We start from the raw sequence: 57,483 nt of genomic DNA, 5'->3' as shown, positions 1-57,483 counted from the left end.
TAGCGGTGGACACCACGGACCCGGACTGGGCGGGCCAACTGCGCACAGTCGCGCATGACTTTCGCCAGTTGGCCCTGGCGCACCCGAACGTGGTGCCGCTGCTGGTCACTCGACCACTGGCCACCCCGCTCGGGCAGCGTCCACCGGGAATGCTGCGGCCCCTGGAAGACGTCCTCACGCTGCTCTTATCCGCAGGGTTCAGCGGCGACGACGCCCTACACATCTACCGGGTTCTGTTCTCGTACTTGAATGGGCACATCCTCGACGAGTTGCAAGACATCGTCGAGCGACCCGAGGAAACCGATCATGTACTGCGCCTCGGTCTGCACCGGCTCGCCGTCACCGAATTCCCCCATTTGCGTGCACTGGCACCGGCCCTGGCCTCGTACGACGGCGCCACCGAACTCGATCGCGGCCTCGATCTCCTCCTCCCCGGGCTGACTGCAACCCTCACCCAACCCGACGGATCACCCCGAACCACCTGATCGGATCTAGCCGATGAGAGCGCACAGTCCGGCTTTTGACCGCCAGTCCGGCTCATCAGGACAGGCGAGGTGTGAACTCCGGCAGTCGGGGTATTAGGTGTACACCTGTACACCGAATACTGGTTGACTACCCAAGGAGCTGCCGATGGCCGCGAAGCTGCGTGAGCTAGCACGATGGAGCATCAAACCGGCAAGGAATGTCGCCACCGCCACCACACCGAGCATCAACGTGGTCCGGGGTTTAGCGGCAAGAGCAACGACACCGCTGCTGCCGGACGACTATCTCAAGTTTCTCAACCCGCTGTGGTCGGCGCGCGAGCTTCGCGGCGAGATCGTCGATGTGCGAAGCGAAACTGAGGATTCCGCCACCGTCGTCATCAAGCCTGGATGGGGCTTCTCCGCTGATTACCAGCCGGGCCAATACGTCGGCATCGGTTTGAGTGTCGACGGACGCTGGCATTGGAGATCGTATTCGTTGACATCGGTTCCGCGTCGTGACAACAAGCACATCACGATCACTGTCAAGGCAACTCCCGAGGGCTTCCTGTCGACACACTTGGTGAACGGTGTGAAACCCGGAACAATCGTTCGCTTGGCTGCCCCCAAGGGCGACTTCGCGTTACCTGACCCGCCACCGTCGAAAATACTGTTCGTCAGCGCGGGTAGCGGTATTACTCCGCTTATCGCAATGTTGCGTTCGCTCAGGGAACGCGGCGAGAGACCCGACATTGTGCACATCCACTCGGCTCCGTCAGTGGATTCGGTGATCTTCCACGACGAGCTGCGCGAGCTCGAGAAGGAGCAGCCCAGCTACCGGCTGTATTTGCAGCTAACCGAATCTGACGGCCACCTCGACTTCGGCCAGCTCGACCGGGTGGTGTCGGACTGGCAGGACCGGCCCACCTGGGCGTGCGGTCCGACCGCCATGCTCGACACCGTCGAAAAGGTATGGGACGAGGCCGGCTTGCGGGATGACCTGCACATGGAGCGATTCACCATCGCGCGTACCGACAAAGGCGGCGAGGGTGGCAAGGTCACCTTCTCCATTTCCGATAAGAGCATCGAAATCGACGGTGCGACTTCGCTTCTGGAGGCTGGCGAGAAAGTCGGCATCCAGATGCCGTTCGGTTGCCGGATGGGCATCTGTCAGACGTGCGTCCTGCCGCTGGAATCAGGGCACATCCGCGATTTCCGGTCCGGAGATGAGCACGGTGAGGGCGACCGGATCAACACATGCATATCTACCGCCTCAGGCGACTGCACCCTCAAAATCTAGGAGAGACATGGCTATCACCGACCTCAAGCAATACGCACACCTCACCGCCGAGGATGTCGAGCAATTCGCGCAGGAACTGGACGCCATCCGAACCGACATCGAGGAATCCCGCGGCGAGCGCGACGCCCGCTACATCCGCCGGGCCATTCAGCTGCAGCGAGCACTGGCTGCCGGCGGCCGAATCGCCTTATTCGCGAGCAGAAACAAGGTCGCCTGGGTCGCAGGCACTGCCATGCTCGGGTTGGCGAAGATCATCGAGAACATGGAACTTGGCCATAACATCACTCATGGCCAATGGGACTGGATGAACGACCCGGAGATCCACTCCACCGAATGGGAATGGGACACCACGTCGCCCAGCGTGCACTGGAAGAAGTCTCACAACTTCATCCACCACAAGTACACGAACGTCGTCGGACTTGACGACGACATCGGCTACGGGATCATGCGCCTCACCCGCGATCAACGCTGGGCACCGTGGATGATCGGGAATCCTGTCTACAACATGCTGCTCGGAACCCTGTTCGAGTGGGGCGTGGCCCTGCACGGGGTGGAGACGACGAGATACCGCAAAGGTGAGAAGTCGATAGCCGAGGTCCGTAAAGACCTGCGGATCATCGGCAAGAAGATCGGCAAGCAGGTCGGCAAGGACTACATTGTCTTTCCCGCGCTGACGGGGCCGAACTGGAAGCACACGCTTGGCGCGAATGCGGTCGCAAACCTGATCCGCAACTACTGGTCGTACATGGTGATCTTCTGTGGGCACTTCCCTGACGGCGCCGAGAAGTTCACGCGCGAGGAGTTCGAGAACGAGACCCAGTCAGAGTGGTACCTGCGACAGATGCTGGGGTCGGCCAACTTCCACGCCGGACCCCTGATGGCCTTCATGAGCGGCAACCTGTGCTATCAAATCGAACATCATCTGTTTCCGGATCTTCCGAGCAACCGGTACGCCGAAATCAGCATCCGTGTGCGGGAACTCTGCGAGAAGTACGACCTGCCCTACACCACCGGATCCCTTCTGCGCCAATACGGTCAGTCGTTCTGGACGATCCTCAAGCTCGCCCTGCCGGATAAACTTCTCAAAGCCACCTCCGATAACGCACCCGAGACGAACTCAGAGCTCAAGTTCCGCATCCGCGACGGAGTGCGAGACAGTTTCGGCGTCGATCCGGCCACGGGTAAACGCCGAGGGCTGCGCACCGCATTGCGCGAACTCAAGTCTGGGGCCATGGCGACCGCGTAGCCCTCACGGGAGAGGAAGGCCGATCGACGAGTTGTACGGGTTCCCGTGTCACACAGTCCGATCAGCATGCATCTTGGCGATCGCGTCACCGTCGTAGCCGAGTTCGGTCAGCACATCGTCGGTGTGTTCGCCGAGCAGTGGCGACCCGGTGATCGACGGCACGAACTCAGAGAATTTGATCGGACATCCGACGGTCAGGTAGCTGCCGCGCTCTTTGTGTTGCACCTCGACGACGCTTCCGCTGGCGCGCAGCGCTGGATCATGCGCGATTTCCTTCATGCTGAGCACGGGCGCACAGGGCACCTCGAACTCGCGCAGAATGTCGACCGCCTCGTACTTGGTCTTATCGGCAAGCCACTTCTCGATCTCATCGAAGATCTCGAAGATGTGTGATTCACGAGCCTTGGCGGTGTTGTATGCCGGGTCGTCGATCCACTCGCGCCGGTCGATCGCTTCACACGTCCGCTCCCAGTTCTGTTCCTGGATCGTGAAGTAGATGTAGGCGTTCGGGTCCGTCTCCCAACCCTTGCACTTGAGCACCCAGCCGGGCTGACCGCCACCGCCGGCATTGCCGCCGCGGGGCACCACGTCGGTGAACGTGCCGTTGGGGTACTGCGGGTACTCCTCGAGGTAGCCGACTCGTTCGAGCCGCAGCTGGTCGCGTAGCTTGACTCGACACAGGTTGAGAACCGCGTCCTGCATCGACACCGAAACCTTCTGGCCCACACCGGTCTTCTCGCGGCCGAGCAGCGCGGTGAGGATCCCGATGAGCAGGTGCATGCCGCTGTTGCTGTCGCCAAGGGCCGCGGCGCTCACTGTCGGTGGTCCGTCCCAGAACCCTGTGGTCGACGCGGCTCCGCCGGCACACTGCGCGACGTTCTCGTAGACCTTGAGGTCCGACCACGGCGAGTCGTCGTTGAATCCCTTGACGGAGCCGAAGATCAGCCGCGGGTTGAGCTCGTGAATGTGTTCCCACGACAATCCCATTCGGTCCATTGCACCCGGCGCGAAGTTCTCGACCAGCACGTCGGCGTCACGGATCAGCTTCTTCATGACCTCCAGACCTTCTGTGGTCTTGGTGTTGATCGCGAGCGACCGCTTGTTGCTGTTCAGCATCGTGAAGTACAGGGCATCGACGTCGGGGATGTCGCGCAACTGGTGACGGGTCACGTCACCGCCGGTGATGCGCTCGACCTTGAGGACGTCGGCGCCGAACCAGGCGAGCATCTGGGTGCAGGCCGGGCCGGCCTGAACGCCGGTGAAGTCGATGACTTTGATCCCGGTAAGTGGCAGGTTTGTCATGATGAATTCCCTTCTATTGGTGGATCGTTGGTGTTTCAGTGCTTTCCGACGCCGGTCGGGTTGAGATGGGTGAGGTGACCGCTTTCCGTGCCGTCGGCAGGGTCGATGACGCAATCGATGAGAGCAGGACCGCCCGACATCAGTGCGCCCGTGAGCGCGATGGTGAGCTGCGCCGGCGTGGTCGCTCGGTAGCCCTTCCCGCCGAACGCCTCGATAAGGCGGTCGTGACGGGCTTGCGGCATCAGCGTGGTCGGCGAGGGGTCGGCGGACACAGGGTTGACCCCGTCGCCGCGGTAGACGCCGCCGTTGTTGAGGATGACGACGACGATTGGCAACTGGTAGCGGCAGATAGTCTCCAACTCCATGCCGGAAAACCCGAACGCGCTGTCGCCTTCGATCGCCACGACCGGCGAGCCGCTCTCGACCGCCGCGGCAATCGCATAACCCATGCCGATGCCCATCACACCCCAGGTGCCGCTGTCGAGGCGGTGGCGCGGCACGTGCATGTCGATCACGTTGCGCGCGAAGTCGAGTGCGTTGGCACCTTCATTGACGACGTAGACATTGGGATGCTCGCGAATCACATCGCGCACCGCCCGCAACGCGCCATAGAACTGCATCGGATGCGGATCAGCGTTGAGTCGCTGCGACATCTTGGTGACGTTCTGTGCCGAACGCGCCGCCAACTCCTCGCGCCACGGCGTCGGCGCGATGATCTGTCCCGGCTTCGTTCGTTCGACGAGTGCGGTCATCACCGAGCCGATGTCCCCGGCGAGGGGCGCCGCGATGGGCTGGTTACTGTCGAACTCGGTTGGTTCGATGTCGACCTGGATGAACTTGGCGTCTGGATTCCACTGTGGCGCCTGGCCATGCCCGAGTAGCCAGTTCAGCCGGGCACCGACGAGCATCACGACATCGGCCTTGCGCAATGCGAGCGAGCGGGCGGTCGCCGTTGACTGCGGATGGTCGTCGGGCAGCAGCCCTTTGGCCATCGACATCGGCTGGAACGGAAGGCCGGTGGTCTCGATGAACTCTCGGATTTGCGTGTCCGCTTGGGCGTAAGCCGCTCCCTTGCCCAACACCACCAAGGGCCGTTGAGCGTTGGCTAGCAAGGAGATAGCGCGATCCACAGCCTCCGGCGCGGGCAGCTGTCGGGGGGCCGGGTCGACCACTCGTTGCAGCGACGCGCCGCCTGTGGCGGCATCGATGACCTGTCCGAGCACGGCTGCCGGGATGTCGAGGTAGACGCCGCCGGGCCGGCCCGAAGCCGCAGTCCGCAGCGCTCGAGCGATACCGCGGCCGATGTCCTCGACCCGGTTGACCCGGAAGGCGGCCTTGGCGAACCGCTCGGCGGCGGCCATTTGGTCGAGTTCCTCGTAGTCACCCTGTTTGAGGTCGACGATGTGCCGCTCGCTGGAGCCCGAAATCTGCACCATGGGAAAGCAATTCGTAGTGGCATTCGCGAGCGCGACAAGCCCGTTGAGGAAGCCCGGCGCGGAGACGGTCAGGCAGATGCCCGGCTTCTTCGTCAGGAACCCTGCGGCTGCGGCCGCGTGGCCGGCATCGCTCTCATGACGGAACCCGATGTAGCGGATGCCAGACGCCTGCGCGATGCGGGCCAGGTCGGTGATCGGGATACCGACCAGCCCGTAGATGGTCTCGATTCCGTTGAGCTTGAGCCCTTCGACAACCAGGTGGTAGCCGTCGGTGGGCTCGGGCACGGTGGCGGCGACCGACTCGGCGTCGGGTATCGAAACGGTGGTCATGATCGTAGGTCCTTCCGCGTTTGTGGCTGTGCGCCTTCACTTCCGAGGGTCTCTCACCCGCCGGACCGTGTCCAAGACTTGTTGCTGACCGAGCGATAAGCGTTCGTTATGAAGGCGACTGAAGCCGTGGCCGCAGTCCAACCAAACCCGCCAGGATTACCAGGACTGTGATCGCGAGCGGCAGTATCGGGGCGTAGCTACGTGCATGCAGGAAGAGCAGTCCTCCGCAAATCGCGCCAACGACCAGGCCGACAAGCACACCGACGAGCCGAGGCATCTCGGAGGACGGCCTGGCTCGCGCGAACACGCCTCCGAACGCAACGAGGGTGAATGTCGCTGCTGTGGTGAACACCCCCTGCACGCCGAGCGATCGGACCGCGGCGGTTTGGATTCCCATTGCGAGCGAGAACAGGGCCACGAGTACATCGGTGATGATCGTCGACGGATGTCCGGCCGTCTGCACCCACAGGGCCATGAATGCCGCTTCGGCGATCGCCGTGAGAACCAACAAGACCGACGCCGTCGAGGTCCACAAACCGTACTCGTGGGAACGCAGAGTCCAAAACCGAAGGCCGAGATAGGCACCCGCGGTGAACATCGACAACGCGACGATGACCGGCAGAACGGCAGGTCCGCTGAGGTTCGCGATTCCGAATCCCAGAAAGACGATGTTCCCGGACATGAACGCCGAGAATGTCTTTCCGAGGCCGAAATAGCTGATCGCGTCGACCGCACCGGAGGCGATGGTCAAGGCAATAAGAAGGACGTCGCGCAGTTTCTTGCCATCGTGAGTTGTCGTGTCATCGGTGGGATCAATCGCGTTGGCGCGCAACATGGTCGCTTGAGCGGGCGTGTTGTTGGCGGTAGGCGTCCTCATGATGTTCAGGATCACCGCGTGACGCTCGCAACGCGTCCCGGCAGGCCCCCAACGTCCCCCGCGCCAGCCGGAAGCTGCCTATACCTGCCAGCGCCCGCGTCCACCGGTCGCAGGATTAGTCGGGAAACCAGAAGGGACCGTACACGGCCCATGGGCCTGGATTCGGCGCCGGGATGGAGCTGTTGATCTCAACGTTGCCCCTGTTCTGGCACTTGGTCGCGGTGCCCTTGATGACACACTGCTGAGGGTTGTCGGCTGCGGCTATCGGCGCGGCAGCGATTGCCACTGCGGCAGCGCCCGCCGCCAATACCGGTGTGATGAACTTCAGTCCGGTTCGCATATTGGACCCCTTTGTCTGTTCGTACCCGATAACAGAATCGCGCTCCACGGCGTGCAAGTCTTCAACGCTGGTACCCATGCTCGATGCCTGCCAGCGGTAACCCGCCAGGGAGTAAGAGCCAGCACGCAGCAGAAGCGCGCCATCCGTCAGCCCGGGCCCCCGCCGGGGCCACCGTAGGGGGCCGAGGTCTGGCCGCCCGTGTACGCATACTGCGGTAAGACATTGGCGTACGGGAGGGAGTCGTTGATTTCCGCGTTTCCCGGCGATTGGCACTTCACGGCCGAGTTGTTCAGGTTCGTGCAGGTCTCCTCAGCCCCATCGGCCGCGGCCACGGGCGCGGCGGCGATGGCCAACACGACACCGGCGGCTGCCAACGTTGGCATCATGTGCTTCAAGCGGATTCGCATGGCGGCACCCTTTCGACGAAACTGTCCGTGCTGACCAGCATTACGCTTCCACGGACTCCTGTCGTCAGCGCTGGCACCCAGCTGTGCCTGCCTGCCAACGGTAACGGCGCCGCTTGATAGCAGGCGGTTATCGGCTATTCACAAAGCGGTATTGGACGTGCTCATCACGTCGGTGCAGGGTGGAGTCATGGCCGCACCAACCGACTCCTCCGGTCGCCACACGCACCGGTATCAGCCGCCCGCGATCACTGGACTCGTTGATCTGGTTGACGAGCACGTCCGCGATCGCCCCGGCGCTCCGGCGCTCATCATCGGGGCGGATCGAACCAAGATCTCGTACGGCACCTTCGCCGGCCTGGTCGACGACGTGGCCGCCCGGCTCGCCGGCGCAGGGCTGCGCCGCGGCGATGCCGTTGCCCTGATGTGTGGTAACACTGCCGAGTTCGTCGTCGCCCTTCTGGGGGCGGCACGCGCCGGGCTGGTGGTGGCTCCGCTGGACCCCGCATTGCCACCCTCACAGATGGTCGCGAGGCTCGAGGGCCTCGCGGCAAAAGCAGTCCTTGTCGCCCCCGCGACGACCAACGCCGGCCGCGCCGGGCCGGTCGACCTCCTGAGATGGCAGGTTCGCGTGGACATCTCCACTGGTGGGATGGCAACAGCGGTGCTTGAACGCGGTGGGCAACCGATACAACACGCATGGCGCACGACACCCGATTTCGGAGACGACGACGCTCTTGTTCTGTTCACCTCGGGCACAACCGACCGGGCCAAGATGGTGCCATTGACTCACGCGAATGTGGCAGCCTCCGTGCGTGGCATCTGCGTGACGTACGAGTTGGGACCCGAGGACGCGACAGTCGCAGTTATGCCGTTATTTCACGGTCACGGGTTGATCGCAGTGTTGCTGGCATCCCTCGCAAGCGGTGGGTGTGTCCTGCTGCCAGAGCGAGGACGGTTCTCTGCACACACGTTCTGGGACGATGCCCGGACCGTGGCGGCAACGTGGTTCTCCGCGGTCCCGACCATCCATGAAATCCTTCTGGCGCGGTCAGCCGATGACTTTCCCGGCCGACGGGCCGTGCCGCTGAGGTTCGTACGCAGCTGTAGCGCGCCGCTGAACATCGCAACGGCCGGGGCGTTCGAGCGCCTGCTCGGTGCACCGGTGCTGTCCGCATACGGGATGACCGAGACGACCCACCAAGCGACCAGCGAGCCGCTGCGGACGCGCGGCCAGCGGAGGCACGGATCCGTCGGGCGCCCAACCGGAGTGGACATACGCGTCGTCGATCCGGACGGTCACGCGTGCCGTGTCGGCACTGAGGGCGAGGTGTGGGTGCACGGTCCGACAGTCGCCCGCGGCTACCTCGCCAACCCAGCCGAGACCGCGCACAACTTCACCGACGGCTGGTTCCGGACAGGCGATTTGGGCATAGTGGACACCGACGGTTATCTGACTCTTTCCGGTCGTATAAAGAACCTCATCAACCGCGGGGGCGAGAAAATCTCGCCCGAGCACGTTGAGTCGATTCTCGCCGGATGTGCAGGTGTGGTCGAGGCGGCCGTGTTCGCCATTCCCGACGCGACCTACGGGGAACGCGTCGGCGCCGCGGTGGTCGTGTCGGAGGTTGACCGCGTCGCGCCCGATCAGATCCTGCGGGAATCCCGGAATCGGCTCTCGCCCTTCGAAGTACCTGAAAGGCTCGTGGTTGTCGATGCCTTACCACACACTGCCAAGGGGGCGCTAGACCGGCGAGCGGTCCAGGAGCAATACGCGACTCAACCGGTGGTCTCAGCAGAACACAAGCTCGCTTGACAGCGGCTGGTCGAAGAAATCGTCGAGCGACAGGCTCTGCAGCGCAGCCACGAACGCGCGGGCCACGACCGAACCTGGGCTCGCTGCGTGCGTGGCGACAGAGATCTGCGCACTGGCGTCGGGTGCGACCAAACGAACTGCCCGTGCCCGGCCAACTACCGGCATCGCGCGCAACCACGTGTGTGGGACGATGCTCGCCCAGGCTCCTACGCCCACTTCAGCATAAAGAGAAGCGACGGAGTCCGTTTCCACCTGTGGGGTCACAATCGCCCCGCTTTCCATGAACGCCTGATCGATTATTTGGCGAATCCTCATGTCCGGCGTCAACAACGCTAGCGGTAACTGTGCCGCGTCGGCCCATGTCATGACGTCGCTTTGGGGCAACGGCTGGTCGCCGGGCACCAGCACGACAAACTTCTCCTCGTACAGCGGCATCACGTGCAAGCCGGTCCTGTCCTCGGGAGCGAAATGCGCAATGGCGGCGTCCAGTTCGAAATCAAGCAACTGCCGGGACAGCTCCGTCGTCGACAACCGGGAGGTGACTTGCACTTTGGCGAGTGGGTGCGCCGCGCAGAATGCGGCGACGGGAAGGGCTTGGGTTGTCGATGCTGTCGGTTCCGTCCCCAGCCGCAGCGTCCCGGTGATACCCGACTGAACGGCGGCCACCTCTGCCTTGAACGCCTCGTGTTCGGCGAGGATCCGCTTCGCCCATCCGACGAGCCGTTCACCCTCTGGTGTCAGGCCCTCGAAGCTGCGCCCGCGGTTGATCAGCGTCACGTTCAGCTCCTTCTCAAGCTTGGCGATGGACGCCGAAAGCGCCGGCTGCGACACGTAACAGGCCTCCGCCGCCCGGGCGAAGTGTCTCTCTCTTGCGACGGCGACGAAATACTCCAATTGACGAAAGAGCACAGACCACTCCTTCTTCCGAGCGCCCGGGGATCGCGCGCTAGTTCTGGCGCGTTGCGACGGTTGCCCCGTTACCGACGGGCGCCGTCGAACTAACCCTCCCAGTAGGGATACTGAGGCACGTAGTCATCTCTGCGCTCCGTTGGTAGTAACGAGTCCTGGATTGGACTCGACCATCAGTTTCGCCTTCGGACGAGTAGTCGTCATTGGCGCTGGCGGCCGTCATGGCGCCCTGCCAGCCGGAATCCGCAGCCAACCGTCAGCGTGACGTCGCCGACCTTCATCCCGGTCAAGTGATGATTGGGCGTCAGTTCCACCGCCAAAGGATCTGGCAAGGCGCTTCTTCCAGGTAGCACCAAGCGAGCGGTGCGGCTTGGGGGAAAGGGGATTTGACGGCAGCATTGACGACTTTGGAAGTCGTTGATGTAAGTGTAATCCCATGTCAGAACATGCCAATGGCTGCGGGTCACAGATCTCGGTTGTGCGGACGCAGACTGGCAGTCGCGGGGTTTGTTCATTCATGGAGGTCAGATCGTGGCGACGACGATAGTGCTGTCTTGCGCGGGTTTCGCGGCATGGATTTTGGAGTGGGGCCAGCGTCATTGCGAACAGTGGGCCGCAATGCGCGACAGGGATCTCTGAGGGGCTCCGCGACGGATATAGTGGTGCTCTGCACAGATGGGTACGAAGATGACCGGAGTCGAAGATCCCGGCGACGAACACCTGAAAGTTACGCCGCCCAAGCAATGGGCCACTGGAGTGCCGGCGGTCATGCATCCCTCCAATACTCGCTGGAAGAGACATCTCTGCGGCGGACCGCGATCACCCTGCTGAATATCAACCAGGCCAATGGCATTGACTGCCCAGGCTGCGCGTGGCCCGAGCCCGCGCCGGGACAGCGGCACATCAACGAGTACTGCGAGAACGGCGCCAAGCACATCAACGACGATGCGACCACCCGTCGCCTCACGCGGGACTTCTCTCGGAAGCACTCCGTCACCGAGCTGGCAGGCGAATCAGACTTGTGGCTCAACCAGCAGGGCCGGCTTACGGAGCCAATGATCAAGCGGCCCAAGTCGATCTATTACGAACCGATCGGCTGGGACGAAGCGTTCAATGTTCTGTCCGCTGAACTGCACTCGCTTGACTCTCCGGACGAGGCGCTCTTCTACACGTCTGGCCGGCTGAACAACGAGGCGGCGTTCCTGCTGCAGCTGTTCGCTCGGGCATTCGGTACGAACAATCTGCCGGACTGCAGCAACATGTGCCACGAGTCGAGCGGTTGGGGTCTGGGGGAGGACATGAGCAAGTTTTCATGCTCGCTCAGGTGTCAGGTTGTAGAGGTGGTGGGCGGCGGGTACATCAGCTCGAGCGCGCCGAGGTTGGCCGCGATTGCAACAAGCGGCATCCCGGCAGTGATCGCGTCTGCGTCATCAGTGAACTCAGCGCGCAGCGCCGGCACGAACTCGTCGGTGATCGGACGCCATGTTTTGTCGCCGCCTCCGGCGAGGTATTGCGATACCGAGTCGGCGTGCTCTTCCAACACTGTGCGCGCCCTCAGATAGGACGACGGCGGCGGCAGTGTTCTGATGTCGGCGATGACGTCCGCAGCAACACGCAGTCGGGTGGCGCGGTTTGCCGCCCTGATGACCGGCGTCCGCAGGTCGGCCTCGCTGCCGGTCTCCGAAAGGTAATGACGCACGGCATCATCCACGGTTCGGCTGACCACCACCGCGTTGAGACTCAATGTCTCCACTGTCTCCTGAGGCGTGTCACCGGTCACGCGTCGCACGGCCGCCTTCAGGTAGCGCGAATACGCGTCGAGCGCGGTGTCGAGCACCGCTGAGACCGCCGCGGTGGCGCCCCTCGGCCAGAGAAGCAGCGAAACCACGATCCCGACTCCGGCACCCATCGCGACGTCTTCGATGCGCAGCAAGCCGATCTGCCAGCCGGTCGGTGCGATGAGATTGAGGATGATCAGCACCGTCATCGCGACCACCGCCTGACCAGCGATGAACGAGAGCCGCGGCAGATACGCGGCTCCGAACACAGCGATCGGCAACAGTGACCACAGCACGGGGGGGTCCACCCCGACGGCAGCGATGAGCAGTGCGCCCACCGTTACTCCGACGGCCGTGCCGACCACTGCCTGAACCACTTTCGTCCCCGTGCTCAGCGCGCTGCTGCCCAACACCACCATGGCGCCGAGCACCACCCAGAATCCGTGCTGCACGGGGAACAGGTGGGTGACGGCGACGGCCAGGGCCAGCCCGACGCCGGTGCGCACGCTGTTGCGTGCCGCGACCGACCGGGTGGTCACGAAGCCGGAGGGGATGGAGGCCAGAGCTGCCGTCTCGGACAGCAAGCGGTCAGCAGTTCTGGTGGTGGGTAGCCGTAGACCAAGCGCGCGAGCCCACACCGGTCGAGCGTCGGCGGCCGCGGCGTCGCCGATGATGCTGCCGATGAGGCCGATTGTTGTCGCGACGGTGCGGCGACTTAGCAGGCCGCGGCCCACCGACACGGCAGCGGCAGCGTCGGGCTCATCAAGCATCTGGGTGAGGTCGTCGCGGTAGCGGCCCCGCGCCGCCCTCCGTAACTCAGTGAGAGCGACTTCTAGTTCGGCCCGGTCGGCGGTGCGGTGAGGGAGCCGGGAAACATCGAGAACCCTTGCACAACAGCGTAAGACGTTGATGGCTGGCTGCTTCATCGACCCCAACGCCGCCACGGTGTCGTCGCCGACGAGTTCGGTGACCACCTCCAGCTGATCGACTACGCGTACCAGTGCCCGGCTGCCGGCAGTAAGTCCGACGGGTCGGAAGCTGGCGGCCAGGAAGTTGGTTCTCAGCGCGTCCATTGCGGAGGACACCTCCGCCAGCGAGCCGGCTACTTCGAGCCGGTCGGCCAGCGCACTGCACACCTGTGCCGCATGGCGGCGCAGCTCTCCGTGGTGTCTTGGCGGCATGACGAGGAGCGCAGCCGGAACGCAGATCGCCAGAGCGATGACCCAGCCCAGCAGCCGCTCACCGAGGTGCCCAACGGGTGTGCACACGGGCCACACGTAGAAAAACAGGGTCGCCCGCTGGCCCGCCGACACCGTCGCGCTGACCACGCCAGCAAGCGTTATCGCCACGCCGAGGACAAACATCAGTGTGACGGCGAGCCAGGGGATCGGTGCCACAAGGGTTCCGAGCGTCAACAGGATTATCCCGTTCAGACCCAGGCCGAGGTATGCGACCGTACGGTTCTGCCGGTTGCCGGGAAAGTCGACCATCACCATCAACCAGAACGCGCCGAGCAATGTGTACAACGGCGCCTCTGTGCCCGGCGCGACGATGTGGGCGAATGCCGCCGCCCCGGGAACGGTGATGGCCGCACGCGCGGCGCGGCGCAGCGCGTCACGCTCCGGATCCTCGGTGCGCAACCGCTCCAGCACTCGCCTGACTAGGCTCGCGGCCCTTGGCATGCCTGGATCGTAGGGCCGCCGTTGCCTTCCGGACACAATTGTTGACCAGGTTTGCAGCTAGCAGACAACTCGCCTCCCGGTAGCGGGAATGTGTCCGGCGATCAGCTGACCAACATTCACGAATAACGCTTGGCCGCTCGGGATTCCAGCTAGCGGGAAGGGTCGAATGACGTTAGCGGTCACGACTTCGGCCCTTTCACGAGGAAGGATAGGGAGAGGAAATCGGCAATCAGCGAAGGTGTGACCCAGCGCATGGACATGGACAGACGTATCCTGCTCGGTGCGCCCTTGCTGATGGCCGCGGTCGTCGGCGGCGAAAGCATCCTAGGCCGTCTGGGCCTGGGTTCGCTCGCGGTCGCTAACGCTGCGCCTCCCGATCCGAACGAGACATTCGTTCTTCCGTTCGACCGCATTCCGTTCGAGACGTGGGGGAACATCCCGCCGGATAGTGGCGAGATGGCAATGCTTTACGGCGATCTCAACAAGCCGGGTCCTTATCTGGTGATGATGAGATGGAATCCCGGCTGGTTCAGTGCGCCCCATATCTATGCCACCGACCGGATCTGCGTTGTGGTGTCCGGCACCTGGTGGGTCAACAGCGGAGATGACTTCACGCCCCAGGACGCTGTTCCCGTGGGCGCCGGCGGATATGTGAAACGCACTGCGAGGACACCGCATTACGACGGGGTGCCGAATGGTCAGCGCGACCCGGCTGTGATCGCCATCTTCGGCCTTGGGCCGGTAGACATTCGCTTGGTCGATCCCACGAAACCCTCGTGGCGACAAGTGTGATCGAACGTCATTGCCCAGAAAACCCCGATTTAAGGAGTTACGACATGTCAAGCATTCCCGAGATTGAACTCAACGACGGTGCGCGGATCCCGCAGCTCGGCTTCGGCGTCTTCCAGATCGCTCCCAAGCGAACCGCTGCCGCCGTCAGGGTCGCGTTGGAGATCGGCTATCGGCATATCGACACTGCTGAGATGTACGGCAACGAGCGCGAAGTCGGCCAGGGTATCCTCGACGCCGGGTTTGACCGCGCGGACGTCTTCATCACGAGCAAGCTCAACAACGGCTTTCACAAGCCCGACGACGCACGTCGCGCTTTCGACAACACGATGAGGGCTCTGGGCTCCGACTACGTCGACCTGTTCTTGATTCACTGGCCGCTTCCCACCCTCTACGACGGAGACTTCGTCTCGACATGGCATGTGCTCGAAGAGTTCGCCGCTGACGGGCGCGCCCACAGCATCGGGGTATCGAACTTCCAACCCGCTCATCTCGATCGACTGGCCAAGGAATCCACGACCGTGCCTGCCGTCAACCAGGTGGAGGTCCACCCGTACTTCACCAACGACGAGGTTCGCAGCTACGGCCGAGATCACGGGATTGCGACCGAGGCGTGGTCACCGATCGCTCAGGGCAAGGTGCTCGACGATCCGGTAATCGAGCATATCGCTCGCAACCTCGGCAGGACCCCGGCACAGGTCGTACTGCGGTGGCACATCCAGCGGGATGACATCGTCTTCCCCAAGACAGTCTCTCCGGACCGGGCGAAGTCCAACTTCGAGATCTTCGATTTCCAGCTCGCCGACTCCGACATGCACGCGATCTCGGCCCTCGACAAGGGCGAAGCGGGAAGGACCGGGCCGAACCCGGACACGTTCGACTACATACCCCGAGCGGAAAGCAGCGCAAAGCGATGAATGGCCGCGACGATTTCCATCCGGACCTGGCGAGCAGCAGCACCAAGCGTGGTTCTCTGCGCACCCGTGTGCAGCATGTCACGGCCTTGGAGCTGAGCTCGGAAACGGCGCAAAGCAAAGGTATGCAGCGGTTCGCCGCGATCTCAGGAAGATCGGTTGGCGCGGAGAAGATTTGGATGGGCCAGACCTATGTGTCGCCACAAACGGTATCGGGCAACCATCACCATGGCGAGTCCGAAACGGCGATCTTCGTCCGGACTGGGAATCCCGAGTTCGTGTTTCACGACGGCGTCGAAGAAGTGCGTGTCGCCACCGCTCCTGGTGACTACATCTTCGTCCCGCCGTTCGTTCCGCATCGGGAGGAGAACCCAGACCCCGAGCATCCCGCCGTGATCGTGATAGCGCGCAGCACGCAAGAGGCAATCGTGGTCAATCTTCCCGAGCTGTACGCACTTCCGGCACAGCCGGAGTGAACCCGGCTGGAAGTGGGGATTGATAGGTGCCTGCGATGATGTGGGGAAAGCGCCGCGACATGATTGTGCGCGGCCGGTCGCCGTTCAACGCTGAGCCGCCCGGCCCGGTGCTGGCGGGCGCTGAGATCACCGCGGTGGATACCTTTTACAGCCGCAATCACGGGCCGTTTCCCGACATCGCGCCCCAGCGGTGGCGCCTGACTATCGAGGGCATGGTCGACAGGCCGCTCGCCCTGACCTATGACCAGCTGACCGCAGAGTTCGCCGCCCACTCTGTGGTGGCGACTTTGACATGCGCGGGCAACCGGCGCGCTGAACTGGTTGAGGTGCGTGCGATACCCGGCAAGGACCCCTGGGCCCACGGGGCGATCTCGACCGCGCGATGGAGCGGAGCCAGGCTGGCCGATGTCCTCGAAGCGGCCGGAGTGCGCCGCACTGAGGGCTTGCACGTAGCGTTCGCTGCGCCCGACGTAGCGCCGGAGGCCGTCCCTGTCCAGTCGTACGGCAGCTCCATTCCATTGGAGAAGGCCTTGTCGGCCGAAGTACTGCTGGCCTGGGAGATGAATTCCGAGCCGCTTCCGCGCGCGCACGGGGGCCCGGTGCGGGTGGTGGTGCCAGGCTACATCGGGGCGCGAAGCGTCAAGTGGGTCACCGCGATTACCGTACAACCGGTTCCCTCGGAGAGCTACTTTCAGGCTCTCGACTACCGCATCCTGCCACCCGAAGTGGACCCCGACACCGTGGCGCCGGGTGAGGGTATTTCATTGTCGTCGCTGCCGCTCAATTGCGACATCCTCATCCCCGGTGACAGCGCTGAGATTTCGGCCGGTCCGTTGACCGTCCGCGGGTGGGCCATGGCCGGGGATGGGCGCGGCATTGGCCGCGTCGACGTGTCCCTCGATGGCGGACGCACCTGGCAGCAAGCCGAGCTGGAACCGGCGATCGGCCAGTGGGCGTGGCGACTGTGGTCTATGACTGTGCAGACCCAACCGGGGCGACTAAGCGTGACCGCCAGGGCGTGGGATGACGCCGGTGCCACCCATCCGGAGTCGCCGGCGTCGCTATGGAATCCACGCGGATACGGCAACAACGCGTGGGCACACGTCACAGCATCCGTGCGAAGCCGGTTGTAGCTAGCGCCAATCCGAGATGTTCGGCATGCCGCGACGGGGTCTTGGGGACAGCGTTGACGACTTTGGATTTAGAACAGTGGGCGGTGATGCGCGGCAAGGATCTCTAAGGGCCGGCTCGCATGAACGTTCTTATGCACTCGCAGTGAACCTCAAGCCCGGGCAAGTCACTCCGGCCAGCCCGAATCTGCGATGATCCTGACGAAATCCGCGCGCGTAAAGCTCGGGTCGAAATGTGCGAGAACGTCGTCGTTCATCGTCCCGAATGTGGTGTCGGGCCGGTCCTTCATGCCGTCGTAGAACGCTCGCTGAATCCTGTTCTTGAAATCGGGGCGGGGATGGACCGCCGTGACCGCTGCGCGCTGCTCGGCGCTGAGCTGGTCGAGTTGCATTCCCAGCACGTCGGTTTCAACGCCCATCGTGACCAGATGAATCACGGGGTCTAGGTGCTCAGGGATGCCGGGAGTTGTGTGGAGCGCGATGGCGAACCAGACCTTTTGAGCCTCGTCTGGGCTATAACCGTGATCGAGCAGGAATCGCCGTGCGATGTCGGCGCCGTCGACTTCGAATCGCTGATGCCGGCTGCGGTGTTTCGAGGTCAAACCCAAGTCGTGAAACATCGCGCCGACATAGCTCAGCTCAGGATCGGGTGACAGCCCGAGCGCGCGCGCTTTGAGGCTGCCCCACAGATACACCCGACGCGAGTGGTGGAAGAGCAGATCGTCATCCGCGTCAAGTACCAGTTCGGTAGCCGCCTTCACTACCACCGTGTCGGGAATCGTTACTCCGGCAATTGTTTCGCTCATCTTCTCGCCTCTCGTTCTTGGGTCGCAACTACACTGCGCTTTCGCCGCCGGACCGTCGACGCGACGTTGATCTCAATGGACACTCCAGGGAGGAATAACAGGACCCTTGTCGGAGGACCAGGCGGCCGCGTACTCATCGTCATCTCCGCGCGGCAATCAGCCTGCGCGGACACCCTTCTCGACTCGGTCACCCAGGTCCTTGTCGACGTTGCGCCAATAATCGAACGCGCGCTCCAAGACTGGTTCGCTGACACCGTCGAGCAGATGGCCGACAATGTTGTCGACCAGCCTGTCTCGCTGCTCGTCGTCGAGCACGTCGCGGGCCAACCTACCGGCCTGACCCCAGTCGTCGTCGTCGACCCGCAAAGTGTATGCGGTGCGCACCATTTCGCCGTCGGTATGCCAGCCCGCGGGCTCGCCGTAGCGCGTGGTGTCGGCTTGCGGGCCGCCCTTCGAGTTCGGCGCGTAGACGGGGTCGGAGACCGTGTTGTATCGCATGTGGCCGTCCTTGCTGTAGCTGTGCACGGGCGACTTCGGTGCGTTGACCGGTAGTTGGTTGTAATTGGAGCCGATGCGGACGCGGTGCGCGTCGGCGTAGGCGAAGATGCGTCCCAGCAGCATCTTGTCGGGGCTGGGACCGATGCCCGGCACCATGTTGCTCGGCTCCCACGCGCCCTGTTCGATCTGGCTGTGGTTGTCGGTGGGATTGCGGTCCAGGGTGAGCCGGCCGACCTCGATGAGTGGGTAGTCAACATGCGGCCAGGTCTTGGTCAAGTCAAACGGGTTGAACCGGTATGTTTTTGCGTCGTCGAACGGCATGATCTGCATCTTCAACGTCCAGCTGGGGTACTCGCCGCGCTTGATCGCCTCGAACAGGTCACGGGTGTGGAAGTCGGTGTCCACCGACACCAGCTGGTCCGCCTCCGCCTGGGTGAGGTTCTCGACGCCCTGGTCGGTGATGAAGTGGTATTTCACCCAGAACTTCTCCCCGGCGGCGTTGACCCACATGAATGTATGAGAGCCGTAGAGGTTCATATGGCGCCAGGTGTGCGGGATGCCCCTGTCGCCCATCAAGTACGTCACCTGGTGCGCCGACTCGGGGGACAGCGTCCAGAAATCCCACTGCATGTCGTGGTCGCGTAAGTTGCTGTCGGCGCGGCGCTTCTGGGAGCGGATGAAATGCCCGAACTTCAACGGATCGCGGATGAAGAACACCGGGGTGTTGTTACCGACGATGTCGTAGTTGCCTTCGGTGGTGTAGAACTTCAGCGCCCAGCCGCGCGGGTCGCGCCAGGTGTCTGGGCTGCCGCGCTCGCCCGCGACGGTCGAAAATCGGATGACTCCTTCGGTGACCGTGCCGGGTTGAAAGACCGCTGCTTTGGTATAGCCGCTGACGTCGTGGGTCACCTCGAATCGGCCGAAAGCACCACTTCCCTTGGCATGTGGTTGCCGTTCGGGCACGCGCTCGCGGTTGAACGCCGCCATCTGCTCGATCAGGTAGTGATCGTGCAGCAGAATCGGACCGTCGGCGCCGATTGTCAGCGAATGCTCGTCGCTCTCGACGGGGATGCCCGCATCGTTCGTCGTCGGGGCAGGTTGTATTTCGGTCATCGAAGCGCCTTTCCGAGGGGGAAGGGATGGGTGTTCGCGGGCCGCGGAGGCATGGGTGCCTCCATGTCCGGCACTGTGTAGAGGCTTTGGTCGAGCAATTCCGCGATTCGCAGCAGAAGTGGCGCGAGCAGTCTCGTCATGTTGGTTTCCTTTCAAGTGCCTCGGGGCACCGCTCCCGGTCCAGCTGATAGCGACGCACGACTTCCCTTGCGCGGAAAGCCATTCCTTGACGCAGCGGCGGTGTGGTGATGAGCCGCCTGATTGCGGAAGCCAGCGCGGACACGTCGTCTGGGCGGTAGACCAGTCCTGCGCTTGACGGCACGACCAGCCGCACAGTGGTCGGATCCATGGGAGCGACCACCGCCCGCCCGGCGGCCAGCACATCCAGCAGCGTGCGCGGACCGGACGTGGCGCTCAGCACCACGAGATCGGCAGCGTCGATGATGTGGGACCACAGCGGCTCGGGGGAGGCATCGACGAGGTGCACCCGGGTTGCGGCACCGCGTGGCACTGCCCGGAGCGCGGCCGTGCGGTGGTGGCCGGTCCCGAGCAGGACAAGCTGGGCGCGGCAGGTTCGCTGCAGAATGGCGAAAGCGGCGGCCAGGTGATGCGCATGAGTGAGGTCGTCGAATGGACCGATGGCGACGATGGTCGGAAGATCGGCCAAGCCGAGACGCGATCTCGCCGCCGTCGGATCCTCGGAGGCACGGCCCGAGGCCTCCCCGATATCGGGATGCATTGTCTCCGCGGTGGAGTACGCGAGACTCATCGGCCGACCTCCGCCCGGATCACTTGTCGTCCGGGTTCTGCACGAGGAACACCACGCCGGCGGTGACACCGGCGAAGATTTGAGCGATCAGGTAGACCCAGAGCGTCGGCCAGGCGAACATGTCCATCGCCGCGGCGCCGAGCGTCACCGCAGGGTTGAATGCGCCGCCGGAGATCGTGCCCACCGCGAAGACGCCGGCCACGACCGTGAATCCAATCGCCAGGCCGTAGAACGAATTGTCCGGATGGCTCTTGCTCGTGGCGACGTTGAGCATCACGTAGCACAAGGCGAACGTGAATATGAGCTCCACGACGAACGCGGCAAGCAGCGTGTGACCGCCCAGCGTCATCGTCGTTCGTTTTGCGATCTCCGCCGGGTCGACGATCCAGCGCACGGCCAGCGCCGCGAGCAAGCCGGCGCCGACCTGAACGATCCAGTAGGCGATGGCGTCCCGGAGCGCGATTCGTCTACGCACCAGCACCGCCAACGTCACCGCCGGGTTGTAATGCCCACCCGAAATATGACCGCCGGCGTAGATCATCACCATCAGCGCGGCACCGATAGCCAGCGGTGCCATTGCGCTGGCACTGGCCACGGCGGCGCCGACGGTGAAGACCAGAAAGAACGTGCCAATCGCTTCGACAGCGTATTTGGCGCCGGCTCGGGCCTCGCTCGCCTCATCGAGGGTCGGTTTGTCGCCGACCGCATGCTTGGGTGATTGTTCTGTAATCGAAGCCATGCGTCACAGGCTCGCGCGGTCCTGCGCCGATGTCGTCAACGCTGACGCCCATCTATCGCCCCCGCCAGCCTAACGTCGACATACCTGCCAGCTGCAAAAGTGCATGTTTGACTAACTTTCAGGGTGCGACGGGGGCAATATGTCCTCAGGCGGTCGGCCTGACCGCCCTCGCACGACGGGATCCATGGTGGAGTCAACACAGGCGGCACAGCCCGCCAGCGCGGAAGGCAGCCCGGTGACGACAGCGATGCGTGTCGTAATCGCAGACGACGATGTGCTGCTGCGTGAAGGACTGTCCAGCTTGCTCGAGCGCTCGGGCTTCGACATCGTCGGTCAGGCCGGGGACGGCGCTGAACTGCTCGCGATGGTCCGGCAGACGAAGCCCGACCTCGTGTTAGCCGATATTCGGATGCCGCCTACGCACACGGCCGAGGGCCTTGACGCGGCGCGGGTGATTCGCGAGGAATTTCCCCACATCGGGATCCTGGTGCTCTCGGCGCATGTCGACGTCGAGCATGCGATGGAGCTGTTGGCCAGCGGGCGAAGCATCGGTTACCTGCTCAAGAGCCGGGTCACCGATGTCGCGGACTTCGTCGACACGTTGGAGCGCATCGCGAAGGGCGCATCAGTCGTCGACCCCGCGCTCGTGCGGGAGCTGGTGTCAGCCCAGCGGCGTGACGACCCTCTGGCCGTACTCAGCCCCCGTGAGCAGGAGGTGCTGGCCTTGATGGCGGAAGGACGCTCCAATGCCGGTATCGCACACCGGATTTGGGTGACCGAAGGCACCGTCGAGAAGCACGTCCGCAGCATCCTCACGAAGCTCAATCTGCCCGAGACGGGCGATGATCACCGGCGTGTGTTAGCGGTGATCGCCTTCCTCGAGGCCCGCTGACCGTCCGACCAGCTCGCGGATGGCCTCAGTCCTCAATCCGGACTTAGGCAAGAACCCGGCTGCCGGACTGCTGGCGATCATGTCCGCGAAATCCTGCTCAGCATGAGTCGATACCAAAATCACCGACGACCGCGCGTGGTCTCGCACGCTGTCGAGTTTCTCGGCGAGCTCGAAACCGCTCTCCCCTCCGAGGTCGATGTCGACCAGGGTGACGTCGGGCTGCAACTCGCGAAAGTGCTCAAGCGCGTCCGCAATCGTCGAAGCGACGCCGACGACGGTGATGCCGTCGCGCTCAAGCAGACTTCGCGCGGCGGCCACGAATCCGGGGCTGTCGTCGACAATCAGGCAACGCACAGCGCAACTCGCAAGTCCATACAGTCAGCATTCCAGTCCCACATGGGCTTATGCATACCCGCTAACCGGAACTTACGTACCTGTTAGGCGTTTTGGAGGGTGCCCGGCATCCCGATGCTGCAGATAGCGGGGGCCCGTGATGGCCGCCAGCCGTGGCGACAAGCGGGTTCGGTCAGGCAAACGTGGAGGACACCGGCACCGTCGACAAACCCAAGCGCGGTGAGCGCCGCAGGAGAGACTAGGAGGGGTCGTGAAAACAACAACCTTGGGACGCAGCGGACTTCATGTGTCGCGCATCGCCTTTGGTACCTGGCAGCTCGGCGGAGAATGGGGTCAATTCGACGAGGACGCTGCGATTGCGGCGATCCGACGTGCCCGCGAGTTAGGGGTCAACTTCTTCGACACGGCGCAGGGGTACGGTTTCGGTGCTTCCGAGCTGATCCTCGGCAAGGCGCTTCGCCACGAACTCACCACGGAGCGCGATGCTGTCGTGATCGCCACGAAGGGCGGTCTGCGTAGAACCGACAGGGGCCTGGTGCGCGACGCCAGCCCCGAATGGCTGCGCCGAGGCGTGGACGCCAGCCTGACTGCGCTGGGAGTCGACCACATCGACCTCTATCAGGTGCACTGGCCCGATCCCAACGTGCCGGCGGCCGAAACCGCGAGTGCCCTGCGCGACTTGATCACCGAAGGAAAGATCGGCCATGTCGGTGTGTCCAACTACAACACCGCCCAGATGGACGATTTCTCCGGAACGCTCGCGGTAGAGACGCTGCAGCCGCCGTATCACTTGTTCCGTCGCGAGATCGAAGACGAGATCCTTCCGTATTGCCGCGCCCACGACATCGGGGTGCTGGTGTACGGACCGCTGGCACACGGGTTGTTGACCGGAACGCTCAACGCGCACACCAGGTTCAACCACGATGACTGGAGAAATGGGAGTGCGGCATTCCGGGGGGCCACCTTCCGCCGGAATCTCGCGACGGTGCGTGCCCTGGAGATCTTCGCGGCGAGCCTCGACCTTTCCGCCAGCCAGCTCGCTATTGCCTGGGCGCTGTCGAACCCGGCCGTGCATGTCGCCATCGTCGGCGCCCGGAAAACCAGTCATGTCGAGGAGAGCCTGCACGCCGCGGACGTGTCGCTGACCGACTCCGACCTCGACGAGATCGACAAGATCATGACGTCCGCCACGCCGGTGGGCGGACCGTCGCCAGAAGGCATGCTGAACTAGAGAACGCCGGTGCCACCGGTTCGCTCGGGCTCGCTGCGTCTGTACCCCGTTATGATGCAACGGGCGGGCGATCAAGCCCTCAACGATCGGTGTGAGCTCGCGTAATGACGTGGAAATGGCCTCAGCTGACGTCGCTGCTCCTGCGGCCGACGACTCCGCCCTTGTGGCTTGGGGTGGCGGTGGCCGCTTCACTTATCGCGGTGGAGACCGCGTTGGTGCAGATGTTCAGACATGTCGGCGCCGGGAACGCGTTCGGCGCAATCTTCCTGCTCGGAGTCCTTGTGGTATCGGCGCGCTGGGGATTCGGGCTTTCCGTGGCGACAACGCTCGCGAGTGCCGTTGTCTATCTTTACGTGCACCTCGAGCCCAAGGGCGGACTCGTCCCCAACACGGCCGAGGACTGGCTTGCGATCGTCATCTTTTTGCCAATTGCGTTGTTGGCCAACATTCTCGGAGGGCAAGCCCGAATGCGCGCCGTGGAGGCGGATGCACGCCGGCGCGAAGCGGAGGAGCACCGCGACGAGATGCACGTGCTCGCCGACCAGCAGGCCGCCTTACGTCGGGTGGCGACTCTTGTCGCACGCGGTGCTGCCCCGTCCGAGGTATTTTCGGCCGTTGCTGACGAGTTGGCCGGATGTCTGGGCGTCCGTCACGCAACGCTGGTCCGTTACGCGTCCGACGGGGGAGCCACGATTCTCGCCGCCCATCATGACATTGAGGGGGCCAAACCCCGCGTTGGAGAACGCTTTTCGCTCGCGGACGAATCAGTGGCGGCCACCGTCTACCGTGTCGGCTGCGCCGCCCGCGTGGACAGTCACGACGACGTCACGGGCGCCAGCGCGGCATACATTCGCCGGCTTGGCCTCCGCTCCGGGGTCGGAGTTCCGATTCTTGTCGATGGTCACCTGTGGGGTGCCGCCATCATCGGCTCATCGCGGTCCGAGTCCCTGCCGGCAGATTCCGAAGAGCGGGTTGGCGACTTTGCCGATCTCGTCGCGACTGCGATTGCCAACGCCGAGACCCGGACGCAGCTTGCCGCGTCGCGGACCAGGATCGTCGCGGCCGGCGACGAGGCCCGCCGGCGTCTGGAGCGCGATCTTCACGACGGTGCGCAGCAGCGGCTCGTCTCGCTGGGCCTGCAAATGCGCATGATCGAAGGGTCGATTCCGGACCGGCCCGACTTGGAGCAGCAGATCTCCGACGTCGTGCAAGGTTTGACCGGCGTCTCAGAGGAACTCCAGGAGCTGTCGCGCGGGATTCATCCGGCGATCCTGTCCAGGGGCGGACTTGGTCCGGCTCTCAAGACCTTGGCCCGCCGGTCCGCAGTCCCAGTAGAGCTGCACCTCACGGTTGACCGGAGGTTGCCGGAGTCGGCCGAAGTGGCCGCCTACTACGTCGTAGCCGAGGCCCTGACAAATGTGGCCAAGCACGCACAGGCGTCGCAGGCGGATGTCACTGTGGACGCTCAGGCTGACGCCCTGCATCTGCTCATTCAGGACGACGGTGTGGGCGGCGCGGACGCGGAAGGCGGCTCCGGGCTCGTCGGTCTGCGGGACCGGGTCGAAGCGCTCGGCGGAAGTATCGAGATTTCAAGTCCGCCTGACAGCGGGACGTCGCTGCGAGCGATGATCCCATTCGACACCGATGTCGCCTCGGCGAGCCGGTAATTGATCGCGCGCCTGTTCTGCGGTCTGCGACCGTCAACGATGCCGCCGCGATGTGCGCCGTCGAACATGTCGCCCTCAAAGTAGGGGTACTGAGGTGAGTACTGGACGGTGCCTGGCACCAGTCAGCGCGAAGAGAATTTACGAACGGACGAGGAGCTCCCAAACAAGCCACGATGAACGACCCGATGTGATGAAGTTCAAATCATGGTGGATAGACAGGTTGACACCTCCACTCAACTTGCGATTGAGCGCACCCGCCTGGCTCATGAACGAACGCTGATGGCCTGGATCCGCACCAGCACGTCGTTGATCGCTTTTGGTTTCACGATCTTTCAGTTCTTCCGGTACCTGGGGACCGAGGAGCACCGCCGCACCGTCGTGAGCCCGTGGGTCGTCGGAATCCTGATGATCGGGATCGGCCTCACCGCTCTCGGGCTGGCCTGGTTTCAGCATCGTCAAGCGATGAACTCGTTGCGGGCAGAGGGCGGAAAGATGCCTTATTCGATATCCGCGATCATGGCCGGTCTCATCGCCATCCTCGGCGTGACCGCGCTCGTTGTCGTTGTCTTGAGGCTGTAGTACCCGCGCGTCAGGGCCGCGGTGCGACGGGCACAAGGATATCGGTGGCGAATTTCGCTGCGAGATTGTCGGCGACATGTCCTGGCTCGCGGGATCCACGCAACTCCCGCCGCTGACTACCCCTCCTGCGTGAGCGCAGCAGTACTGGACACCCTGTCCGATGCTGTCAAGGCAGAACTTGAAGTACTTCTCGTCGTAGTCGGCGCGCGCGACGATCGGGTGCGCGAACACCGCGGCACCTACACCGAGGGCAGCGGCGACAAGTCCGGCGCGCCCGAGCAGACGCAGGCGCGAAGTGCGTCGCGAGTCAATATTGAACCGTTACTGATTTGTGGCGCCGTGCTGCTACCGCACGTCGATCGTGGCGAGCACGACGTTCAAGTGATGAAGTTCGACTTCGACGCGTCCGGGCACATCGACGGTGAAGGTGAAGGTCTGATCGGCAGCTGCTTTGACCTCGAATGAATGCTCAGGCTCGGAATGCACGTGTAGTTCGTCCTCGGCGTCGCTTGTGACCCGGAATGTGATCGGCTGACTGACGGTCGCCTGGTACGACGCGTTGACGGGCTTTGGCACGCCGTCCTTGATCGCCACGTCCACGGTCAGACCCGACGGCGCAGTGTTCGTCGCAGATGTTGTCGACGCTGACGCGGCCGAAGAGCTGACTGCGGTGCTCGAGCTGCTGGACTGTCCCGCATTCGGGGAGCCCCCGCAGCCAACGAGGTTGACTATCACGAGGATCCCGCCACCGAGCGCGATCACCCGGGCGCGAATTGACATGCCTACTCCTCGACCATCGAACTGACGTGTGCGCGCAACGCTAACGACTCGGATCGCGGGCGAACCTGTGGGGTGTGACCCGGCCGACAGCCTAAATTGGATTCATTCCAGATCTGGGGTGGTTGTCCAATATATGAGCACTACACGTCGCAATGAAGCAGAAATCACCGCCTTCCACGCATCGCCGGAGTTCGCCGCGAACCTTCAGCGGGTTTTGGTTGACCTCGTCGAACTACACCTCCAGGGCAAGCAGGCGCACTGGAACGTCGTCGGCAGCAATTTCCGTGACCTGCATCTGCAGCTCGACGAGCTGGTCGACTTCGCCCGCGAGAGCAGCGACACGATCGCTGAGCGCATGCGAGCCTTGGATGCGACGCCGGATGGTCGATCGGACACCGTCGCTGCGACGAGCACGCTGCCGCAGTTCCCCGCCGACGAGCAGAACACCTATGAGGTCGTGGACCTGATCACCGCCCGCGTCTACGCGGCCGTCGACACCGTGCGAGCGGTGCACGACGCCGTCGACGCTGAGGATCCGAGCACAGCCGACATCCTGCATCAGTTCATCGACGGGCTGGAGAAGCTGGCCTGGCTGATCAAGTCGGAGAACCGAAAGGTCTAGCCGGGGCTGCTGCCTTCGCCGCCGCTGCTCTTGTCACCGCCGAGTTTGTGCGGTTTGTCGTCGCCCGGTTTGTGCGGTTTGTCGCCTCCGGGTTTTCCGCCGGGCGGTTTCGTCCCCGGTGGGGTGATATTGAAGCTGGCGCCCTTGACGATGCCGAGGTTGAAGTTTGCGGGGCCGATCTGGTCGCTTTGTTGGTTGAAGCCGACGATGTTGAAGTTCAGTCCGGAACGGCTCAGTGTCGACTTGCTTGTCCAGCCGAGCTTGCCGGTCGAGGTGGCCAACCCGGGTATCCTTCCAGTCCACTGGCCGATATCCACCAGATCCAGTGTCACTGAGGGACCGACGGTGCGTCCGCCTTTGTCCGGCGGGCACGGTGACTCTTGGTGGGGCGGGGTGATGGTGATGCCCGCGCCCTTGACGATTTTCAGATCAAGCACCGCAGGGCCGATCTGATCGAATTGTTTGTTGATGCCGACGATGTTGGCCGCGAGTCCGTCCGGGCCGAGGATCGAACTACTCGTCCAGCCGAGTTTGCCTGCCGAATTGGCAAGCCCGGGCACGCCTCCCGCCCATTGGCCGATGTCCACGAGGTCCCAGCCGACGGAAGGACCGAGAGTCCCGCCGTGCGGTTGATGCGCGGGGGGACTACCACCGCAGCTATTGCACGTGTCTCCAGCCTGCGCTGAAGGGGCATGCGTCACAACCGATATGCCGAGAGCCAGGGCGAACGCCACGCCGGCGCCCATCCTGGCTATCGCCGAAAGACCCCCCGGCCGGATGACGTTGTGGCGGCGCGATGACGCGGACCGATCATTCATCTCTCACTCCTTTCGATGTTTCCTGCAGAACCAACCCGTCGCCTCAAAAGCTGGGGCTCGAAGATGCGCCGGCCTCGTGGAATTTGCTCGAACCGGCTCGTGCGCCGACTGGCGCGGACATCCAGCAATTCGGATCCGGGAATGGACCGTCGCCATCGCGCCTCGGGTGTATCAGCAGACGCGCGGCCAACGAACGAAGGTATGCAGGCGCAGGAGATTGCTGGATGTCGATCGTGACCGAGACGATGCGCCATGCCGGCAACATACCATGTCCCTGTTTTGTGCCCAAAATGTAATCTTTTAGTACATAAATTGACATGTCAGAAGATAAATCGGCTCACACGAGCTGGTATTACGACCGTCTGCGATGTTCTTGATGCATCTGATGGGGACGCGGGATGTTTTCGTGCCGCGCCGCGACCAGCCCGGTTATGGTCATTGGCCGATTTGCTGACGGACGTGTAGCGCGCCCTCGCGCTGCCGGACAACTCCGCATCGTTCGGTTGGCCCGGTATTGACTGCGGTCAGTCTGGCAAAGATTAATGTGCATGATCATTGTTAGACCATTTATTTGCTGGCGCTGGCAAGGGTGGCGGTAGTCACGCACGCCGGCGGACGAGGCAGCACTTCACGCCGAAATGGTCGGACGGGAACACTCTGGGGTGCGCGCTCGAGATCGGTTCGGCCCCAAGCAGGTCGATGCTGTCGGCAGACCAGGCTGGGCCCTTGAGAAGCACGCGGTCGAAGCGGACCTGGGTATGTTTGTTCTTGCTGTCGAGCCGCATGGTGTTGATCGACGTGTCCTCGGTGAAGCCGTCATGGTGTGGCCGCAACGTCGGCCAAACGTCGTAATAGGGCAACGTAATCCGCGTGTTCTCACTGTCGCGCATGTTGAAGTCCCCGAGCACGATCGCGTCGTCGGCCGACCGCAACGCGCGGAACACCCGCCGCAGCTGGCGGCCACGCAACCGGGCGCGGCCTTTACCGCTGTCAAGATGCAGTGAGCAGATGGCAAGGGGCCTGCCGTTGACCGCAAACTCGGCAAGCAGCATTCCCCGTGAGCGGCGAGTCGGCCGCGACGGCAGTCGGCTGTGGATGACCCTTGCGGTAGGCAGCCGCGAAAACATCACCAAGCCGTAGTTGCCCGCCCTGCCGCCGACCACCGCCGCGCACCGATAGTGCTCTCGGATCCACGGTTGCGCCTGAAGAATCTCCAGCGCGGGTGGAGTCATTTCTTGAAACACCATGACATCCGGCGTTTCCCGGGAGAGCAGCGTCGCAATCGCGCGATACCGTTCGTCCGCGAAGTAGCCGTCGTACCAGACGTTGAAGGTCGTCACCGTCAGCGCATCGCGATCAACGGGACTCGCGTCGCCGGTCACGCTCCACCGGTTGGTCGCGGCGTCGTATCCGACCATCGGTACGGTTCGCCGACGAAAGAACACGCCACCCATCGTCCACGGTGGCCTACCGCCGCCGTTAACGGCGCAGACGTCGAGGTTTGCCCGGTATGGCCGTTACCGGCGTGTCGATCCGCGGCAAGAGTTATAAGTGCAGGGTGCGGGGAGGCTCCTACGCGGCGTACGTAGGCCGGATCGGCGGCCTGGCGGTAGCCCTTGGCGTCGGCGTCGCGCTCTTCAGCCACCCGGGAATCGCATGGGCTGAGCCGGCGGGTTCCTCGTCGTCGGGCTCGAGTTCGGCAGCGCCCGATAAGGCCGACACGCCCGCACCGGGCAATACGGAATCCCCGACGCCCGCGAAGCCGTCGCCGGCGTCGTCGACGCTGGAGTCCTCCGCTAACACGGGGTCCACCGGCTCGACGACATCAGAATCCCCGGACGCGGCGGAAGGCAGAGGTGGCCGCCGGACCCACCCGAAGACGCCGACCAGCAAGCTGACCGCACCCAGTGTCCCTGAGCTGACCTCGCCGACGTCCCTGGACACGTGGCGTCCCAAGCCTGACCTCAAGGCGCGAGGGCCGCTTGGCTCGAAGACGTCGTCTTCGGTGACAGATGACTCAGCGCTCGTATCGAGAAGTGTTGCCTCGCAAAAGGTCACCTTCGCGATACCATCGTTGAGCGTCGCGTCGTCATCGATCGACGGTGGCGCAGTCGCGCGGGCTCCGGTGGCCGACAAGACCCCTACCGTCGAACGCGTCGCGCCACAGGCTCCGGCCCCCGCCGATCCCCTCCGGGTGTTCGCAGGTGCGGTGTCGAACCTGGTAGAACATTTCCTCAATCCGTTGGCCGCCAACGACATTCCGGCTGGGCCTGCCGACGGCCCTGCTGCGTGGAGCGTGTTGGCGTTCGCCCGGCGCGAGTTCGAGTCCGCGCTTGCGCCACCGGCGCTAGCCGACGCAGCGGCCAGCCTTGCGACGACGAGTCAGGCGCTGGTCGCCGAGACGACGGACCTTCAAGCGCAGGCAGTGCAGAATTCGCTGACCTATACCGCGCCGCCGAACTTGATCGACCAGGTCGTGCAGCTCGGGCTGAAGACGGCGCGCCAAGTTTTCGGCCTCTTCGGCATAGATTTCTCAGGCCTTGTGGGCACGGTTCTGTCAAGTGAGGAACCGCCGTTCTTCCTGACGCTGGGGTTGACTGCACAGCAGACGCAATACGAAATATCGCCGGGTGTCGTCTGGAAAGTCTGGCAATTCGAGCCGCCCAACCCGACCGGTAAGACCGTGATCGCCCTGCATGGCGGGGGTTACATCCTGCAGCCGACCCTCTTGCATTGGATCGACTACACCCAGATGGCCCGCGGCACCGGCGCGACCGTGATCGTGCCCATCTATCCTCTGGCGACCACCGAAGCTGGATCCATCCGCAACGTCCAACCCGAGACGGCCGATTTCATCTCTCAACAGATCGACCGGTACGGCGCCGAAAACGTCAGCATCTACGCCGACTCGGCCGGAGTCACGTACGCGATGGGAGCGGTGCGGGAACTGATCCTGCGTGGCGATCCCCTGCCGGCCAGAATGGTGCTTCTCTCGGGAGCGGCCGACTCGTCGCTGACCAATCCCGATATCAAGACCATCGATGACCCGATCTTCGACGTGAATAACCTCAGCTTCTACCAGAACGACAACCACACGTTCGACGGCATCACCGACTTGAAAGATCCCAGGGTGAGTCCGTTGTTCATGGAAACCGACGTGCTCAAGGCGCTGCCACCCACCACGATTTACGTCGGGGAGCGCGAGATCCTGTACCCCGACAATCTGCTGCTCTACCAGCGCGCAGTGGACATCGGCGCGCCGATCTCGATGGTCGTGGGTACGGGGCTGCCTCACGATTGGCCGATTACCAACCTTGGGGGGACCTATTCGCAGTCATCGGTCGTGCGCCCCGACATCTACCGCCAGCTCGGGCTGCTTGACCAAAGCAGTGCCCTGGCCGTAAACCAAGCCACCGTGGCAGACGCGCAACCCGAACAGCGCACGCTGATCCTGTCCGCCTTCCCGGCCGAGGCCGACGCCGTCCTCGCCCGCACGACGCTTGACCCCAACCCGGTCGTCGTCGTCGACGGTCACCACTTCTATCTCGGCACGCTCGGCGGACAGAAGGTCATCGTGGCGATGACGGGCATTGGTGAGGTCAACGCCACGCAAACCACCGAGACGGCACTCGACTATTTCACCGCCGAGTCCGGAACGTCCATCGACGCGGTGGTGTTCTCGGGCGTCGCCGGTGGGTCGGGACGCACCGAGATCGGCGACGTCGCCGTCCCTGCCCGGTGGACGTCCGACGGCGGCGCAACATGGCACGCCGTGGATAGCGAGATGCTTGCAGAAGCCAACGCTCTTGACGTCGACCTGATGAGCACGGACAGCATCGGAGATCCCGCGTGCCATTGCGGTCCGCTTGGCCGCCTTCAGCTGGTCAACCTTGGGCGCGAGCCGGAATTGTTCGTCGGCGGCGACGGATCCACGGGCGACAACAACAACGGGACGGCGTTCCCGAATATCCCGTTGGGCGGTGCCGTCTTCGGTCCCCAACCCCTGGCGGCACCGGATCGATCACCCTTGTTCGTCGGCAACTTCTTCCAGGCGATCGTGCCATTCGTGCTCGGGGGACTTCTCACCAACCTCACCGGACTTCTGGGCGCCACGCCGCTAGCGGTGGATGCGGTGGACCAGGAGACCGCAGCGGCGCAGCAGGTCGCCGACGCGCACGGCATCCCGTTCCTCGGGATTCGCGGCATGTCCGACGGGCCCGGCGACCCGCTCAATCTGCCGGGCTACCCGTTCACGTTCTTCGTCTACAAGCAAATCGCTGCGGACAATGCGGCGATCGTCACCGAGGCGTTCTTGAGCAACCGCGACGACGACGCCTAGCGCCGGAGGGTTACAAGCAGAACGGCTGACAGCTGGTGCTCGGCGGGGGATCGTCTCCGTCCCAGATATTCGACTCGGGCGGGGGAGGAGTGCGCCTCGGCACGGACATGGGGTCGCCGGGGCACCACTGATAAGGGCCCTGGTTTACGGCATGCGCAATGCCGGCGCGGATGTCATCCCCAGGCCCGCTGACACGAGCACGGCTGCGGCTAACGGGGCGATCGCTCGCTTCATGGCTTGCCTTCCTCGATGGACAGTCCCTGTCAAGGTGGTGCGAAGGTCTTGGATGATTCTTGGAATCAGTAAAGCGCCTGGTGGTACCGAAGATTCCTGATTCGCGAATCCCATTTACCGGCTGAGCCGCAGGGAAAGTTCGAGAGCAGGCCTGCGAAATTGCCGTCTCGGCGAGGACGGCACATACGATTTGCCCATGTCCTTGGCGGCCGGCCAGACGTTTGCCGGATACACGATCGTGCGGCAGCTGGGTGCCGGGGGAATGGGCACGGTGTATCTGGCGCAGCACCCTCGGTTGCCGCGCCAGGATGCGATCAAGGTTCTGCCGGCGGACCTCTCAGACGATTCGGATTACACCGCGCGGTTTCTGCGGGAGGCGGACGTGGCGGCCACGTTGTCGCATCCGCACATCGTCGGCATTCACGACCGTGGCGAGTACGACGACCTTCTGTGGATCTCGATGGACTACATCGCCGGCACCGATTTGGCTCACAGGTTGCGTGAAAGCTACTCCAGGGGAATGCCTTTCGATGAGGTTCTCCCGATCATCACCGCTGTTGCGTCCGCACTCGACTATGCGCACTACCGAGGCGTGCTGCACCGCGACGTCAAACCAGCCAACATCCTGCTGACCGAGCCCGACGGCCAGGCGCGGCGGGTGTTTCTGGCCGACTTCGGCATCGCGCGCCAAATCGAGGATTCGGCGAAGTTGACGGCGACCAACTTCGCGGTGGGCACGGTGGCCTACGCGGCGCCCGAGCAGCTTCTGGGTCAGACGGTTGACGGGCGCGCTGATCAGTACGCGCTGGCTTGCACCGCATTTCATCTGTTGACCGGCGCGCCGCCGTATGAGGCTTCCAATCCGGCGGTGGTGATCACCCAACACGTCATGACACCGGTGCCATCTATCGGGCCAACACGTCCCGAGCTTCGTGGGCTCGATCCGGTGTTCGAGAAGGCGCTGGCCAAAAAACCCGCGGACAGGTATGCCAGCTGCCAAGAATTCGCGCAAGAACTGAACCAGCGCTTCGCGACCCCAGCCAGCCGCGTCGCCGTCCAACCGTCCACGCTCGTGCGCACGCCGCCGCCTTCGCCAAACCTCCCGCCCGCAGCGCAATACACGGGAATACCACCGGCGCCTGCTGATGCCAAGCGGCGGATGTGGCGCCCGCGCAACGTGATTTCGGCTCTTGTCGCCATCGTCGCGCTTGTGGCCGGCGGTGTATTCGCCACCATCAAGCTTCTTCATCGCAGCGATGCGCCCGCCACCCCGGCGGCCGACGCCGGACCCTTTACCGGTAGGTACGACGCGGAATTCGGGCCTGGCACAACGCTCGACGGTCAACCAGTTGACGATGCCCCGCCGATCAAGGGCACCTTCGACGTGCGCTCGGTGTGCCGCGCGAGCGGCTGTGTGGCCACGGCGTCCTCCATCGGTGACGCCGGAACGTCCATCGTGACAAACTTGGTCTTCGATCAGGTCGGTGGCAGCTGGATCGCGGTTGCACTCGGCTCGGTGCCGTGCAATGACCCTCAAGCCGAAGCGTGGGTGACGTACACGCTGCAGCCGCGGCCTAACGGGACTCTTTTCGGGGTGACCGCCAGGGCCACCACCAACGGGTGCGCCAGCGCCAGACGAACCGTCACCTTCACCCGGACCGGAGACGCCGACAACGCCAACGTGTCTGACCCCGCCAACCTTCCACCGCGAGTGATGTCCCTGGCCTCAGCGCTGCACGGCCGATACCGCCAGACGGTGACGTTCACAAGCGGCGCCACAGCGCCGGAAGTCTCTGACCTCGCGGCCCAAACGTACTGTCTTCGCACGGGAGATCGGTGCATCAGCTTGATGCACGCCCCCGACGGCGTCGTGACACTGGTCTTCGGCAACGGGCAGTGGGCCCAAGACACGCAGGGCGCCGTCAAGTGCAAACTCGGTAACACCGTTCAGGTCAAAATCACCGGAACGTATCCGCTGCCCAGTCCGCCGGACGAACCGATCCAACTGCTTACCGGGCACGGTCGGGTGGATTCACCCGACACCAGTTGCGTGGGTGGTGAGTTCAACGCGAAATATGAACGCGTCGGCGACTGAACCGACGTCGACGGCAGCGGCGTGGTGAGCCAGGAGATTTCACGCCAGGCCTTCATCCGCGGCGCGCTGGGCACGCTGGCCGCCGGACCCTTGTTGGGAGCGTGCCGGCCCGCCCCCGAACAGGGACCGCAGCAGTCCACGTCGGCGGTGCCCGCGAGAGACTGGGCCGCTCTTGACGACTCCATCGATGGTCGCGTCGTTCTGCCCTCCAATGCCGACTACCCCGCGGCAAAAGGTCTTTTCAACACTCGCTTCGACAATTCGGCACCCACGGCCGTCGTTACCGCGATGGCCGTTGGCGACGTGGTCAAGGCTGTCGCTTTCGCCGTCGACGGCGACATCAGGATCGCCGCCCGCAGCGGCGGCCATTCCTACATCGGAGATTCAGCGGGTAACGCCACCATGGTGATCGACGTGCGCCCTCTTGCGGGTCCAATCACGTACGATGAGCACTCCGGGCTGGCAACCATTTCTGCTGGGGCCGAGTTGAATTCGGTCCAGGCATCGCTGGCGGCGCATGAGCGATCGATCCCCACCGGCAGCTGCCCGACCGTCGGCGTCGCCGGGTTGACGATGGGCGGCGGGCTCGGTGCCGACACTCGGCGCTGCGGGTTGACGTGCGACGCGCTCGCGTCGGCAACCGTCGTGCTGCCCAGTGGGGAAGTGGTGACCGCCGCCCCGAACGACCACGACGATCTCTACTGGGCGCTTCGCGGTGGCGGCGGCGGGCACTTCGGCGTCGCGACGTCGTTCACCTTCCGCACCTTCCCGGTTTCTGACCGCGACGTCGTCAATCTTGTCTTCCCCGAAGCCAATGCAGCGCAAGCTATTTCGGGATGGCATGCCTGGCTCGGTCCGTCAGACCGGGCGAACTGGGGCATGGTCAACGTCACCGTGTCGGGTTCGGGACTGCAGTGCAGCATCGTGCTGGCCACTCCAGCCGGCAAGGGTCCCGCCGCCGCGGACGAAATCAGCACCGCTGTCGGCGTCGGCCCCGTCAGCAAGGGCATTCGAACGCTGGATCACATGGCGTTCGTCGACTACTTCGCCGGCGGGCCCGACGCCACCCGGCCGCGGGCGGTGGTCGCCGGCTCGGACGTGATCGCAGAGATGACACCCGCCGCCGCTGAGGCGATTGTCGCCGCGGCGTCGGCGCGGCCACAAGCCATGGGTTCCGTTACCGCAGTGGTCGAGTCACTCAGCGGCGCGGTCAACGATATCGATCCGGGCGGGTCGGCATTCCCGTGGCGGCGCCAGGCGGCGTGCATCCAGTGGTACACCGAGCCCCCCTCTCCGGCAGGGTCTCCGCCGAGCGTGGACGCGGCCACCGCCTGGCTGACAAGTGCCCACACCGCGGTGCGGGCCCACTCGGTCGGGGGCTACGTCAACTACGTCGAGGCGGATGAACCTCCCGCGCGGTACTTCGGCGACAATCTGCCGCGACTGGCGTCGATCCGCCGGAAGTACGACCCCCACTCGTCGATGTACTCGAGCGTGTCCTATTGACGTCGCGTCAGATTCGTGTGCCAGGTATCCGATCTTTCCGCGCAGGGCGCAATGGTTGTACAAATGCTAGAAGTCGATCAGCAGGAGTGCATGGGCGTGGCGTTATTGGAACTCAGCGAGGAGGTCCGCGACGGCGCCGTCGTGGTGGCCGCGCAGGGCGAAATCGATACCAGCAACGTCGACAACTTCGTTTCACGCCTCGACGTCGCCCTCAAGGCAGCCGGTGAGCACCCGTCCCGGGTTCTCGTTATCGAGCTGGCCGAAGTGACGTACTTCGGTAGCGCAGGGTTGAATTCCATCCTCGCGTGTTACGAGCAGGGCCTTGCGGAGAACGTGGCGGTTCGTGTGGTGGTCGACAACGCTGAAGTGCTGCGCCCGATCCAGGTGACCAATCTCGACACTGTCCTCCCGATGTTCGAGACGGTGGCGAACGCCATCGAGGGAGTCGGCCGCGAACAATGAGAGGCGAACAAGACTCTCCTGCAGCGATTTTCGAGATGGGCGGCGAGGTGGGCCGCGATCTGGCGCAGGTGAACTGGGAAGCCACTCCGCTGGGCCCGCCGTCGGGCTGGCCGCAGAGTTTGCAGACGGCGGTCAGCATTCTGCTGTCGTCGCGCTTCCCGATGTGGATGGCGTGGGGCCCGGAGCTGACGTTCTTTTGCAACGCCGCCTACCGCCGGGACACTCTGGGCCGCAAATACCCCTGGGCGCTGGGCCGGCCGGCCAGCCAGGTGTGGGCCGAGATCTGGCATGACATCGGCCCGCGCATCGACCAGGTGCTGTCGACGGAAGCGGCCACCTGGGATGTCGCGCTGCTGTTGTTCCTGGAGCGCTCCGGCTACCCCGAGGAGTCCTACCACACGTTCTCGTACAGTCCGCTGCGCGACGACGACGGTCACACTGTCGGCATGCTCTGCGTGGTCAGCGAGGACACCGACCGGGTGATCAGCGAGCGCCGGATGGCGACGCTGCGGGATCTCGGTTCTGACCCGAGCGTGATCCGCACCGAGCAAGAGACGTTGTCGTTCGCGGATCGTCAGCTCGGCCACAACCTGCGCGACCTGCCGTTCACGTTGACATACCTGTTCGACGACAGCGGTGACGCGCGGCTGGCCGGGCAGAGTGGCATCGCGTCAGGGCACCCAGCCGCGCCCGCGCGGCTGGCTGCTGGCAGCGGTTCGGTGTGGCCGTTGGCCGAGCCGGCGCACGGTGAAATGGTGCTGGTCGACCTTGACCCTGACCGATACCCGGAGCTACCAAGCGGAGACTGGCAAGATCCGCCCACCCGAGCGCTCGTGGTTCCGTTACTGCAGCAAGGGGATTCGCCTAGCGGGTTCCTGGTTGCCGCTCTCAACCGCTTCCGGCCGTTGGACGACGTCTATCGCGGCTTCGTGACACTTGTTGCAGGCCACATCGCGGCGGGAATCGGCAGCGCCCGAAGCTATCAGAACCAACAGCGGCGCGCGGAAGAGCTCGCGGAGCTTGACCGTGACAAGACGACGTTCTTCTCCAACATCAGTCATGAGTTTCGCACGCCGCTGACGCTGATCCTCGATCCGGTGGCCGAGTTGCGCGGCCGGACAAGCGGAGTGGACGATGAAGCCCGGCGTGAGCTGGATGTGGTGTGGCGCAACGGGTTACGCCTGACCAAACTGGTCAACACACTGCTGGACTTCTCCCGCATCGAGGCTGGCCGGACGCAAGCTCATTACGAGGCAGTGGATCTCGCGGCCGTCACGGCCGAGTTGGCCAGCATCTTCCGGTCGGCCATTGAACGGGCCGGCCTCGTGTTCACGGTGGCCAGCGATCCGTTGGATGAACCGGTCTACGTCGATCGCGACATGTGGGAAAAGGTCATCCTCAACCTGCTGTCCAATGCGCTGAAGTTCACGTTCGACGGCTCCATTTCGGTCACGGTGCAACGAGATCAGGCCGCGGCTCTGGTCACCGTGGCCGACACTGGGATCGGCGTTCCCGCGGCTGAAATGCCGCGGCTGTTCGAACGGTTTCACCGCATCGAGTCCGCACGTGCGCGGTCCAACGAGGGCAGCGGCATCGGGCTTGCGTTGGTGAAGGAGCTGGTCGGGCTGCACGGTGGCAGCATCACTGCGGACAGCACCGAAGGCTCGGGCACCACGTTCACGATTCGCCTGCCGTTCGGCTCGGCACATCTGCCGGCCGGGTTGGTCTCGTCGGCGGGTGGGACGCGCGCCGCCTCGGGGGTCGCCGAGCCCTACGTCCAGGAAGCGTTGCGCTGGATGCCCGACGACGCCGGCCCCGAACACGACGACCTCCCGGCAACTGGCGATGAGACGGCCGCGCGCGTACTGATCGCCGACGACAACACCGACATGCGCGAGTATCTGGCCCGCCTGCTTAGTGGAGCGGGCTATCGCGTCGACGCCGTCACCGACGGTCAGCAGGCGTTGGAAGCCGTTCGCGCCGACGTGCCCGACCTCGTGATCAGCGATGGGATGATGCCCCGGCTGGACGGACTGGCCTTGGTGGCGGCACTGCGGGGCGATTCCCGAACTGCCGCGGTCCCCGTGCTGCTGCTGTCGGCACGCGCCGGGCAGGAGGCATCCATCGAAGGCCTGCAAGCCGGCGCCGACGACTATCTCGTCAAGCCGTTCGCCGCGCCCGAGTTGCTTGCGCGGGTGCGCGCCAACATCGAACTCGCGCGGCTGCGCAGTCACCATGCGCGCTGGCGCACCGCCCTGGTCGACTCGCTTCAGGAGGCGTTCTTCGTCCTCGACGAACGCGGCGCGGTCATCGAGATCAATGCCGCCTTCGCACACATCCTCGGCTTCGGGCCAGAAGGCCTTCCGTACGAACCGATTCATCCCTGGTGGCCATCCGCCGAGACTGATCCCGACGCCCACCGACAGGTCAGCGAGGTTTTCGACCAGCTGCTGATCCAACCGCACAGCACGTTCACAGTTCCGGTCAGCCACCGCGACGGACACCGGCTGTGGATCTCCGCCGCCGTCAACCATGTCGACGATCCCGAGACCGGGCGCCGCGGCATGGTCGGCACCTTCCGCGACGTCACCGCCGAGCACTACACGGTGCAACGCGAGACGGCGCTGGCGTCGCTGAATCAGCAGCTCGCGCAGGCCGACACGTTGGACGACGCCGTTCGCGCCGCCGCAGACGAGCTGCGCCGAGTGTGGGGTGCCCGCCGCGTATTGGCACTCACCTTTTCTGCTGACGCTGATGACGTGACCTCGGCACCCGACGTCGTGTGCGTCGGTGAGCACGCGCGGTGGGCAGAACTGCCGTCATCGACCCAACAGGTGATTCGTTCATTGCGGGCGGGCGACCTTCTCACCACCGGGACCAGTCAACCCGGGACGGCCGGCATCGCACTGCAGCACCCGCAGGGCGTCCTCGTGATGGTCGTCGAGTTGGCCGAGCGCAGGCTGTTCACCGCCGAGGACAACATGCTCCTCACCGTGCTTGCCGGGCGCCTCGGCCAAGGCCTGCAGCGCGTGTATCAGCTTGACCAGCAACGTGAAACAGCGCTGGCGTTACAGAACGCGATCCTCGGGCCCGCGGTGTCGAGCGGCTTCGCCGTCCGCTACCAGCCGGCCACGCGGCCGCTGCAGGTCGGGGGCGACTGGTACGACATCGTCGACCTGGATGACGGCCGTATCGCGTTGATCGTCGGTGACTGTGTCGGCCACGGCCTTGCCGCCGCGACGGTCATGGGACAACTGAGGAGCGCGTGCCGCGCTCTGCTGCTGGAACACCCCGCGCCGGCGTCGGCGCTCACTGCCCTTGACCGGTTCGCCGCACGGCTGAGCGGGGCGCCATGCACCACCGCGTTCTGCGCGGTGCTCAACCCCGAGAGCGGTGAGCTGGTGTATTCGAGCGCGGGTCACCCGCCGCCCATCCTGGTGGAGGCCGACCGCACGATGAAGCTGCTCGACGACGCCTCCGGCATGCCGCTGGGTTTGCCGTTCGACCGATCCCGCTCGGAAACCCGCATCATCATGCCGCCGCGGGCGACGCTGCTGATGTACACCGACGGTCTGGTGGAGCGTCGTCGCGAACCACTCGATCGCGGCATCGCTCGCGCCGCCGACCTCGTCGAGATCAACCGCGCCACGCCTCTCGACGACCTCGCCAACCAAATCATGTCGGGTCTCGCGCCCAGAGATGGGTATCAAGACGATGTGGCCCTGTTGTTGTACCGTCAGCCCGCGCCTCTGGAAATCGAGGTGGCGGCCAACCCGGATGAGCTCGCGTCCATCCGGACGTCGCTGCGCGGGTGGCTGGGACGGGCCGGGGTCGACTCCGAACAGAGCCTGAATGTGCTGATCGCGACGGGCGAGGCGCTGTCGAACGCCATCGAGCATGGTCATCGCGGTCAGCCGGACGGTTCGGTACGCCTGCGCGCGATCGTGTTCGCTGACCGGTTGCACCTCACCATCACCGACACCGGCTCGTGGAAGCCTCCAGAGCCGGCCCTAAACTCACACCGCGGGCGGGGAATCGCGCTCATGCGGGCGTTGATCCACGAGGTCACGATCCAATCGCGGGCTACCGGTACCACTGTCCATTTGCACGCGAGGATCGCCTGATGGCCACACCCCTGCGGCTCGACACGCACCGACGCGACGACGGCGCGCTGGTGCTGACCGCCGTGGGTGAACTCGACTTGAGCAATATCGAAGCGTTCACCCAGGCACTCGCGGCCGCGCTGGCCGAGCTGACTCCCGGTCACTATGTCGTCGTCGATTTGAGCAAGGTCGAATATCTCGACAGCGGGGCCATCAACGTGTTGTACGACCACGTCGAGGGGATTTCGCTCATCGCCAATCCCATCCTGATGCCTGTGCTGAAGGTCAGCGGCCTCACCGACGTGCTCGACGTCGAGCTGCCGGGACCCGTGTAGCCGGAGCTCGTGATGCTCGTTCGACCGTCACCCGATCTCGTATGACTCGCGCGCTAGGCGGAAGGAGTGCAGCGTGCTCGAGTCGGATTTCTTGGCACACAGGGTGACAGACTGACGCGATGACATCGAATGACGTATACGAACGACTGGGTGTGCTCGAGCAGCTTGTCCGGCATCTGTACGAGAGGACAGGGATACCGATGCCCGATCTGCAGACGCTCGCTCAATCGCAGGTGTCTGACCGCGTGCGGCAGCTGCTCGCCGCGGGCGACCGCAACGGCGCGATCAAGGCCTACCGGGAAGAGGCCAACGTCGATCTGCCCACCGCGATTCGGACCATCGAGTCGCTCTGAGCTCCGAGCAGCGCGCCGGGGTCGAGCTGACCAACCTCGACCAACCGCTGAGTCCTGATGCCGGCGCCACGAAGCGCGACCTGGTCGACTACCTCGACGCGGTGGCCGACAGGATGGTGCCCGGACTTGCCGGCCGGCCCCTCACCGTGCTGAGGGTGTTGCGCGGTCGTGCCCCGTTCATGCAGAAGAACGTGCCGAAGTACACACCGGATTGGGTACGCAGGGTGCCGATCTGGGCCGAGGCCTCCAAAAGGGAAGTGCACTACCCGATCTGCGACGACACACGCACTCTGCTGTGGCTCGCCAATCAGCGCGCAGTCGAATACCACCCGACCTTGGGATTGGCCGACAACATCTACCGGCCAACGCATCTCGTGCTCGATCTGGACCCGCCCACGGACGGCGACTTCGCTGCGGTGATCGCCGTCGCCCACCTCGTGCGTCAGGCGCTCGATGATAGCGGTCTGGCCGGTGCGGTAAAAACCAGTGGCGCTAAGGGAATTCACGTATTTGTGCCTATTGACGACCACGCTGAGGTCGACGACGTGGCGGCTGCTACCCGCGCGCTCGCCGCGCGGGCTGAAGCACTCGATCCCGCTTTGGCGACAACGGCTTTCATCGTCGGGGACCGCGAAGGCAAGGTGTTCGTCGACTCCACCCGCGCCGGGGGTGCGACCGTTGCGGCCGCTTACAGCCCCCGCCTGCGGCCGGGCACGCCCGTGTCGTTCCCGTTGGACTGGTCGGTACTGCAGGGAGTCAACCCCGCCGACTTCACGGTGCACACAGCGCTGGACGCCTTATCCGGACGCGATCCGTGGGCGGAATCGATGCCCGGTCCACAGCGCCTGCCGGACGATCTCATCGCGCACGGACGCACGATCCCGGTCGCTCGTGTGGCCGCGATGCACGAAGGGAAACGACGTGCTCGAGCGCGCCGTGCCAAGGAGGCTGGGGGATCGTCATGATGCGCTATGCGGTCGGTCGCCACATCTGCAGCGTGGACTGAGCTCCAGCGGGTAGTTCGATCAATTCGATGGGCGTGCCGTCGGGGTCGTAGACGAACAACATCCGCAGGCCGGCGATTTCGACCGTGCGGGTGGCGCGCACCTCAGGATGATGCTGCTGAAGCTGCTCAGAGGCGATGTCCAGATCGGCGACGCGGAACGAGACGTTGGTGTAGCCGAGATGCGGTCCCTCGGGACTGGCCGGCACCGTGCCGAGGTCCATCAGCTCGACCATGACGGCGCCAACGAGGCCGCCGACCATGCGGCCGGTTTGGGCGGCGCCGCCGGTCACCTCGCCGAGGCCGTCGCCGTCGAAGCTGACGTCGAACACAACGTCCATCCCGAGCACATCGGTGTAGAAGGCAACGGATGCGTCCATGTCGGACACCCCGATACACACGTGGGAGAAGTTCTCCACCGAGATCGGATGCGGCTGGGTCATGAGGCTCGAATCTGCCACCTGCGACGCCGAACGTGAAGCCATGGCGATGATTCACCGGAAATCCCGCCCTCGCTTCACGCTCAGCGCGCCAGATTCGGTTCCGGTAACTTCCGCCACCGCATATCGTGACCGCTGATGTTCGACTGGTATCTCTGGATCCTTCGTCTCGATCGCCGGATGGCGCTCGACGTCGATCTCGGTCCGCTGCACGCCCACTTCTACGGCCGGTCCGTCTTCTACATGTGGGTCACGGTCTCGATCCTCGCGCTCGCTGGAATTGCGGTACTCGCATCGCGTAAGCGTGAATTGATCCTGAAATGGATCACCTGGGTGCTGATCGCAATGCTCGTCGGCATCCCGTTCTGGATCGGCAAGAGCGCCACCGCGATACTCGCCGTTGCGTTGGCCGTCGTCGCCGTCATCGAGTTCTCGCGCCTGGTCAAATTGCGCAGGTGCGACACCGCCGTGCTGCTGGTGCTCGCTGTGCTGTATCCGCTGGCGGCATGGTTGCGCCCATCGCTTCTGGCATATGTGCCGGTCGCCGCGCTGCTCTGTGCCTTGCCGTCGGTGCTGTCCGGCGACGTCGAAAACGGGGCTACGCGTGCGGCTTTCACCGCGTTCGGCTCCGTCTGGATCTGCTGGTCACTCTCACTGCTCGTGGTGTTGCAGTCCGAAGCGTTCGTGTTGTTCTTCGCCGTGGCGGCCACCGACGTCGCGGCCTGGTGCGGTGGCAAGGGTTTGCGACGGTTCGGCTGGGCGCGCCGGACATTCACCCCGGTGAGCCCCAATAAGACGATCGGCGGCATCGTCGGCGCGTGTATTGGCGCGGTCATCGTGCTCACCTTGCTCGGCACGATCTCGGTCGGTCTTGTGATCGCGGTCGCGTTCGGCGGTTTGTTCGGCGACCTTCTCGAGTCGCTGGTGAAGCGACAGGCCAAGGTCAAAGATGCCGGCGACTGGCTGCCCGGTTTCGGTGGCCTGCTCGACCGGATCGACTCGCTACTGCTCGTTCTGCCGCTGGCCTTGGCGCTCGGATGACCCACCCAAGCGAGCCGCCGCCACCGTCGATCACCGCGCGATTCGGTGGCGGCGAGCGGACATTCGCGCCGGGCGATGAGGTAAGGATCGGCCGGGACATCCGTGCCGGCATCCGTCTCCCGGAGCCGGTGGTGTCGCGGGTCCACGCGCTGCTGCGGTATGCCAACGATCGCTGGGTCGTGGTCGACAACGACAGCATGAACGGGTTGTTCGTCGACGGGCAGCAAGTGCGTTCGATCGATGTCCGCAATGGGCAGACCATTCACGTCGGCCACAAGGACGGCCCGTCGCTGGCGTTCGAACTCGTGCCGCAAGCTGACGAGCGACCAACGACGCCAATGGACTTCGAGCCCGACGTGTCGAACATGCCGACGAAGGTGGTGCGCCCCCGGCGGCTGGGCACCCGCTCGACACCGCCCCCCGGCGCGACGACCCTCGGGCGGGCTCCGGATAACACCATCGTCATCCCCGACGTGCTCGCGTCGCATTACCACGCGGTCCTGGTACCGACAGAACAGGGAGTCGAGATCAGGGACGCCGGCAGCATGAACGGCACGTTCGTCAACGGCGGGCGTGTCGACGCTGCTGTCCTTCATGACGGCGACGTCGTGACGATCGGCAACGCCGACTTGGTTTTCAGCAGCGGCGCACTGGTCCCTCGTGCCGAGCCCCCGTCGAAGACCGGCGGCCTCGAGGTGTGCCGCGTCAGCGTGACCGTCGAGGGCAATCGCACGCTGCTGGACGACATTTCGTTCTCCGCCGCGCCGGGCACCCTGACGGCGGTGATCGGCCCGTCGGGCTCGGGCAAGTCCACACTGTCGAAGGCGATCACGGGTGGAACGTGGCCGGAGCGGGGCACGGTGTTGTTCGAAGGGCGCGATCTTCATGCCGAGTTCGCCTCGTTGCGCAGCCGGATCGGGCTGGTGCCACAAGAGGACGTCGTGCACCGCCAGCTCACCGTGAATCAGGTGCTGGGATACGCCGCGGAGCTCAGAATGCCCCCCGACACCAGCGAGCAGGACCGGCAGCGCGTGGTCACGCAAGTGCTCGCCGAGCTCGAGCTGACGCCGCATGCCGACAAGCGCGTGGACAAACTGTCCGGTGGGCAGCGCAAGCGCGTGTCGGTCGCGCTGGAACTGTTGACTGGACCGTCGCTGCTCGTCCTCGACGAACCCACAACCGGGCTGGACCCCGCGTTGGACCAGCAGGTGATGAAGATGCTTCGACACCTCGCCGACGCGGGCCGCGTCGTCGTCGTCGTCACGCACTCGTTGGCCTACCTGGAGGTCTGCGACCAGGTGGTCCTGCTGGCGCCGGGCGGAAAAACCGCGTTCTGCGGGCCGCCCGACGACATCGGACCCGCGATGGGCACCACCGACTGGGCCGACATCTTCACCGCGGTCAGTGCTGATCCAGACGCAGCCCGGCGGCGATACCTCGAGCGCAGCGAGCTTCCGGTGTCGCCTCCAGCCGCGGCCGAGGCCGAAAAGCCCGCGCCGACAGGAAAACCCGTGCACACCAGCGTGTGGCGGCAGTTCTCGACGGTCGCGCGCCGTCAGATGCGGCTTCTCGTCGCCGATCGCGGCTACGTGGTGCTTCTGGTGCTGTTGCCGTTCCTCGTCGGCCTGCTACCGCTGACTGTGGCCGGTCACGCCGGCTTCAACATGCCTCCGCTGGACAGCACTGCACCTCTGGAACCCAAGCACATCGTGGCGTTGCTGAACTTCGGCACGATCCTCATGGGCACCACGCTCACGGTGCGTGACCTTATCGGCGAACGCCTCGTGTTCCGCCGCGAACAGGCCGTTGGACTGTCGACCTCGGCGTACCTGTTGGCGAAGATCGCGGTGTACTCCGTGGTGGCGGTGCTTCAATCGGCTGTGCTCGTCCTGGTCGTCACTGCACCGAAGATCGGCAAGCCGGCGCCTGCGGGCGCCGCGGCACTCGGCAGCCCGATGCTGGAGCTGTTCGTCGGAGTCGCCGCGACCTGTGTGGTGGCGGCAGTCCTCGGGCTGCTGCTGTCGGCGTATGCGCAAACCAACGACCAGATGATCGTTCTGCTTGCGGTCGCTCTCACCGCGCAGCTGGTCCTGGCGGGTGGCTTCATCCCGGTGACGGGCCGGCCGCTGCTCGACACGATCTCCTGGATCACCCCCGCGCGGTGGGGTTTTGCGGCGACGGCGTCGACCGCTGATTTGAGCCATCTCGTGATGGGGATCGCTCAAGACTCGCATTGGAAGCACACGGCGTCCGCGTGGTACTTCGACTTGCTCATGCTTGCCGTTCTCGCGGTGTGCTACGCCGCGATCACGCGGTGGAGGATCCGGCTCAAGTCTCGGCGCAGGTGACTCAGGCTGCCAGTGCGTAGCTGCGACGAACGCCTGCCCTCAGCGCGACGACGTGCTCACGCAGCTCCTCGGGCGACGTGGTGTTCGGGTCGATCGCTTCTCCGATGCGGACCTGCATCGGGGCGCGGGAGAACTTTCCGCCCTTGGGCAGCACGTCGGCGGTGCCCGTCAGCGCGACCGGAACCACCGGCACACCGCATTCGCGTGCCAGTCGCAGTGCACCGGAGCGGAATTCGCCGATCGTGCCGTCGGTGGAACGGGTGCCCTCGGGATAGATGACGACGGTGCGCCCGGCCTCGAGCGCGGGACGGACGGCGGCCAGCAGCGCGGCGTAGCCGCCGTCGCCGGACCGCCGCACCGGCAGCACGCCGATCAGCGATGTCGCAACGATGCGCCGGGCCGCGACGGCGAACCAGTAGTCCGCCGCCGCTCCGAAGACAGGCATGGCCTTCGACGGGAGTGCGGCCAGCAGAACCGCGGTGTCGGCGTGCGAGGAGTGATTGGCCACGACGATGCAGCCACCCTTCACGGGCATCTTGCCCTTGACGGTCAGGCCGCCGGAGACGGCGCACACGATCCGCCACAGCCAGTGGCGCAGCATGCTCGAGATGACCTTCATTCGGGTGCAGTCCTTTCGTGTAGCCGGCCTCTGTGGCCGGTCACGAATAGATTGCGGCGATCGCCTTGGGGGAATCTTGGTGGATTCTTGCGGCATAGAAGTGCGACCTTCGTGCTGCTGAGATCGGAGCGGTGTACGACGCGCGGCGCGGCACCCGATTACAGGGTGCCGCGCTCGTTATCGCGCCGTGGTCAGGCGGCCACCGCGGTCAGCACCGGGCGACGGCTGAAGGGCTGCGTGACTGCTTCCGAAAGTGCCTGCTGCTCCTGCTCGGCCTGGCGCTTCGCGGCCAGCTCGCGGCGTGCGGCGCGCAGCCGCAGGAAGGCGGTGAGGATGGATCCGTTGACAATCTGCGTCAGCAGAATCGGCATCAGGATGGGGAAGATGGTCATCAGCAAGACGAACAGGCAGCGTTCGGTCTTGCCCAGCGGGCCTCCGTTGCGTCGCGTCGCGCCGGCGGCCGCGGCCGCCAGGGAGGCGAACGTCGGCAACGTCGCGGCCAGCGCGGCCAGCAGCACCTGGAGCACGGACCACGACAGCCAGTGCAAGCCTGGGCCATGCTGGCGCGCGGCCCACACCGCGAGGCCGGCGAAGGTCAGCAGATCCGAGGTGCGGTCGCCGATCTCGTTGACGACGAAGCCCCAGGGGCGGCTCACGCCGCGGGCGCGGGCAACGGCGCCGTCGAGGTTGGCGCCGGCGAGGCGCAGCGCAAGAAACAGGGCGGCCAGCGGCCACCATCCGAAGGCGATCGCCACACCGGCAGCGCCCGCCGCGACCACTCCGGCCGCGGTGAAGGCATCCGGCGACACCTCACGGGCCACGGCGGCGTTGACGATCGGCGTCAACCGCCGGGTGTACCACGGCTTCAGCGCGTACAGGCCCTTCATCTGCTTGGTTCCTTTCGTGTTGTCGGCCTCTGTGGCCGGTCACGAAAAGATTGCGGCGATCGCCTTGGGGGAATCTTGGTGGATTCTTGTAGCGGGTTTCGCTGCTGCCGAGAACCCAGTTGTTGACGGATTTCAGCCGATTTTCGTCAACAACTGGGTTCTCGGCGTACGGACTAGCGGGTCGGCTCGAGCCCCGTCTTCTTGTCCAGATGCTGGAGTAGTTCGTGGGCGGCCACCTCGACGTCCTTGTGCCGCCATTCCGCAGCGCGGTATACGCAGGCGATCAGGCCGCTGCGGTGAAGGCGTCGAAGGTCGCCGTACACAAACGCGTACCGCGCCTTCGTCTCGTCCGCGGCGCCCTCGGTCAGCCCGAGATGCCAGGCGGCGTACTCGTCCCAGGAGTGGGATTCGAGGTAAGCGTTCTGGGCGTCCGCGCGCGGCTGCACCTCACCCCAGTCGCTGTCGAGGACGTATTGCCGGGCGTCGATCAGTTCGCGTGCCTTGGCCACCGCGGCTTCGTTGAGCGAGTACTTGGCCATAGGGCCATTGTCTACCGAGGGCCGGTTACGGCGCGAGATCGTCGAGTATCTCGTCGGCCATGACAACGGGGAGCAGATGACCGGTGTGTCCCCACTGGCGACCGAGGCCAGATTCCACAGGTCGCTGTGCCCGATCCCGGGCCGATCAATCGCGATAATCTCTGCGCCACAATGACGCCCCGCTTCGTCCATCACCGTGGCATCCATACCGCAACTGAGTCCGCCGTGGTTCCACACCAAGGGCCACCCACCGGGTGACCCAAACCGCCAGACACCGACCTGGTGCCCGTCGACGTCCACGGATGAATCCATCAGTCCGATAGCCGATCGCGAAGCAGTGGCAATCCCGGCCCGTCCAGGGCAGGCAACACGGCCGAGCGGCCCAAGGCGCCCAGCATCAATGCCGCTGCCGGGCCGCGTATCTCGGCCCCGGTACCCCACGCGCGATCAATATCGTTGGCGTGCAGGCGAATTCCTCGCAAGCGCCTCCGGGGCACGAAGCCGAATGGCGTGGGGCCGGTCAGGAAGTCAAGTGCCAGCGCCACCCGCTGCGGGTCGGGTTCATACGGCATTCCGAGCGGGATCTTGATGTCGCCGGCGTGGGCCAGAACGTCGGCCAGCCCTGACCGAGGTCCCGTCACGGGTGGACTGAGCCGGTGGTCGGCATGCTCTCGCAGGGTGTGGGCGATCTCCCTGGCGGGCAACTGTGCGCGACGCCGTGCAAGCTGGTCGATCGCACGTGCGACGCCCCCATGACGTAGCGCCATCCCCTGGAACACCCAGAAGCTGTCCATGAAGACGCTAACAAGATGTGCACCAACGGTTTTCACGGTCCAGCCCGCGCACAGGCTCGGCGTGGCCAACTGCCCGTCGTCGAGGTCGTCCAGCAGCGCCGCGATCTGCCGCCGTTCATCGGCGACGGCGGCGAACACACCTTCGCGATCGACGGGCATCACGTCCTCCGGACCATATATTTGGTTCGGAGCCTACGTTACCGGTAGTGGCCGGGGCGCCCATGGGCTCAGCGAAAACTTCGCGACCACCGCGGCAGACGCGAACGCCCGACAAGCTGGCAGGAGTGCGCCCGGGCCAGCGCGACGGCGGCCGCGGTGAACTCTTGATTGGACACCACCATCGTGGCCGAGCACCGGTGCATCGCGGCGCCCGCGACGACCTGCTGCACGGCCGCCGGACCGATGCGCTGGCCATGGCGCTTGCACTGGACGGCGACGCGCTGCCCGCCCTTGGATGCGATGAGGTCAACTCCGAAATCGCCGGTGACCTTGGTCAGCGATACCCGGTACCCTGCGGCGCGAAGCCTTGCCGCGACATAGCTTTCGAAGGCGGCACCGGTCATCGCGTCGACCTCGCGCAGACCCGATGTCAGATAGGCCACGGCAGGTCGGGCTTTGCGCGCCACCGCGAGTACAGCGCACGCGCCGAGGACAGCCGCAGCCACGCCGATGGTGGTGGCGAGCCGGTGGCCGGGCGACTGCATTCCTACCGCGACGCCGACGAACACCGCCAGAACCACCGCGAACCTCACGCCCGCAGCTAACCAGCACCCACCGACAAGGTCGGCTACCTGCTGAGCTTCTCCTTTACGGTGTCGAGCAGAAATTGCCCCGTCGACGCGGGCCGGAACGCGCGGGCGGCCGCAGTGAGGGCGTCGCGGGATTCCGCGCTCAACTCGATATCCGCGGCGGCCACGTTGAACTCGAGTTGCTCCACGCTGGACGCTCCTGGAATGGCGACCACTCCCGGCAGGCTGATCAGCCATGCGAGCGCCACCTGCGCAGGCTTCGCGTCCACCTGCTTAGCGACGTCGCGCAGTGTCTGCAGCAGCGGCTCGATCCGTCGCAGATTTTCAGTGCCGAACAATGTGTTCAGCGCGCGGACCCCGCCCGGCCGGTTGCCGAGCCCGTATTTGCCGCCGAGAAGTCCTTGTGCCAGCGGGCTGTACGCGATCACGATGCGGTTCTCGCGCTCTGCGAACGGCACGAGGTCGTCAAGGGCCCGCGGCTGGGCGAGGGAGAACTGCACCTGATTGCTGACGACGGGCTGCCCCAGCGCCGCGTCGGCCTTCTTCCAACGCGCGAGCGAGTAGTTCGACACGCCGGCAGCGCCGATGTCGCCGCTGTCGAGCAGGTCACGCATGCCCGGCATGATCACCGAATCCGGCACCACCGGATTCGGTTGGTGAATCTGGTACAGCGGAATGCGATCGAGCTGCAGCCGTCGCGCGCTGGCATGCGCGCGCTGCTTCACCACCGGGGGGAATGGGGCGATCGGCATGATCTTGCTGGCCACCGCGACCTCGGCGCGCTGATCGCCGAGGGCCTCGCCAAGGATCCGCTCGCTCTTGCCTAATCCATAGACCTCCGCGGTGTCGAACAGCGTGACGCCCAGGGCAAGAGAGCGCGCGACGATGTCGCGGGCCGCACCCGATGCGTAGCTGTCCCCGTAACCCCATTCGCGCGAACCGAACTGCCATGTGCCCAGGCCAATTCGGCTGACCTTTCCGACTCCGTCAACCTCGAGATACTTCATGTCCGCCACGCTACCGCGAGTGGCCCGGGTACAGAATCGCGAGATTCACGTTGTGCAGACCGTTACTCGCACTTCTTCTGCATAGCGTGAATCTCGATGCGAAGGGCGGAGGAGACTAGGCGGACCCGTCGACGCTGACCGCCTTCGCCGCGTCGATCTGGTCGGGGGAGTAGCCGATGACGGGCGCTGCGTCACCGTAGACATCGAGGGTGTGGATGAAGCGGTGCAGACCCATCGCGGACGCGCTCATGAACCCGAGTTCGACGATCTGCGCTGCGGTGAAATGTTGGGACAGGCGGCTGTAGAACTCGTCATCCATCGCGTGGTGGTCCGAGGAGAGAAGGTCGATGAACTCGACCGCCATCGCCTCCTGCGGTGACAGGGTGCCGTATCCCGGATCGAGCAGACACGCCACGTCCTCGTCGGTGATCGAGTCATGCTTTCGTGATTGCGAACACGGCTGGCACTCCCCGAGTTGCGCGCTGCGGATGCGGATCAGCTCGAGTATCCGGCCCCCCAGGAGCGTGCCGACGCCCATGTGCGTACGGGCCATGTCCACTTGCGCCAGTTGGGCACTGCGGTACGCGAAGATCTGCAGCGGCACCGGTGTGGCGTACAGGCCCGCAGCCACCCCCGCCTCGATGATCTCTCGCGACTGAGAGCTCAATTCCTCCAGCGGGATCGGCGCGATCCGTGGCATCTGTAGGCCCTTTCCGATGGCGATCGAGCGATCGACAGCGTCATCGGCGCTCGTTGACATCAACGCTTCTGAGTGTAATGCTCATGACAAGGTTTCGAAAACACTGCTTTCGAAATTTGCTGACCGAATGTTGTCTCAAGGCTGGAGTAGTGGTGGCAGACGATCCGGCACCAGCGGCGTGGAAGAATCCGCTAGCGTGGCTGCCGCACTCGATCGCAGAGGCAGCGCTGTCAGAAAATGGCTTTGACGTGGATTCAACTGACGCCTGGGCGCATTTTCAGGAACGCTTGACGGCGGCGCAGCAACTCGTGGCGACGACGCCGGTGAACCGCAACAGCGTCGACTACGCGGCGGGTATACGCCACCTGATGGTGTTGCTGGCAGTCGGAATCGACGTCGCGTTGCGGACCGACCCGGATCCCGTCCTCGCGGTGAACCGCGCCAGCATGGACAACGTCGTCACCTGGGGCCTGGAATGCCCGGACTGTCTGTACATGAACGCCACGCTGCGCGGCGGCGAGTCGTATCGGCTGTTCGGCAATCGGGGCAGTGCCCGCTACGTCGGGCTGCAGACCATGGACGGGATCGCGGCGACGGCCAACTGCCTGGTCGAGGATCTCGCGGTGGGCGCGGACGGGCGGTTCGACGTGATTCTTTCCGCTGACGAGCACGACGGCAACTGGCTGCGACTCGCGGGCGACCATCCCACCTTGACCGTCCGAAACTTCTTCTACGACTGGGACACTGAATCGCCTGCCACGCTGGAGATCGAACGCGTCGGCCCAGCGGTCGAACAGACCTGCGGAACCGGGGTTTCCGTGTCGCGCCAGCTGCACGCGCTCGGTGAGTTCGTCTACGACAACCTCAAGTTCTTCCTCGATTTCGGTGCGATGCCACAGGCAAACGGCTTCGTGCCGCCGATGGATATGACCGAAATGGGTGCGGCAGCCGAAAATCGGCCAGTGATAGGGCGATTCGAGCTCGAACCTGACGAGGCGCTGATACTGGAGTTCCAGCCTCCCGAGGGGGTCTATTGGAGCCTCTCACTGGGCAATCCGTGGCTGGAGACCATTGACTATGCACGCCATCAGTCCAGCCTGAACGGCCACCAGGCGGTGATCGATTCGGACGGCAGCGCGCGGTTCGTCATCGCCGCCCGCGATCCGGGGATCGCGAATTGGCTTGACACCGCGGGCCACAGCAACGGCGCCATGCTTTTGCGTTGTGTTCGCACGGACACCGCTCCTGTGCCGTCCTCACGCGTCGTGAAGTTCGACGACGTCAGCTCGGTACTGCCCGCCGACACGGTGCTCGCCACCGCCGAGGCGCGCGCCGAGACCATCGCCCAGCGCCGCCGCGCCGTCCACGAAAGATTCCGCCGATGACGTTCTCAGCAGACGAACTCCAAGACGGCGCGTGCGCCGCAACAGGTCTCAGTGATTTCGGCTCTTCGTACTACCGGGACGGCCTGGAGGCCACCGTCCACGCCCTCAACACCGAGGCCGACCTCAACGACCTCGGCCGGGTCATGCAGCACGCCACCATCAGCAATGCCCTGATCCAGCGGCTGAAGATCATCGACGCCTACAAGGCACGCCCCGAGATGGCCGACGAGGTCGTCGACGGGCCCGTCGTCGTACTCGGACTGCCGCGGACAGGGACCACCGCTTTGGGCCAATTGATGTCTGCAGACTCGCAATTCAGGTTTCTGAGGACGTGGGAGTCCCAGGCGCCCACCCCGCCTCCCGAGTCCGCGACCCAGCACACGGATCCGCGAATCGCCCAGGCGGCCGAGGGCATCGCGATGGTCGAGCAGATGTTTCCACACTTCCGCGCAACGGTGAGCTCGGAAGCAGAAGCAGCGACCGAATGCCAGGACCTGATGGGCATGAGCTTTCGCACCTTCCACTTCGACGGTGTCGTGCGTGTCCCCGGCTACGTGGAGTGGCTGATGGACACCGACATGCGCGAAACGTACGAATTCCACCGGGACGTGCTCAAGTTACTGCAGTGGCATTGCAAGCCCAGCCTGTGGCTTCTGCGCACACCGGTTCACATGTTCGCGCTCGACGCATTCGTGGAGGTGTACCCGAATGCCAAATTCCTGTGGAGCCACCGTGATCCGGCAAAGGTCCTGGGCTCGGTGTGCAGCCTCATCGCCTACATCCGCAGCTGGAGCAGTGATCGCAAAGATCCCGAAGAACTGGGAGCCGAACAACTGGCCTGGTGGGTCGAGGGCATCGGACGTGCGATGGACTTCCGCAGGAAGTTCGGCGACGACCGCTTCGTCGACGTCTCATTCGCCGATCTGCAGACTGACCCGGTGAACGCCGTCGCGAGAAGCTATGAGCAACTTGGGCTCTCGTTCACCGATGATGCGCGCGCACACGTTCGCCTGTGGGCCGAGGATCATAAACCCGGCCACCGCGGCACCCACTCCTACGACCTCGCCGACTACGGTTTGACACCTGAGCAGGTTCGCGAAGCGTTCGGCGACTACCTGAGTACTTACGACGCGTCGGCCTGAACAGACGATGGCAGTCAACGGAAGTGGTCGTCCACGAGCGGAGCCGGATCCGCGGGTACGCTCGGCGATCTTGTCCGCCGCGGTCGCGATCACGCGCGAGGATGGTATTCGCGCGTTGGGGATCGCGCAGGTGCTTGCCAGGGCCGAACTGAGCACGCGGGCCTTCTATCGCCACTTCGACTCCAAAGACGAATTGGTTGCCGCGATGTTCCTGGACATGGCCAGAGCCGAGAGGCAGCGACTCGAGGAGAAGATGGCCGGACTCGATCCCGTGCGCGCCGTCGCGGCATGGGTGGACGGTCGTCTGGATTTGGCGTTCGATCCGCGAATCCAGTCTGACTTGCGTCAGATATCGCTCGAGGCACAGTCGCAGATATTCGCCGCGCCGTCACTGATCGCACCCGCCTATGCCGAAATCCTTCAGCCGCTGATGGACGAGGTCGAGCGCGGAGCGCGCTCGGGCCTGTTCGCCGGCGTGGATCCCGAGGCGGACGCGCTGTCCATTCACGGCACCGTGTGGGCGAGCGTGGAGGGCCAATGGACAAGCGGGGCCGATGATCTGGCCGATATTCGACAGCGGGTACTTCGGTTCTGCCTGCGCGGTCTTGGTGTCACCACAGCCGTGATCGCCGAGGTCGTGTCCCGGAGCTGAGCGAAACTAGGAAAGGAACGTTGTGGACCTGGGTTTGGCCGGATCGGCTGCCGTGGTTACCGGTGGCAGCAAGGGAATGGGTCTGGCGATCGCGCAGACGTTTGCCGCCGAAGGTGCCCGTGTCGCGGTGATGGCCCGCGGCCGCGCATCTCTCGAAGACGCGGTCGCGTCGTTGAAGGCGGCGGGAGCGCTTGAGGCGCTTGGCATCAGCGTCGACATGGCCGACGCGAACTCGATTGCCGCCGGCTTCGAGATGGTCGGTGACCAGTGGGGCGAGCTGAACAGTCTGGTGCACACGATCGGCCCGGGAGACGGCTATTTCGAGGAGATGACCGACGCGGCGTGGGACGCCGCCTTCGCGCTGGGCACGATGTCGGGTGTGCGGTCGATCCGCGCCGCCCTCCCGATGCTGCGATCCGCCGAGTGGGCGCGCATCGTCACCCTCTCTGCGCATTCCATCCAGCGTCAGAACCCCCGCATCGTCGCCTACACCGCGTCGAAGGCCGCGTTGACGAGCGTGACCAAGAATCTGTCGAAAAGCCTTGCCAAGGACGGCATCCTGGTCAATTGCGTATGCCCCGGAACCATCGTGACGGCGAGTTTCACCGAGCAGCTCCGCGACATTCTTGCCGCCGACGGTCTGGATGCCACCGATCCCGTCGACGTGATGACCTGGATCGACAACAACTTCCACCAACCGTGCGATCTCGGCCGGGCCGGACTGCCGGAGGAGATCGCCTCGATCACGACGTATCTGGCGTCGCGGCGCAACGGATATGTCACCGGGGCCACGGTCAACGTCGACGGCGGCAGCGATTTCGTCTGAGTGGCGAGGGCTCAGCTCGTCGTCGGGCCCAGCGCATACTCTCCGGTATCGGGATGGTGGTACCAACCGGAAGCCGCCTGAGTGCCACCGTCAACGTGAATCGTCTGCCCGGTGATATAGCTCGCCAGGTCTGAGGCGAGAAATACTGCAGCACCGGCCATTTCGTCAGTGTGGCCAGCACGGCCCATGGGTACCGTCAGGCCGAATCGCTCCGCTGATCCCGGCGGCGCGATCTGCATGATTCCCTCCGTCAGCGTGATGTCCGGCGCCAGCGCGTTGACTCGGATGCCATGCGGGGCAAGCTCGAGCGCCGCGGTCTTTGTGTAGTTGATCACGCCGGCCTTCGCGGCGGCGTACGTCGCGTATCCGGGTGCCGCCCTTACTCCTTCGATGGACGTCACGCTGATGATGCTGCCCGGCAGCTTGTGCTCGACCATCTGACGGGCGACCCGCTGGGTGCACAGGTAGACATGACGCAGATTCGACTTGTACAGCGCATCCCAGCCGTTCTCGGTGGTCTCCAGGATTCCGGAGTGGAACACTCCGCCGGCATTGTTCACCAGGATCGTCACCGCACCCAGTTCGGCGGTGGTCTGCGCCAGCGCGGCATCCACCTGGCCGCTGTCGCGGACGTCCGTCGTGATGCCCAGCGCGCCGATGTCGTCGGCGGCCGCCGCGCACGACACCGGGTCGCGTTCCCAGATCGCCACCGACGCGCCGAATGCCCGCAACCCTGCGGCGATGCCCCGGCCGATCCCGGCGCCGCCGCCCGTGACCACGGCCACCCTGTCGCTGAGCAGAATCTGCGATGGGTCGATAGCCATACCGCGACTGTAGACGATAACTGCAGTTGATGTATTACAGTTGTTACATTCCTCGTAATATTTGTCAGGGAGAGGGCGCTCATGGCCAGCACGATTTTTGTCACCGGCGGTACGGGACAGACCGGGGCCAACGTCTGCGAGCAGTTGATACAGCGCGGCGACAATGTCCGCGCGCTCGTGCGCAATCCCGATGAGGCGACGGCGCTGTCGGAGATCGGTGTCGAACTCATCAAGGGGGACATCAGCGATCGCGACGACGTCGGCCACGCCGCCACGGGCTCCGATGCCGCGATTCACTGCGCGGCGCTGCTGGGCGGTGCCAGCCAGCACATCGACGATTTCAGAGCGGTCAACCAGGTCGGGACATCCAATGTGCTCGACGCCGGAAAAGCTTGCGGCATGCGCCGGGTCGTCGCGCTGAGTACCGCCACGTTCATCGATCTGACCACCTCGCTGCCGTTCGAGGAGGCGCCTGTCCTGAAGAATCCGCCCGACGATCCCTACACCGTCACGAAGCTGGCCGCATTCCTCGAGGCGCATGAGCGCGCCGCCGCCGGCGAGGACGTGCTCACCTGCCACCCGGGCGCGATATTCGGGCCGGCTCTGGTGGTCGAACGTGCGTTGCACCGCACCAGCTTCAACCGGGTGTTGTTGGCGGGCATGCGCGGACGGATCAAGCGGTATCTCGCGTTTCCAGTGACGTGGGTGGCGGGTGCCGACGTCGCCGCGGGAGCGATTGCCGCCCTGGACCACGGCGTCGCGGGCGAGCGGTACCTGTTGACGGGGCAGCCGGATGCCAACATCAGCACCGCAGCCGGGATCAACCGTGCGTGCGAGATCGCCGGAATCGACCACCGCGTGGAGGACGTCGACTACCGCTTCGACCCGGAGGCACTCACCTCCGAGTTCGGCCCGACGCTGATGGCGATCGCCGCCGCCGCGGCTCGCGATGTGCGGCCGCCAAGGCCGAAGGACAATCTGACCAGCACGCGCCTGGGGTACGACCCGATGTCCTTTGACGACGGACTGCGCCTGCTCATCC

54 protein-coding genes and 1 pseudogene (1 of these 55 only partly in view) are annotated in these 57,483 nt (G+C 64.6%); 29 read left to right on the top strand and 26 right to left on the bottom strand.

Features of this window, described 5'->3' with window-relative positions:
* From QOH60_RS23655 to QOH60_RS23645, 3 genes are all read left to right on the top strand, one after another.
* Positions 1-485, top strand: partial view of a TetR/AcrR family transcriptional regulator gene (locus tag QOH60_RS23655; RefSeq protein WP_526424326.1) — the 3' portion only. The gene continues 166 nt to the left of window position 1, outside the view; the window shows 485 of its 651 coding nt (coding positions 167-651); its start codon lies off the left edge, out of view; the stop codon is at positions 483-485.
* 145 nt (positions 486-630) lie between these two features.
* Entirely contained in the window at positions 631-1,761 is a 1,131-nt protein-coding gene (locus tag QOH60_RS23650; protein ID WP_526424311.1) for a ferredoxin reductase, read from the top strand.
* A 7-nt stretch (positions 1,762-1,768) separates the two neighbouring features.
* Positions 1,769-3,007 carry a fatty acid desaturase family protein gene (locus QOH60_RS23645; protein ID WP_526424310.1) on the top strand — a complete coding sequence of 413 codons (1,239 nt, stop codon included), beginning with the start codon at positions 1,769-1,771 and terminating at the stop codon, positions 3,005-3,007.
* Between the two features lie 48 nt (positions 3,008-3,055).
* On the opposite strand, the gene frc is transcribed toward QOH60_RS23645, so the two are convergent.
* The 5 genes from frc to QOH60_RS23620 all read right to left on the bottom strand — a co-directional run bounded on the left by frc (position 3,056) and on the right by QOH60_RS23620 (position 7,699).
* Positions 3,056-4,309: a formyl-CoA transferase gene (gene frc / locus QOH60_RS23640; protein ID WP_526424309.1), complete on the bottom strand. Its 1,254-nt coding sequence runs from the start codon at positions 4,307-4,309 to the stop codon at positions 3,056-3,058.
* A gap of 35 nt (positions 4,310-4,344) precedes the next feature.
* On the bottom strand, positions 4,345-6,075 hold the full coding sequence (gene oxc / locus QOH60_RS23635) for an oxalyl-CoA decarboxylase (protein WP_526424308.1): 1,731 nt from the start codon (positions 6,073-6,075) through the stop codon (positions 4,345-4,347).
* Positions 6,076-6,181: 106 nt separating this feature from the next.
* Positions 6,182-6,952: a YoaK family protein gene (locus tag QOH60_RS23630; protein ID WP_526424307.1), complete on the bottom strand. Its 771-nt coding sequence runs from the start codon at positions 6,950-6,952 to the stop codon at positions 6,182-6,184.
* A 115-nt stretch (positions 6,953-7,067) separates the two neighbouring features.
* Positions 7,068-7,292, bottom strand: a complete 225-nt coding sequence (locus QOH60_RS23625; RefSeq protein WP_526424306.1) for a hypothetical protein — start codon at positions 7,290-7,292, stop codon at positions 7,068-7,070.
* A gap of 146 nt (positions 7,293-7,438) precedes the next feature.
* Positions 7,439-7,699, bottom strand: coding sequence for a hypothetical protein (locus QOH60_RS23620; protein WP_526424305.1), 261 nt, complete (start codon positions 7,697-7,699; stop codon positions 7,439-7,441).
* A 187-nt stretch (positions 7,700-7,886) separates the two neighbouring features.
* Between QOH60_RS23620 and QOH60_RS23615 the strand changes: the two genes are divergently transcribed.
* A complete protein-coding gene (locus QOH60_RS23615) occupies positions 7,887-9,512 on the top strand; it encodes a FadD7 family fatty acid--CoA ligase (RefSeq protein WP_526424304.1) in 1,626 nt (541 codons plus the stop codon).
* Here QOH60_RS23615 and QOH60_RS23610 read toward each other — a convergent pair.
* Positions 9,489-10,421 carry a LysR family transcriptional regulator gene (locus tag QOH60_RS23610; RefSeq protein ID WP_526424303.1) on the bottom strand — a complete coding sequence of 311 codons (933 nt, stop codon included), beginning with the start codon at positions 10,419-10,421 and terminating at the stop codon, positions 9,489-9,491. The two genes, QOH60_RS23615 and QOH60_RS23610, sit on opposite strands and share 24 nt — an antisense overlap.
* 446 nt (positions 10,422-10,867) lie before the next feature.
* Here QOH60_RS23610 and QOH60_RS23605 point away from each other — a divergent pair.
* Positions 10,868-11,629: pseudogene (locus tag QOH60_RS23605) on the top strand (hypothetical protein); the annotation flags it as partial.
* A gap of 119 nt (positions 11,630-11,748) precedes the next feature.
* On the opposite strand, the gene QOH60_RS23600 reads toward QOH60_RS23605, so the two are convergent.
* A complete protein-coding gene (locus QOH60_RS23600; RefSeq protein WP_526424302.1) occupies positions 11,749-13,881 on the bottom strand; it encodes an FUSC family protein in 2,133 nt (710 codons plus the stop codon).
* A 252-nt stretch (positions 13,882-14,133) separates the two neighbouring features.
* Between QOH60_RS23600 and QOH60_RS23595 the strand changes: the two genes are divergently transcribed.
* From QOH60_RS23595 to QOH60_RS23580, 4 genes are read left to right on the top strand one after another with little or no spacing between them, the layout of a single operon-like run.
* Complete coding sequence (locus QOH60_RS23595) at positions 14,134-14,673, top strand: cupin domain-containing protein (RefSeq protein WP_526424301.1); 540 nt, start codon at positions 14,134-14,136, stop codon at positions 14,671-14,673.
* 44 nt (positions 14,674-14,717) lie between these two features.
* A complete protein-coding gene (locus QOH60_RS23590) occupies positions 14,718-15,587 on the top strand; it encodes an aldo/keto reductase (RefSeq protein WP_526424300.1) in 870 nt (289 codons plus the stop codon).
* On the top strand, positions 15,584-16,060 hold the full coding sequence (locus tag QOH60_RS23585) for a cupin domain-containing protein (RefSeq protein ID WP_526424299.1): 477 nt from the start codon (positions 15,584-15,586) through the stop codon (positions 16,058-16,060). The genes QOH60_RS23590 and QOH60_RS23585 overlap by 4 nt, the downstream gene beginning before the upstream one ends.
* Before the next feature lie 38 nt (positions 16,061-16,098).
* A complete protein-coding gene (locus QOH60_RS23580; protein ID WP_526424325.1) occupies positions 16,099-17,193 on the top strand; it encodes a sulfite oxidase in 1,095 nt (364 codons plus the stop codon).
* Between the two features lie 164 nt (positions 17,194-17,357).
* On the opposite strand, the gene QOH60_RS23575 is transcribed toward QOH60_RS23580, so the two are convergent.
* From QOH60_RS23575 to QOH60_RS23555, 5 genes are all read right to left on the bottom strand, one after another.
* A complete protein-coding gene (locus QOH60_RS23575) occupies positions 17,358-17,996 on the bottom strand; it encodes an HD domain-containing protein (protein ID WP_526424298.1) in 639 nt (212 codons plus the stop codon).
* Between the two features lie 156 nt (positions 17,997-18,152).
* Entirely contained in the window at positions 18,153-19,607 is a 1,455-nt protein-coding gene (locus QOH60_RS23570) for a catalase (RefSeq protein ID WP_526424297.1), read from the bottom strand.
* Positions 19,604-19,747, bottom strand: coding sequence for a hypothetical protein (locus tag QOH60_RS23565; RefSeq protein ID WP_526424296.1), 144 nt, complete (start codon positions 19,745-19,747; stop codon positions 19,604-19,606). Before QOH60_RS23565 ends, QOH60_RS23570 begins: the two co-directional genes overlap by 4 nt.
* Positions 19,744-20,376 carry a glycosyltransferase gene (locus QOH60_RS23560; protein WP_526424295.1) on the bottom strand — a complete coding sequence of 211 codons (633 nt, stop codon included), beginning with the start codon at positions 20,374-20,376 and terminating at the stop codon, positions 19,744-19,746. The genes QOH60_RS23565 and QOH60_RS23560 overlap by 4 nt, the downstream gene beginning before the upstream one ends.
* 19 nt (positions 20,377-20,395) lie before the next feature.
* Positions 20,396-21,115 carry an MIP/aquaporin family protein gene (locus tag QOH60_RS23555; protein ID WP_526424294.1) on the bottom strand — a complete coding sequence of 240 codons (720 nt, stop codon included), beginning with the start codon at positions 21,113-21,115 and terminating at the stop codon, positions 20,396-20,398.
* 247 nt (positions 21,116-21,362) lie between these two features.
* Here QOH60_RS23555 and QOH60_RS23550 point away from each other — a divergent pair, with 247 nt between their 5' ends.
* Positions 21,363-22,007, top strand: coding sequence for a response regulator transcription factor (locus QOH60_RS23550; RefSeq protein WP_526424324.1), 645 nt, complete (start codon positions 21,363-21,365; stop codon positions 22,005-22,007).
* Here the strand turns inward: QOH60_RS23550 and QOH60_RS23545 are convergent.
* Positions 21,975-22,361, bottom strand: a complete 387-nt coding sequence (locus tag QOH60_RS23545) for a LytR/AlgR family response regulator transcription factor (protein WP_526424293.1) — start codon at positions 22,359-22,361, stop codon at positions 21,975-21,977. The two genes, QOH60_RS23550 and QOH60_RS23545, sit on opposite strands and share 33 nt — an antisense overlap.
* A gap of 250 nt (positions 22,362-22,611) precedes the next feature.
* On the opposite strand from QOH60_RS23545, the gene QOH60_RS23540 reads away from it, so the two are divergent.
* From QOH60_RS23540 to QOH60_RS23530, 3 genes are all read left to right on the top strand, one after another.
* Positions 22,612-23,592, top strand: a complete 981-nt coding sequence (locus tag QOH60_RS23540; protein ID WP_526424292.1) for an aldo/keto reductase — start codon at positions 22,612-22,614, stop codon at positions 23,590-23,592.
* Positions 23,593-23,696: 104 nt separating this feature from the next.
* Positions 23,697-25,259: a GAF domain-containing sensor histidine kinase gene (locus QOH60_RS23535; RefSeq protein WP_526424291.1), complete on the top strand. Its 1,563-nt coding sequence runs from the start codon at positions 23,697-23,699 to the stop codon at positions 25,257-25,259.
* 204 nt (positions 25,260-25,463) lie between these two features.
* Positions 25,464-25,838, top strand: coding sequence for a DUF202 domain-containing protein (locus QOH60_RS23530; protein WP_526424290.1), 375 nt, complete (start codon positions 25,464-25,466; stop codon positions 25,836-25,838).
* A gap of 345 nt (positions 25,839-26,183) precedes the next feature.
* Here the strand turns inward: QOH60_RS23530 and QOH60_RS23525 are convergent, their stop codons facing one another.
* Positions 26,184-26,618, bottom strand: coding sequence for a hypothetical protein (locus QOH60_RS23525; protein WP_526424289.1), 435 nt, complete (start codon positions 26,616-26,618; stop codon positions 26,184-26,186).
* Between the two features lie 133 nt (positions 26,619-26,751).
* Here QOH60_RS23525 and QOH60_RS23520 point away from each other — a divergent pair, with 133 nt between their 5' ends.
* Positions 26,752-27,240 carry a Dps family protein gene (locus tag QOH60_RS23520; protein WP_526424288.1) on the top strand — a complete coding sequence of 163 codons (489 nt, stop codon included), beginning with the start codon at positions 26,752-26,754 and terminating at the stop codon, positions 27,238-27,240.
* On the opposite strand, the gene QOH60_RS23515 is transcribed toward QOH60_RS23520, so the two are convergent.
* The 3 genes from QOH60_RS23515 to QOH60_RS23505 form a co-directional block, all read right to left on the bottom strand.
* Positions 27,237-28,058, bottom strand: coding sequence for a hypothetical protein (locus QOH60_RS23515; RefSeq protein WP_526424287.1), 822 nt, complete (start codon positions 28,056-28,058; stop codon positions 27,237-27,239). The genes QOH60_RS23520 and QOH60_RS23515 overlap by 4 nt on opposite strands.
* Before the next feature lie 599 nt (positions 28,059-28,657).
* Positions 28,658-29,503: an endonuclease/exonuclease/phosphatase family protein gene (locus tag QOH60_RS23510; protein WP_526424286.1), complete on the bottom strand. Its 846-nt coding sequence runs from the start codon at positions 29,501-29,503 to the stop codon at positions 28,658-28,660.
* A gap of 127 nt (positions 29,504-29,630) precedes the next feature.
* Positions 29,631-30,002: a hypothetical protein gene (locus QOH60_RS23505; protein WP_526424285.1), complete on the bottom strand. Its 372-nt coding sequence runs from the start codon at positions 30,000-30,002 to the stop codon at positions 29,631-29,633.
* Positions 30,003-30,063: 61 nt separating this feature from the next.
* On the opposite strand from QOH60_RS23505, the gene QOH60_RS23500 reads away from it, so the two are divergent.
* From QOH60_RS23500 to QOH60_RS23465, 8 genes are all read left to right on the top strand, one after another.
* On the top strand, positions 30,064-32,397 hold the full coding sequence (locus tag QOH60_RS23500) for a phosphorylase family protein (RefSeq protein WP_526424284.1): 2,334 nt from the start codon (positions 30,064-30,066) through the stop codon (positions 32,395-32,397).
* 430 nt (positions 32,398-32,827) lie between these two features.
* On the top strand, positions 32,828-34,726 hold the full coding sequence (locus QOH60_RS23495) for a serine/threonine-protein kinase (protein ID WP_526424283.1): 1,899 nt from the start codon (positions 32,828-32,830) through the stop codon (positions 34,724-34,726).
* A gap of 24 nt (positions 34,727-34,750) precedes the next feature.
* Entirely contained in the window at positions 34,751-36,232 is a 1,482-nt protein-coding gene (locus tag QOH60_RS23490) for an FAD-binding oxidoreductase (RefSeq protein ID WP_526424282.1), read from the top strand.
* 63 nt (positions 36,233-36,295) lie between these two features.
* Complete coding sequence (locus QOH60_RS23485; RefSeq protein ID WP_526424281.1) at positions 36,296-36,694, top strand: STAS domain-containing protein; 399 nt, start codon at positions 36,296-36,298, stop codon at positions 36,692-36,694.
* Complete coding sequence (locus tag QOH60_RS23480) at positions 36,691-40,818, top strand: SpoIIE family protein phosphatase (protein ID WP_526424280.1); 4,128 nt, start codon at positions 36,691-36,693, stop codon at positions 40,816-40,818. Before QOH60_RS23485 ends, QOH60_RS23480 begins: the two co-directional genes overlap by 4 nt.
* Complete coding sequence (locus QOH60_RS23475) at positions 40,818-41,132, top strand: STAS domain-containing protein (RefSeq protein WP_526424279.1); 315 nt, start codon at positions 40,818-40,820, stop codon at positions 41,130-41,132. The genes QOH60_RS23480 and QOH60_RS23475 overlap by 1 nt, the downstream gene beginning before the upstream one ends.
* Before the next feature lie 119 nt (positions 41,133-41,251).
* On the top strand, positions 41,252-41,485 hold the full coding sequence (locus QOH60_RS23470; RefSeq protein WP_526424278.1) for a hypothetical protein: 234 nt from the start codon (positions 41,252-41,254) through the stop codon (positions 41,483-41,485).
* Positions 41,482-42,450, top strand: a complete 969-nt coding sequence (locus tag QOH60_RS23465; protein ID WP_526424323.1) for a DNA polymerase domain-containing protein — start codon at positions 41,482-41,484, stop codon at positions 42,448-42,450. The genes QOH60_RS23470 and QOH60_RS23465 overlap by 4 nt, the downstream gene beginning before the upstream one ends.
* Before the next feature lie 4 nt (positions 42,451-42,454).
* Here the strand turns inward: QOH60_RS23465 and QOH60_RS23460 are convergent, their stop codons facing one another.
* Positions 42,455-42,931, bottom strand: a complete 477-nt coding sequence (locus tag QOH60_RS23460) for a VOC family protein (RefSeq protein ID WP_526424277.1) — start codon at positions 42,929-42,931, stop codon at positions 42,455-42,457.
* Positions 42,932-43,066: 135 nt separating this feature from the next.
* On the opposite strand from QOH60_RS23460, the gene QOH60_RS23455 reads away from it, so the two are divergent.
* On the top strand, positions 43,067-43,969 hold the full coding sequence (locus QOH60_RS23455) for a phosphatidate cytidylyltransferase (RefSeq protein ID WP_526424276.1): 903 nt from the start codon (positions 43,067-43,069) through the stop codon (positions 43,967-43,969).
* The gene (locus tag QOH60_RS23450) at positions 43,966-46,317 is read left to right on the top strand and encodes an FHA domain-containing protein (protein WP_526424275.1); all 2,352 of its coding nucleotides are present in this window, start codon (positions 43,966-43,968) and stop codon (positions 46,315-46,317) included. The genes QOH60_RS23455 and QOH60_RS23450 overlap by 4 nt, the downstream gene beginning before the upstream one ends.
* A 1-nt stretch (position 46,318) precedes the next feature.
* Here the strand turns inward: QOH60_RS23450 and QOH60_RS23445 are convergent, their stop codons facing one another.
* The 7 genes from QOH60_RS23445 to QOH60_RS23415 form a co-directional block, all read right to left on the bottom strand.
* On the bottom strand, positions 46,319-46,936 hold the full coding sequence (locus QOH60_RS23445) for a lysophospholipid acyltransferase family protein (RefSeq protein WP_526424274.1): 618 nt from the start codon (positions 46,934-46,936) through the stop codon (positions 46,319-46,321).
* 191 nt (positions 46,937-47,127) lie between these two features.
* Positions 47,128-47,823: a CDP-alcohol phosphatidyltransferase family protein gene (locus tag QOH60_RS23440; RefSeq protein ID WP_526424273.1), complete on the bottom strand. Its 696-nt coding sequence runs from the start codon at positions 47,821-47,823 to the stop codon at positions 47,128-47,130.
* Positions 47,824-47,996: 173 nt separating this feature from the next.
* Positions 47,997-48,362 carry a hypothetical protein gene (locus QOH60_RS23435; protein WP_526424272.1) on the bottom strand — a complete coding sequence of 122 codons (366 nt, stop codon included), beginning with the start codon at positions 48,360-48,362 and terminating at the stop codon, positions 47,997-47,999.
* Between the two features lie 311 nt (positions 48,363-48,673).
* Positions 48,674-49,315 carry a maleylpyruvate isomerase family mycothiol-dependent enzyme gene (locus QOH60_RS23430; RefSeq protein WP_526424271.1) on the bottom strand — a complete coding sequence of 214 codons (642 nt, stop codon included), beginning with the start codon at positions 49,313-49,315 and terminating at the stop codon, positions 48,674-48,676.
* 68 nt (positions 49,316-49,383) lie between these two features.
* Entirely contained in the window at positions 49,384-49,908 is a 525-nt protein-coding gene (locus QOH60_RS23425) for a restriction endonuclease (RefSeq protein ID WP_526424270.1), read from the bottom strand.
* 35 nt (positions 49,909-49,943) lie between these two features.
* Complete coding sequence (locus tag QOH60_RS23420) at positions 49,944-50,912, bottom strand: aldo/keto reductase (protein WP_526424269.1); 969 nt, start codon at positions 50,910-50,912, stop codon at positions 49,944-49,946.
* A 115-nt stretch (positions 50,913-51,027) separates the two neighbouring features.
* Positions 51,028-51,672: a carboxymuconolactone decarboxylase family protein gene (locus tag QOH60_RS23415; protein ID WP_526424268.1), complete on the bottom strand. Its 645-nt coding sequence runs from the start codon at positions 51,670-51,672 to the stop codon at positions 51,028-51,030.
* Between the two features lie 92 nt (positions 51,673-51,764).
* On the opposite strand from QOH60_RS23415, the gene QOH60_RS23410 reads away from it, so the two are divergent.
* The 4 genes from QOH60_RS23410 to QOH60_RS23395 all read left to right on the top strand — a co-directional run bounded on the left by QOH60_RS23410 (position 51,765) and on the right by QOH60_RS23395 (position 55,617).
* The gene (locus tag QOH60_RS23410; protein WP_526424267.1) at positions 51,765-52,997 is read left to right on the top strand and encodes a DUF1214 domain-containing protein; all 1,233 of its coding nucleotides are present in this window, start codon (positions 51,765-51,767) and stop codon (positions 52,995-52,997) included.
* Entirely contained in the window at positions 52,994-54,139 is a 1,146-nt protein-coding gene (locus QOH60_RS23405; protein WP_526424266.1) for a sulfotransferase, read from the top strand. The genes QOH60_RS23410 and QOH60_RS23405 overlap by 4 nt, the downstream gene beginning before the upstream one ends.
* Before the next feature lie 70 nt (positions 54,140-54,209).
* Positions 54,210-54,791, top strand: a complete 582-nt coding sequence (locus QOH60_RS23400; protein ID WP_526424265.1) for a TetR/AcrR family transcriptional regulator — start codon at positions 54,210-54,212, stop codon at positions 54,789-54,791.
* Between the two features lie 22 nt (positions 54,792-54,813).
* Positions 54,814-55,617, top strand: a complete 804-nt coding sequence (locus QOH60_RS23395) for an SDR family NAD(P)-dependent oxidoreductase (RefSeq protein ID WP_526424264.1) — start codon at positions 54,814-54,816, stop codon at positions 55,615-55,617.
* Between the two features lie 11 nt (positions 55,618-55,628).
* Here QOH60_RS23395 and QOH60_RS23390 read toward each other — a convergent pair whose 3' ends face one another.
* Positions 55,629-56,441: an SDR family NAD(P)-dependent oxidoreductase gene (locus QOH60_RS23390; RefSeq protein ID WP_526424263.1), complete on the bottom strand. Its 813-nt coding sequence runs from the start codon at positions 56,439-56,441 to the stop codon at positions 55,629-55,631.
* Positions 56,442-56,522: 81 nt separating this feature from the next.
* Between QOH60_RS23390 and QOH60_RS23385 the strand changes: the two genes are divergently transcribed.
* Positions 56,523-57,483, top strand: a 961-nt coding sequence (locus QOH60_RS23385; RefSeq protein ID WP_526424262.1) for an NAD-dependent epimerase/dehydratase family protein, incomplete at its 3' end; no start/stop codon positions are given.

It is taken from the genome of Mycobacterium sp., from assembly GCF_032159765.1.
Taxonomy (GTDB): domain Bacteria; phylum Actinomycetota; class Actinomycetes; order Mycobacteriales; family Mycobacteriaceae; genus Mycobacterium.
The sequence above is the reverse complement of the archived record's forward strand: the minus strand, read 5'-3'. Positions and strand labels throughout refer to the sequence as shown.

Coding starts and splice junctions, on each gene's coding strand:
- QOH60_RS23650 (WP_526424311.1), top strand. CDS start 631: ATGGCCGCGAAGCTGCGTGAGCTAGCACGATGGAGCATCAAACCGGCA.
- QOH60_RS23645 (WP_526424310.1), top strand. CDS start 1,769: ATGGCTATCACCGACCTCAAGCAATACGCACACCTCACCGCCGAGGAT.
- frc (WP_526424309.1), bottom strand. CDS start 4,309: ATGACAAACCTGCCACTTACCGGGATCAAAGTCATCGACTTCACCGGC.
- oxc (WP_526424308.1), bottom strand. CDS start 6,075: ATGACCACCGTTTCGATACCCGACGCCGAGTCGGTCGCCGCCACCGTG.
- QOH60_RS23630 (WP_526424307.1), bottom strand. CDS start 6,952: ATGAGGACGCCTACCGCCAACAACACGCCCGCTCAAGCGACCATGTTG.
- QOH60_RS23625 (WP_526424306.1), bottom strand. CDS start 7,292: ATGCGAACCGGACTGAAGTTCATCACACCGGTATTGGCGGCGGGCGCT.
- QOH60_RS23620 (WP_526424305.1), bottom strand. CDS start 7,699: ATGCGAATCCGCTTGAAGCACATGATGCCAACGTTGGCAGCCGCCGGT.
- QOH60_RS23615 (WP_526424304.1), top strand. CDS start 7,887: ATGGCCGCACCAACCGACTCCTCCGGTCGCCACACGCACCGGTATCAG.
- QOH60_RS23600 (WP_526424302.1), bottom strand. CDS start 13,881: ATGCCAAGGGCCGCGAGCCTAGTCAGGCGAGTGCTGGAGCGGTTGCGC.
- QOH60_RS23595 (WP_526424301.1), top strand. CDS start 14,134: ATGGACATGGACAGACGTATCCTGCTCGGTGCGCCCTTGCTGATGGCC.
- QOH60_RS23590 (WP_526424300.1), top strand. CDS start 14,718: ATGTCAAGCATTCCCGAGATTGAACTCAACGACGGTGCGCGGATCCCG.
- QOH60_RS23585 (WP_526424299.1), top strand. CDS start 15,584: ATGAATGGCCGCGACGATTTCCATCCGGACCTGGCGAGCAGCAGCACC.
- QOH60_RS23580 (WP_526424325.1), top strand. CDS start 16,099: ATGTGGGGAAAGCGCCGCGACATGATTGTGCGCGGCCGGTCGCCGTTC.
- QOH60_RS23575 (WP_526424298.1), bottom strand. CDS start 17,996: ATGAGCGAAACAATTGCCGGAGTAACGATTCCCGACACGGTGGTAGTG.
- QOH60_RS23570 (WP_526424297.1), bottom strand. CDS start 19,607: ATGACCGAAATACAACCTGCCCCGACGACGAACGATGCGGGCATCCCC.
- QOH60_RS23565 (WP_526424296.1), bottom strand. CDS start 19,747: ATGACGAGACTGCTCGCGCCACTTCTGCTGCGAATCGCGGAATTGCTC.
- QOH60_RS23560 (WP_526424295.1), bottom strand. CDS start 20,376: ATGAGTCTCGCGTACTCCACCGCGGAGACAATGCATCCCGATATCGGG.
- QOH60_RS23555 (WP_526424294.1), bottom strand. CDS start 21,115: ATGGCTTCGATTACAGAACAATCACCCAAGCATGCGGTCGGCGACAAA.
- QOH60_RS23550 (WP_526424324.1), top strand. CDS start 21,363: ATGCGTGTCGTAATCGCAGACGACGATGTGCTGCTGCGTGAAGGACTG.
- QOH60_RS23535 (WP_526424291.1), top strand. CDS start 23,697: ATGACGTGGAAATGGCCTCAGCTGACGTCGCTGCTCCTGCGGCCGACG.
- QOH60_RS23530 (WP_526424290.1), top strand. CDS start 25,464: ATGGTGGATAGACAGGTTGACACCTCCACTCAACTTGCGATTGAGCGC.
- QOH60_RS23525 (WP_526424289.1), bottom strand. CDS start 26,618: ATGTCAATTCGCGCCCGGGTGATCGCGCTCGGTGGCGGGATCCTCGTG.
- QOH60_RS23520 (WP_526424288.1), top strand. CDS start 26,752: ATGAGCACTACACGTCGCAATGAAGCAGAAATCACCGCCTTCCACGCA.
- QOH60_RS23515 (WP_526424287.1), bottom strand. CDS start 28,058: ATGAATGATCGGTCCGCGTCATCGCGCCGCCACAACGTCATCCGGCCG.
- QOH60_RS23495 (WP_526424283.1), top strand. CDS start 32,828: ATGTCCTTGGCGGCCGGCCAGACGTTTGCCGGATACACGATCGTGCGG.
- QOH60_RS23485 (WP_526424281.1), top strand. CDS start 36,296: ATGCTAGAAGTCGATCAGCAGGAGTGCATGGGCGTGGCGTTATTGGAA.
- QOH60_RS23480 (WP_526424280.1), top strand. CDS start 36,691: ATGAGAGGCGAACAAGACTCTCCTGCAGCGATTTTCGAGATGGGCGGC.
- QOH60_RS23475 (WP_526424279.1), top strand. CDS start 40,818: ATGGCCACACCCCTGCGGCTCGACACGCACCGACGCGACGACGGCGCG.
- QOH60_RS23470 (WP_526424278.1), top strand. CDS start 41,252: ATGACATCGAATGACGTATACGAACGACTGGGTGTGCTCGAGCAGCTT.
- QOH60_RS23460 (WP_526424277.1), bottom strand. CDS start 42,931: ATGACCCAGCCGCATCCGATCTCGGTGGAGAACTTCTCCCACGTGTGT.
- QOH60_RS23455 (WP_526424276.1), top strand. CDS start 43,067: ATGTTCGACTGGTATCTCTGGATCCTTCGTCTCGATCGCCGGATGGCG.
- QOH60_RS23450 (WP_526424275.1), top strand. CDS start 43,966: ATGACCCACCCAAGCGAGCCGCCGCCACCGTCGATCACCGCGCGATTC.
- QOH60_RS23445 (WP_526424274.1), bottom strand. CDS start 46,936: ATGAAGGTCATCTCGAGCATGCTGCGCCACTGGCTGTGGCGGATCGTG.
- QOH60_RS23440 (WP_526424273.1), bottom strand. CDS start 47,823: ATGAAGGGCCTGTACGCGCTGAAGCCGTGGTACACCCGGCGGTTGACG.
- QOH60_RS23435 (WP_526424272.1), bottom strand. CDS start 48,362: ATGGCCAAGTACTCGCTCAACGAAGCCGCGGTGGCCAAGGCACGCGAA.
- QOH60_RS23430 (WP_526424271.1), bottom strand. CDS start 49,315: ATGCCCGTCGATCGCGAAGGTGTGTTCGCCGCCGTCGCCGATGAACGG.
- QOH60_RS23420 (WP_526424269.1), bottom strand. CDS start 50,912: ATGAAGTATCTCGAGGTTGACGGAGTCGGAAAGGTCAGCCGAATTGGC.
- QOH60_RS23415 (WP_526424268.1), bottom strand. CDS start 51,672: ATGTCAACGAGCGCCGATGACGCTGTCGATCGCTCGATCGCCATCGGA.
- QOH60_RS23405 (WP_526424266.1), top strand. CDS start 52,994: ATGACGTTCTCAGCAGACGAACTCCAAGACGGCGCGTGCGCCGCAACA.
- QOH60_RS23390 (WP_526424263.1), bottom strand. CDS start 56,441: ATGGCTATCGACCCATCGCAGATTCTGCTCAGCGACAGGGTGGCCGTG.